General features: G+C 64.1%; 52 protein-coding genes and 4 pseudogenes (2 of these 56 only partly in view). 36 read left to right on the forward strand and 20 right to left on the reverse strand.

Annotated features, from left to right (window positions below; translation table 11 throughout):
- Both ispH and hpnH read left to right on the forward strand, forming a co-directional pair.
- A protein-coding gene (gene ispH, locus OKW38_RS31315; protein ID WP_429333181.1) for a 4-hydroxy-3-methylbut-2-enyl diphosphate reductase crosses the window boundary here: on the forward strand, positions 1 to 510 show its 3' portion. It extends 435 nt beyond the left edge of the window; the window shows 510 of its 945 coding nt (coding positions 436–945); its start codon lies beyond the left edge, outside the window; the stop codon is at positions 508 to 510.
- 10 nt (positions 511 to 520) lie between these two features.
- The gene (gene hpnH, locus OKW38_RS31320; protein WP_090808099.1) at positions 521 to 1,675 is read left to right on the forward strand and encodes an adenosyl-hopene transferase HpnH; all 1,155 of its coding nucleotides are present in this window, start codon (positions 521 to 523) and stop codon (positions 1,673 to 1,675) included.
- Positions 1,676 to 1,817: 142 nt separating this feature from the next.
- On the opposite strand, the gene OKW38_RS31325 is transcribed toward hpnH, so the two are convergent.
- Positions 1,818 to 2,420 carry an MlaC/ttg2D family ABC transporter substrate-binding protein gene (locus tag OKW38_RS31325; protein WP_184057725.1) on the reverse strand — a complete coding sequence of 201 codons (603 nt, stop codon included), beginning with the start codon at positions 2,418 to 2,420 and terminating at the stop codon, positions 1,818 to 1,820.
- Positions 2,421 to 2,631: 211 nt separating this feature from the next.
- Here OKW38_RS31325 and OKW38_RS31330 point away from each other — a divergent pair.
- Positions 2,632 to 5,248, forward strand: a pseudogene (locus OKW38_RS31330) (MMPL family transporter).
- Between the two features lie 2 nt (positions 5,249 to 5,250).
- Positions 5,251 to 6,270 carry an MlaA family lipoprotein gene (locus tag OKW38_RS31335; protein WP_429333179.1) on the forward strand — a complete coding sequence of 340 codons (1,020 nt, stop codon included), beginning with the start codon at positions 5,251 to 5,253 and terminating at the stop codon, positions 6,268 to 6,270.
- Between the two features lie 126 nt (positions 6,271 to 6,396).
- On the opposite strand, the gene OKW38_RS31340 is transcribed toward OKW38_RS31335, so the two are convergent.
- Entirely contained in the window at positions 6,397 to 6,882 is a 486-nt protein-coding gene (locus OKW38_RS31340; protein ID WP_090808106.1) for an acyl-CoA thioesterase, read from the reverse strand.
- A 160-nt stretch (positions 6,883 to 7,042) separates the two neighbouring features.
- Here OKW38_RS31340 and OKW38_RS31345 point away from each other — a divergent pair, with 160 nt between their 5' ends.
- Positions 7,043 to 7,621, forward strand: coding sequence for a hypothetical protein (locus OKW38_RS31345; RefSeq protein WP_429364768.1), 579 nt, complete (start codon positions 7,043 to 7,045; stop codon positions 7,619 to 7,621).
- A 273-nt stretch (positions 7,622 to 7,894) separates the two neighbouring features.
- Here OKW38_RS31345 and OKW38_RS31350 read toward each other — a convergent pair whose 3' ends face one another.
- From OKW38_RS31350 to OKW38_RS31380, 7 genes are all read right to left on the reverse strand, one after another.
- Positions 7,895 to 8,653, reverse strand: a complete 759-nt coding sequence (locus tag OKW38_RS31350; RefSeq protein ID WP_429364769.1) for a phosphorylase — start codon at positions 8,651 to 8,653, stop codon at positions 7,895 to 7,897.
- Positions 8,654 to 8,656: 3 nt separating this feature from the next.
- On the reverse strand, positions 8,657 to 10,735 hold the full coding sequence (shc, locus tag OKW38_RS31355; protein ID WP_429364771.1) for a squalene--hopene cyclase: 2,079 nt from the start codon (positions 10,733 to 10,735) through the stop codon (positions 8,657 to 8,659).
- Positions 10,732 to 12,000, reverse strand: coding sequence for a hydroxysqualene dehydroxylase HpnE (gene hpnE / locus OKW38_RS31360; protein WP_429364772.1), 1,269 nt, complete (start codon positions 11,998 to 12,000; stop codon positions 10,732 to 10,734). Before hpnE ends, shc begins: the two co-directional genes overlap by 4 nt.
- Positions 12,001 to 12,004: 4 nt before the next feature.
- A complete protein-coding gene (hpnD, locus tag OKW38_RS31365) occupies positions 12,005 to 12,853 on the reverse strand; it encodes a presqualene diphosphate synthase HpnD (protein WP_184057710.1) in 849 nt (282 codons plus the stop codon).
- A 233-nt stretch (positions 12,854 to 13,086) separates the two neighbouring features.
- Positions 13,087 to 14,037 carry a sensor domain-containing diguanylate cyclase gene (locus OKW38_RS31370; protein ID WP_090808118.1) on the reverse strand — a complete coding sequence of 317 codons (951 nt, stop codon included), beginning with the start codon at positions 14,035 to 14,037 and terminating at the stop codon, positions 13,087 to 13,089.
- Positions 14,034 to 14,657, reverse strand: coding sequence for a chemotaxis protein CheC (locus OKW38_RS31375; protein WP_184031036.1), 624 nt, complete (start codon positions 14,655 to 14,657; stop codon positions 14,034 to 14,036). Before OKW38_RS31375 ends, OKW38_RS31370 begins: the two co-directional genes overlap by 4 nt.
- On the reverse strand, positions 14,650 to 15,015 hold the full coding sequence (locus OKW38_RS31380; protein WP_429333150.1) for a response regulator: 366 nt from the start codon (positions 15,013 to 15,015) through the stop codon (positions 14,650 to 14,652). The genes OKW38_RS31375 and OKW38_RS31380 overlap by 8 nt, the downstream gene beginning before the upstream one ends.
- Positions 15,016 to 15,619: 604 nt before the next feature.
- On the opposite strand from OKW38_RS31380, the gene OKW38_RS31385 reads away from it, so the two are divergent.
- Together OKW38_RS31385 and OKW38_RS31390 are read left to right on the forward strand one after the other, a co-directional pair.
- On the forward strand, positions 15,620 to 17,914 hold the full coding sequence (locus OKW38_RS31385; protein ID WP_429364774.1) for a response regulator: 2,295 nt from the start codon (positions 15,620 to 15,622) through the stop codon (positions 17,912 to 17,914).
- Between the two features lie 235 nt (positions 17,915 to 18,149).
- Positions 18,150 to 19,319, forward strand: coding sequence for a hypothetical protein (locus OKW38_RS31390; protein WP_429364776.1), 1,170 nt, complete (start codon positions 18,150 to 18,152; stop codon positions 19,317 to 19,319).
- A 104-nt stretch (positions 19,320 to 19,423) separates the two neighbouring features.
- On the opposite strand, the gene OKW38_RS31395 is transcribed toward OKW38_RS31390, so the two are convergent.
- On the reverse strand, positions 19,424 to 19,978 hold the full coding sequence (locus OKW38_RS31395; protein WP_187612490.1) for an NADPH-dependent FMN reductase: 555 nt from the start codon (positions 19,976 to 19,978) through the stop codon (positions 19,424 to 19,426).
- Between the two features lie 291 nt (positions 19,979 to 20,269).
- Between OKW38_RS31395 and OKW38_RS31400 the strand changes: the two genes are divergently transcribed.
- The gene (locus OKW38_RS31400; protein ID WP_026226445.1) at positions 20,270 to 20,485 is read left to right on the forward strand and encodes a hypothetical protein; all 216 of its coding nucleotides are present in this window, start codon (positions 20,270 to 20,272) and stop codon (positions 20,483 to 20,485) included.
- A gap of 155 nt (positions 20,486 to 20,640) precedes the next feature.
- Here OKW38_RS31400 and OKW38_RS31405 read toward each other — a convergent pair whose 3' ends face one another.
- Positions 20,641 to 20,775: a hypothetical protein gene (locus OKW38_RS31405; protein ID WP_018424013.1), complete on the reverse strand. Its 135-nt coding sequence runs from the start codon at positions 20,773 to 20,775 to the stop codon at positions 20,641 to 20,643.
- A gap of 440 nt (positions 20,776 to 21,215) precedes the next feature.
- On the opposite strand from OKW38_RS31405, the gene OKW38_RS31410 reads away from it, so the two are divergent.
- Positions 21,216 to 21,824, forward strand: coding sequence for an RNA polymerase factor sigma-70 (locus OKW38_RS31410; RefSeq protein ID WP_429364778.1), 609 nt, complete (start codon positions 21,216 to 21,218; stop codon positions 21,822 to 21,824).
- A complete protein-coding gene (locus OKW38_RS31415) occupies positions 21,805 to 22,017 on the forward strand; it encodes a zf-HC2 domain-containing protein (protein WP_187617628.1) in 213 nt (70 codons plus the stop codon). The genes OKW38_RS31410 and OKW38_RS31415 overlap by 20 nt, the downstream gene beginning before the upstream one ends.
- Positions 22,018 to 22,041: 24 nt before the next feature.
- Here OKW38_RS31415 and OKW38_RS31420 read toward each other — a convergent pair whose 3' ends face one another.
- Positions 22,042 to 22,332: a DUF1272 domain-containing protein gene (locus tag OKW38_RS31420; RefSeq protein WP_429364780.1), complete on the reverse strand. Its 291-nt coding sequence runs from the start codon at positions 22,330 to 22,332 to the stop codon at positions 22,042 to 22,044.
- 133 nt (positions 22,333 to 22,465) lie between these two features.
- Positions 22,466 to 23,778, reverse strand: a pseudogene (locus OKW38_RS31425) (GntP family permease).
- A 246-nt stretch (positions 23,779 to 24,024) separates the two neighbouring features.
- Here OKW38_RS31425 and OKW38_RS31430 point away from each other — a divergent pair.
- Positions 24,025 to 25,007 (forward strand): annotated as a pseudogene (locus OKW38_RS31430) (sulfonate ABC transporter substrate-binding protein).
- A gap of 54 nt (positions 25,008 to 25,061) precedes the next feature.
- Here OKW38_RS31430 and arsC read toward each other — a convergent pair.
- Positions 25,062 to 25,421, reverse strand: a complete 360-nt coding sequence (gene arsC / locus OKW38_RS31435) for an arsenate reductase (glutaredoxin) (protein WP_429364782.1) — start codon at positions 25,419 to 25,421, stop codon at positions 25,062 to 25,064.
- A gap of 726 nt (positions 25,422 to 26,147) precedes the next feature.
- Here arsC and parA point away from each other — a divergent pair.
- Positions 26,148 to 26,810, forward strand: a complete 663-nt coding sequence (gene parA / locus OKW38_RS31440) for a ParA family partition ATPase (RefSeq protein ID WP_013092840.1) — start codon at positions 26,148 to 26,150, stop codon at positions 26,808 to 26,810.
- Positions 26,811 to 26,834: 24 nt separating this feature from the next.
- Positions 26,835 to 27,890, forward strand: coding sequence for a ParB/RepB/Spo0J family partition protein (locus OKW38_RS31445; RefSeq protein WP_429364784.1), 1,056 nt, complete (start codon positions 26,835 to 26,837; stop codon positions 27,888 to 27,890).
- Positions 27,891 to 27,948: 58 nt separating this feature from the next.
- Here OKW38_RS31445 and OKW38_RS31450 read toward each other — a convergent pair whose 3' ends face one another.
- Positions 27,949 to 29,298 carry a replication initiation protein gene (locus tag OKW38_RS31450; protein WP_184057688.1) on the reverse strand — a complete coding sequence of 450 codons (1,350 nt, stop codon included), beginning with the start codon at positions 29,296 to 29,298 and terminating at the stop codon, positions 27,949 to 27,951.
- Positions 29,299 to 31,322: 2,024 nt separating this feature from the next.
- Between OKW38_RS31450 and OKW38_RS31455 the strand changes: the two genes are divergently transcribed.
- Positions 31,323 to 32,552, forward strand: coding sequence for a DNA-binding protein (locus OKW38_RS31455; protein WP_429333140.1), 1,230 nt, complete (start codon positions 31,323 to 31,325; stop codon positions 32,550 to 32,552).
- Between the two features lie 70 nt (positions 32,553 to 32,622).
- On the opposite strand, the gene OKW38_RS31460 is transcribed toward OKW38_RS31455, so the two are convergent.
- The 3 genes from OKW38_RS31460 to OKW38_RS31470 form a co-directional block, all read right to left on the reverse strand.
- Positions 32,623 to 33,705 carry a tyrosine-type recombinase/integrase gene (locus OKW38_RS31460; RefSeq protein WP_184031072.1) on the reverse strand — a complete coding sequence of 361 codons (1,083 nt, stop codon included), beginning with the start codon at positions 33,703 to 33,705 and terminating at the stop codon, positions 32,623 to 32,625.
- Positions 33,706 to 33,820: 115 nt separating this feature from the next.
- A complete protein-coding gene (locus tag OKW38_RS31465) occupies positions 33,821 to 34,231 on the reverse strand; it encodes a DUF2471 family protein (RefSeq protein WP_429291929.1) in 411 nt (136 codons plus the stop codon).
- 66 nt (positions 34,232 to 34,297) lie between these two features.
- The gene (locus OKW38_RS31470) at positions 34,298 to 34,945 is read right to left on the reverse strand and encodes a helix-turn-helix domain-containing protein (RefSeq protein WP_090808148.1); all 648 of its coding nucleotides are present in this window, start codon (positions 34,943 to 34,945) and stop codon (positions 34,298 to 34,300) included.
- 137 nt (positions 34,946 to 35,082) lie between these two features.
- Here OKW38_RS31470 and OKW38_RS31475 point away from each other — a divergent pair, with 137 nt between their 5' ends.
- Together OKW38_RS31475 and tdh are read left to right on the forward strand one after the other, a co-directional pair.
- Complete coding sequence (locus OKW38_RS31475; RefSeq protein ID WP_090808149.1) at positions 35,083 to 36,288, forward strand: glycine C-acetyltransferase; 1,206 nt, start codon at positions 35,083 to 35,085, stop codon at positions 36,286 to 36,288.
- 28 nt (positions 36,289 to 36,316) lie between these two features.
- A complete protein-coding gene (gene tdh, locus OKW38_RS31480) occupies positions 36,317 to 37,348 on the forward strand; it encodes an L-threonine 3-dehydrogenase (protein WP_429333135.1) in 1,032 nt (343 codons plus the stop codon).
- Between the two features lie 41 nt (positions 37,349 to 37,389).
- Here the strand turns inward: tdh and OKW38_RS31485 are convergent, their stop codons facing one another.
- On the reverse strand, positions 37,390 to 38,040 hold the full coding sequence (locus OKW38_RS31485) for a YceI family protein (RefSeq protein WP_429364786.1): 651 nt from the start codon (positions 38,038 to 38,040) through the stop codon (positions 37,390 to 37,392).
- Between the two features lie 123 nt (positions 38,041 to 38,163).
- Here OKW38_RS31485 and OKW38_RS31490 point away from each other — a divergent pair, with 123 nt between their 5' ends.
- From OKW38_RS31490 to OKW38_RS31555, 14 genes and pseudogenes are all read left to right on the forward strand, one after another.
- On the forward strand, positions 38,164 to 38,829 hold the full coding sequence (locus tag OKW38_RS31490; protein WP_429364788.1) for a TetR/AcrR family transcriptional regulator: 666 nt from the start codon (positions 38,164 to 38,166) through the stop codon (positions 38,827 to 38,829).
- Positions 38,830 to 38,842: 13 nt separating this feature from the next.
- Positions 38,843 to 39,322, forward strand: a complete 480-nt coding sequence (locus OKW38_RS31495) for a DUF1348 family protein (RefSeq protein WP_187612478.1) — start codon at positions 38,843 to 38,845, stop codon at positions 39,320 to 39,322.
- Between the two features lie 249 nt (positions 39,323 to 39,571).
- Positions 39,572 to 40,090, forward strand: coding sequence for a hypothetical protein (locus tag OKW38_RS31500; RefSeq protein ID WP_429364790.1), 519 nt, complete (start codon positions 39,572 to 39,574; stop codon positions 40,088 to 40,090).
- 635 nt (positions 40,091 to 40,725) lie between these two features.
- Positions 40,726 to 42,081 (forward strand): MFS transporter, encoded by a 1,356-nt coding sequence (locus OKW38_RS31505; RefSeq protein ID WP_429364791.1) that lies wholly within the window; start codon positions 40,726 to 40,728, stop codon positions 42,079 to 42,081.
- A gap of 35 nt (positions 42,082 to 42,116) precedes the next feature.
- Positions 42,117 to 43,334, forward strand: a complete 1,218-nt coding sequence (locus OKW38_RS31510; RefSeq protein ID WP_090810333.1) for an acyl-CoA dehydrogenase family protein — start codon at positions 42,117 to 42,119, stop codon at positions 43,332 to 43,334.
- Positions 43,335 to 43,354: 20 nt separating this feature from the next.
- Positions 43,355 to 43,876, forward strand: a complete 522-nt coding sequence (gene hpaC, locus OKW38_RS31515) for a 4-hydroxyphenylacetate 3-monooxygenase, reductase component (RefSeq protein WP_090808158.1) — start codon at positions 43,355 to 43,357, stop codon at positions 43,874 to 43,876.
- 2 nt (positions 43,877 to 43,878) lie between these two features.
- Positions 43,879 to 44,583 (forward strand): EthD family reductase, encoded by a 705-nt coding sequence (locus OKW38_RS31520; RefSeq protein WP_429365554.1) that lies wholly within the window; start codon positions 43,879 to 43,881, stop codon positions 44,581 to 44,583.
- A 49-nt stretch (positions 44,584 to 44,632) separates the two neighbouring features.
- Positions 44,633 to 45,553 (forward strand): LysR substrate-binding domain-containing protein, encoded by a 921-nt coding sequence (locus tag OKW38_RS31525; RefSeq protein ID WP_429364793.1) that lies wholly within the window; start codon positions 44,633 to 44,635, stop codon positions 45,551 to 45,553.
- 171 nt (positions 45,554 to 45,724) lie between these two features.
- The gene (locus tag OKW38_RS31530) at positions 45,725 to 47,032 is read left to right on the forward strand and encodes an MFS transporter (RefSeq protein ID WP_184057662.1); all 1,308 of its coding nucleotides are present in this window, start codon (positions 45,725 to 45,727) and stop codon (positions 47,030 to 47,032) included.
- Positions 47,033 to 47,168: 136 nt separating this feature from the next.
- The gene (locus OKW38_RS31535; RefSeq protein WP_090808166.1) at positions 47,169 to 48,071 is read left to right on the forward strand and encodes a LysR family transcriptional regulator; all 903 of its coding nucleotides are present in this window, start codon (positions 47,169 to 47,171) and stop codon (positions 48,069 to 48,071) included.
- Positions 48,072 to 48,279: 208 nt separating this feature from the next.
- Positions 48,280 to 49,488 carry a CaiB/BaiF CoA transferase family protein gene (locus OKW38_RS31540; RefSeq protein WP_429333127.1) on the forward strand — a complete coding sequence of 403 codons (1,209 nt, stop codon included), beginning with the start codon at positions 48,280 to 48,282 and terminating at the stop codon, positions 49,486 to 49,488.
- Positions 49,485 to 50,261: an enoyl-CoA hydratase gene (locus tag OKW38_RS31545; protein ID WP_429364795.1), complete on the forward strand. Its 777-nt coding sequence runs from the start codon at positions 49,485 to 49,487 to the stop codon at positions 50,259 to 50,261. The genes OKW38_RS31540 and OKW38_RS31545 overlap by 4 nt, the downstream gene beginning before the upstream one ends.
- Before the next feature lie 69 nt (positions 50,262 to 50,330).
- Positions 50,331 to 50,489, forward strand: a pseudogene (locus tag OKW38_RS31550) (MFS transporter); the annotation flags it as partial.
- Between the two features lie 252 nt (positions 50,490 to 50,741).
- Entirely contained in the window at positions 50,742 to 51,710 is a 969-nt protein-coding gene (locus tag OKW38_RS31555) for a PDR/VanB family oxidoreductase (protein ID WP_429364797.1), read from the forward strand.
- Between the two features lie 15 nt (positions 51,711 to 51,725).
- On the opposite strand, the gene OKW38_RS31560 is transcribed toward OKW38_RS31555, so the two are convergent.
- Positions 51,726 to 52,646, reverse strand: coding sequence for a LysR family transcriptional regulator (locus tag OKW38_RS31560; RefSeq protein ID WP_184057656.1), 921 nt, complete (start codon positions 52,644 to 52,646; stop codon positions 51,726 to 51,728).
- A 175-nt stretch (positions 52,647 to 52,821) separates the two neighbouring features.
- On the opposite strand from OKW38_RS31560, the gene OKW38_RS31565 reads away from it, so the two are divergent.
- The 6 genes in view from OKW38_RS31565 to OKW38_RS31590 are tightly spaced (at most 53 nt apart) and all read left to right on the forward strand, a layout consistent with a single transcriptional unit that may run on beyond the window.
- Positions 52,822 to 54,105: an aromatic ring-hydroxylating oxygenase subunit alpha gene (locus OKW38_RS31565; protein WP_429364799.1), complete on the forward strand. Its 1,284-nt coding sequence runs from the start codon at positions 52,822 to 52,824 to the stop codon at positions 54,103 to 54,105.
- Positions 54,102 to 54,602, forward strand: a complete 501-nt coding sequence (locus OKW38_RS31570) for an aromatic-ring-hydroxylating dioxygenase subunit beta (RefSeq protein ID WP_026226450.1) — start codon at positions 54,102 to 54,104, stop codon at positions 54,600 to 54,602. Before OKW38_RS31565 ends, OKW38_RS31570 begins: the two co-directional genes overlap by 4 nt.
- A 53-nt stretch (positions 54,603 to 54,655) precedes the next feature.
- Positions 54,656 to 55,033: a hypothetical protein gene (locus OKW38_RS31575; protein ID WP_184057654.1), complete on the forward strand. Its 378-nt coding sequence runs from the start codon at positions 54,656 to 54,658 to the stop codon at positions 55,031 to 55,033.
- Between the two features lie 4 nt (positions 55,034 to 55,037).
- Positions 55,038 to 55,556 (forward strand): nuclear transport factor 2 family protein, encoded by a 519-nt coding sequence (locus OKW38_RS31580; protein ID WP_429364801.1) that lies wholly within the window; start codon positions 55,038 to 55,040, stop codon positions 55,554 to 55,556.
- Positions 55,553 to 56,695, forward strand: coding sequence for an amidase (locus OKW38_RS31585; RefSeq protein ID WP_429364803.1), 1,143 nt, complete (start codon positions 55,553 to 55,555; stop codon positions 56,693 to 56,695). Before OKW38_RS31580 ends, OKW38_RS31585 begins: the two co-directional genes overlap by 4 nt.
- A 22-nt stretch (positions 56,696 to 56,717) precedes the next feature.
- A protein-coding gene (locus OKW38_RS31590) for an SDR family NAD(P)-dependent oxidoreductase (protein WP_429364805.1) crosses the window boundary here: on the forward strand, positions 56,718 to 56,730 show its beginning. It continues 731 nt past the right edge of the window; the window shows 13 of its 744 coding nt (coding positions 1–13); its start codon is at positions 56,718 to 56,720; its stop codon lies beyond the right edge, outside the window.

Here is a 56,730-nt window from a genome sequence, read left to right on the forward strand (position 1 = left end):
GAAGTCGCGAAACTCGAGTTGCCGGTCGATGCGCCGCTCGCCTACGTGACGCAAACCACGTTGTCGGTCGACGACACGCGCGGCATCATCGACGCGCTGCTGCGCCGCTTTACCGACATGGTCGGTCCCGACACGCGCGACATCTGCTATGCAACGCAGAACCGCCAGGCGGCGGTGCGCGAATTGAGCAAAGAGGTCGATGTACTGCTGGTGGTCGGCGCGACCAACAGCTCGAACTCGAACCGGCTGCGCGAAATCGGCAGCGAGAGCGGCGTGGCGAGCTACCTCGTCGCCGACGGCTCTGAAGTGAAGCCGGAATGGTTCGCCAACGTGCACACGGTCGGCATCACGGCCGGCGCGTCGGCGCCCGAAGAAATGGTCGAAAACGTAATCGATGCGCTACGCGCATTGGGGCCCGTCGATGTCACGACGATGGCGGGCCGTGAAGAAAAAGTCGAATTCAAGTTGCCATCGAAACTGATGCAACCACTCGCTGCACGCGAAGTTTAAGGAGGACGCCTTGTCTATTCCGCTGCTACAGAAAGTCCGCGTCGGCGCATACATCATGCGCCAGCATCTCTCCGGCAACAAACGCTATCCGCTCGCCCTGATGCTGGAGCCGCTGTTTCGCTGCAATCTCGCCTGCAATGGCTGCGGCAAGATCGACTATCCGGATCCGATTCTGAACCAGCGTCTGTCGCTGGAAGAATGCCTGCAGGCCGTCGACGAATGCGGTGCGCCGGTCGTGTCGATCGCGGGTGGCGAGCCGCTGCTGCACAAGGAAATGCCGCAGATCGTCAAGGGCATCATGGCGCGCAAGAAGTTCGTGTACCTGTGCACGAACGCGCTGCTGATGGAAAAGAAGATGGACGACTACGAGCCGAATCCGTACTTCGTGTGGTCGGTTCATCTCGACGGCGACAAGGAAGCGCACGATCACTCGGTGTCGCAGGAAGGCGTGTACGAGAAGGCCGTGGCCGCGATCCGCGAAGCGAAGCGCCGCGGCTTCCGCGTGAATATCAACTGCACGCTGTTCAACGACGCGCAGCCGGAACGCGTGGCGAAGTTCTTCGACACGTTGGGCCCGATGGGCGTCGACGGCATCACGGTATCGCCGGGTTATGCGTATGAGCGCGCGCCGGATCAGCAGCACTTCCTGAACCGCGACAAGACCAAGCAGCTGTTCCGCGAAATCTTCAAGCGCGGCAACAACGGCAAGAACTGGTCGTTCAGCCAGTCGGCGATGTTCCTCGACTTCCTCGCGGGCAACCAGACCTACGAATGCACGCCGTGGGGCAACCCGGCGCGTACCGTGTTCGGCTGGCAAAAACCGTGCTATCTGGTCGGCGAAGGCTACGTGAAGACCTTCAAGGAACTGATGGAAACCACGGACTGGGACAAGTACGGCACCGGCAACTACGAGAAGTGCGCGGACTGCATGGTCCACTGCGGTTTCGAAGCGACGGCCGTGATGGACACGGTTGCGCATCCGCTGAAGGCGCTGAAGGTCAGCATGCGCGGCCCGAAAACCACGGGCGCGTTCGCGCAGGACATTCCGCTCGACAAGCAGCGTCCCGCCGAGTTCGTGTTCTCGCGTCACGTCGAGATCAAGCTCGAAGAAATCACGCGCGCCGGCAAGGGCAAGAAGGTGGAGACCGCGACGGCCGCGCACTGAGGCGTTCGACAGGAGAGCGGCCGCGCGCCGCCCCTGTATTGCGCCTGATCGTTAGCGCAAGCAACTCGAAAAAAAGCGCGGTGGCCAATCAAGGCCACCGCGCTTTGCTTTTACCGATTGAAACTTCTGTCGACCGACCCGCTTACGCGCCGCGCGCATTATGCGCGGTCAGGAATTTGATCAGCCCGTCGATGCCGCCTTTGGCGATCTGGTCGGCGAACTGCGTCTGATACACCTGGATCAGCCACGCGCCCATCATGTTGATGTCATAGATCTTCCAGCCCGACGGCCCCTTGGTGAGCCGGTAGTCGATCGCGTCATCGCCGCCGTTGCTGATCACGTGCGATTGCACGACGATGTCGGTCGCGCCGCCTTGCACGCTGACCGGCGCAAACTGGAACTTCACGTCCTGGTCGCGCAGTTGCGACAGCGATGCGGCATAGGTACGCGTGAGCAGCAGCGTAAACTGCTCGTACAGTTGCTTCTGCTGCTCCGGCGTCGCGGTCGCCCACGGCTTGCCTACCGCGATACGTGTGGTGCGCTGAAAGTCGGTGGCGGGCAGGAAGTGCGTCTGGACGACCTGGGTGATCTGCGCCATGTCGCCGCCGCGCGCCTGCGGGTCAGCCTTCATTGCAGCCACCGTGCCCTGGACTGCACTTTTTACCACCGCGTCGGGTGCGCTCTGCGCAAACGCCGCCGTGGATACCACGGCCGCAGCCACAAAAGCAGTCAGATATCGTTTCATACGCTTGTCATGACTCGAAAGAAGTAGCGCCGACGGGCCGCAGCCCCGCGGCTAAAGAGGGGTACACCAGTATAGCGGGGATTACGTTCCCATCCGGACGAAGCCGTCAGGAGCCGTACTTGCTACCGAAGTCGGGCTTGCTTGCCCGGGCTCTGTATACTTATGCACCTTCGTCAAAAACAACACCCGTGATAAGGCCACGTCCGCCTACATGCTGAAGTCATCTATCGTCCGTCTCGTCGCGTATTCGGTGCGTCATCCGCTGAGGATCATCGCGCTGTCGATCGTGCTCGCTGTCCTGAGCGGCATATACGTCGCGCATAACTTCAAGATCAACACGGACATCAGCCGTCTCATCGAGACCGACAAGCAATGGGCGGCAGTCCAGAACGCGCTCGACGCCGCCTTCCCCGACCGTGGCGACACCGTGCTGGTGGTGGTCGAGGCGCGCGCGCCCGAATTCGCCGACGCCGCCGCCAACGCGCTGACCGCCGCGCTCAGAGCCGATCCGAAGGAGTTCACGTCGGTCTCGCAGCCCGCCGGCGGCCCCTTCTTCGAACACAACGGCCTGCTGTTTCTGTCCACCGACGAGGTGATGTCCACCACCTCGCAACTCGTGCAGTCGCGCCCGCTCGTCAATCAACTTGCGCATGATCCGAGCCTGACCGGTCTCGCCGGCACGCTGACTACGACCCTGCTGCTGCCGCTGCAACTCGGCCAGGTCAAACTCCCTGACATGAGCCGGCTGCTTGCGCAAAGCGCGAACACGCTCGATCGCGTGCTGGCCGGCCAGCCCGCCGCGTTCTCGTGGCGCGCTCTCGTCGATAAAAGCGTCGCCACCAATCCGGCGCGTTCGTTTGTCGTCGTGCATCCGGTCGTCAACTACGACGCGCTGGAGCCGGGCGCGAGCGCGTCGAGGGCGATTCGCGCAACCGCGGTCTCGCTGCATCTCCAGCAGCGCTACGGTGCGACGATCCGCCTGACCGGCGAGCAGCCACTCGCCGACGAGGAGTTCGCGTCAGTGCAGGACGGTGCGGTGCTGAACGGCATCGGCACTTTCATCGTCGTCCTGATCATTCTGTGGCTCGCGCTGCGCTCGGGCCGCATGATCGCGGCCGTGTTCATCACGCTGTTCGTCGGCCTCGCGATCACGGCCGCGCTCGGCCTGTTGATGGTCGGCGCGCTCAACATGATTTCGGTCGCGTTCATGGTGCTGTTCGTCGGGCTCGGCGTCGATTTCGGCGTGCAGTTCGGCGTCAAGTATCGCGAGGAGCGCAACCGCGACGACCGGCTGTCGGCCGCGCTGATGCACACCGCGCACAGCATCGGCGTGCCGCTCACGCTCGCGGCCGTGGCAGTCGCGCTGAGCTTCTTCTCGTTCCTGCCGACCGCTTATCGCGGCGTGTCGGAGCTTGGCCAGATCGCGGGCGTCGGCATGTTCGTCGCGTACTTCACCAACATGACCTTGCTGCCAGCGCTGCTGAAGCTCTTCAATCCGCCGGGCGAAGTCGCCTCGCCCGGTTTCAAGCAGCTCGAGCCCGTCGACGACTTCCTCGACCGCCATCGCAAGCCGGTGCTGATCGGCACGCTGCTTGTCGTGATCGGCGCGACACCGCTGCTCACGCACCTGCGTTTCGACTTCAATCCGCTGCATCTGAAGGACCCGCACACCGAGTCGATGGCAACGTTGCTGTCGCTGAAGGATTCGCCCGAAGCCGCGGTGAACAACGTGCAGGCGCTGGCGCCGTCGCTTGCCGACGCCGACGCGATGGCCGAGCGACTGCGCAAGCTGCCGGAAGTGGGCCGCGTCAACACGTTGAGCACCTTCGTGCCGGCCGACCAGCAGCAGAAGATGATGCTGATCGCGAGCGCCGCGCAACAGCTGCTGCCGGCGCTGCAACAGCAGCCCGCGCCGCAAGCCACCGACGCGTTGCGCGTCGCCGCATTGAAGCGCGCGGCGAATCAGTTGTCGCTCGCGGCCGAGGACCATCCGGGCCCGGGGCGCGGCGGACGCGCAGCACCTGTCCGCGACCTTGCAAAAGCTCGCCGCCGCCAACGCCGCCACGCGCGACCGCGCCGAAGTCGCGATGTCCGACACGCTGCGCATCGCCTTGAAGCAGCTTGAGAACCTTCTGCAGCCGACCGAAATAACCCAGCAGACCCTGCCGCCAGGCATCACCGCGATGTGGATCGGCAAGGGCGGTCATGCGCTCGTCGATATCGCGCCGAAGGTGCCGCCCGGCGTCGATCCAAACGACGACCAGATGCTCGCGCGCTTCGCGCACGCGGTGAAGAGGGCGGAGCCGGGCGCGATCGGCGGACCGATCTCGATCCTGCATTCGGCCAACACGATCATCAAGGCGTTCCTGGAGGCGGCCCTCTATGCGCTGCTGTCGATCGCCGTGCTGCTGTGGATCGCGCTGCGCCGTGTCGGCGACGTGCTGCGCACGCTGGTGCCGCTGCTGGTGTCCGCGATCGTCACGCTCGAACTGTGCGTGGTATTCGGCATGCCGCTGAACTTCGCGAACATCATCGCGCTGCCGCTGATGCTCGGCGTCGGCGTCGCGTTCAAGATCTACTTCGTGATGGCGTGGCGCCACGGCCAGACCGGCCTGTTGCAGTCGAGCCTCACGCATGCGGTGCTGTTCAGCGCCGCCACAACGGCCACCGCGTTTGGTAGCCTGTGGCTGTCGCACCATCCGGGCACGTCCAGCATGGGGAGGCTGCTCGTGCTTTCGCTGTTCTGCACGCTGATCGGAGCGGTGGTTTTCCAGCCGGTGCTGATGGGCAAGCCGCGTCAACGTCGCGGGAAGCAAAAAGGAATATAAGCATGAAGCTGCGTAACACCGCGCTGGCGCTCACCGCCGCGGGTTTCATTTCCGGCTGCGCGACCGCTCCGGATCGCAAGCCGGGCGATCCGTTCGAGCCGGTGAACCGGGTGATCTTCAATTTCAATGACGGAGTCGATCGCTATATCGCGGTGCCGGTCGCGAAGGGCTACCAGAAAGTGACGCCGCAGCCGCTGCGCACCGCCGTCAGCAATTTCTTCTCGAACCTCGGCGACCTCACCAACGCCGCAAACGCGCTGCTGCAACTGAAGATCACCGATGCGACCGAAGACATCATGCGCTTCGCGTTCAACTCGGTGTTTGGGATTGGCGGCCTGCTCGACTGGGCGACGCCGGCCGGTCTGCCCAAGCATCATCAGGACTTCGGTCTGACGCTCGGGCATTGGGGCATTCCGTCGGGTCCGTATCTGGTGCTGCCGCTGTTCGGGCCGAGCACGGTGCGCGACAGCATGGGGCTCGTCGTCGATGTGAAGTTCAATCCGCTGAACTATATCGAACCCGCGACCCGCAATCCGCTGTACGTGCTGCAGTTCGTGAGCACACGTGCGGATCTGCTCGGCGCGACCAGCCTTCTGGAGCAGGCTGCGCTCGACAAGTACTCGTTCGTGCGTGATGCCTATGTGCAGCAGCGCCTCGCGCGGCTGCGCGGCACGAGCAATAACCCTCCGCCGCTGCCGAACTACGACGATCAGGGCGATACGGGCCCGGCTGCTGCCCCAGCGGCAGGCGCGCCGGCGCGCGGCCTGCCGAATTACTCCGATCCGGGCGATGTGGGCGAGACGCCCAATGGCGCTTCGGGAGCGGGCGGCGCGGCCAAGGGCGCGCCCGGCGCGCTGCCGAATTACAACGATCCGGGTGAGTCCTCGCCGGCGCCCAATGGGGCTTCCGGTGGAGCGACCAACGCGCCCAGCGGGGATCTGCCGAACTACACCGATCCGGGTGACAGTGGCGCTGGCGCTACGCCAGCCGTGCCTGCTGAGCCGGCGTCGGCCCCGCAATAGCGCTCCAGGGGTCTGGGCACGTCGATCCAGCGCTCCAAGGCACAGCGGGCGCCCTCGATGGGTGCCCCGCGTGGAAGTACAGCCAAACGTCGCCCGACCAAGCCCGCGGGCATCGCTGCAACCCGCTCAGTGCAGGCTCTCGACCTCGCTGCGCGCCGCGCCCCGATCTTCCTCGACCGCCGCGACTGGTGCCGTTTGCGGCACTGGCTTGGAGTTCGCGCGATAGTGAGCGAACTGCTCGTCCGCATAACGGATACGTGTGCGGCCATGTGGCACCGGATCGCCGTTTTCGTCGAGATTGACGAATACCATTTTCTCGACCGTCAGAATGCTCTTGCGTGTGATCTTGTTGCGCACTTCGCAGCGCAGCGTGATCGACGTGCGGCCGAAATGCGTGGCGGTCATGCCCAGTTCGATGATGTCGCCTTGGCGTGCCGAACTGACGAAGTTAATCTCTGACATGAACTTGGTCACGACGCGCTGATTGTCCAGCTGAGAGATCGCGTAGATCGCGGCTTCTTCGTCGATCCAGCGTAGCAGGCTGCCGCCGAACAATGTCCCGTTGGGATTCAGGTCTTCGGGCTTGACCCATTTTCTCGTGTGGAAATTCATTTGGTACTCCGTGTCTGAGGCTCCCGGGAGGGCGCGTCATGCGCCGGAACCTAAGGGTTAACACTAACATTGTACCAAGAGTAAGGGTTTTCCCTGATATTTCAAAATTGCATAATTAATCGTGCTGATAGTCTTGGGGGCCCACGATGGACCACCGCTAGTGGTCAACCGCTTCGGGCGATGGCTAGGAGGCACGTCCATCACGATCCCCGCAATTTTTAAGAAGTCGCTGATTGGTACCCAAAGTTGGCATCCCCAACTACGACGGAGGCTGACAATCTATGAATTCGGTCACTTGTGGCAACTTCGAAGGGCATTTGCAGCAAATATGAACGCGTTGGGGCTTCCTTCGCCGAGCAGCCTGTTCGGCACTCTCGAGACGGCGACGTCCAATATCACGGCCATGCTCAACGCGCTGAAGACACTTGGACCTAGCGCAACGGTTGCCGAGTTGATCGGCGCAACAACGACACTGGAGGCGCTATCCGTCGCTGGCGCGCTAAGTGCGGCGTTCTACGTCGGTGCATGCATCGGTTCGCTGATCGTCGCGACCAAGCCAGCGATAACGTGCGGCACCAGCAGCGCGGCGGTCACTGCGCGAATTGCAGCGGCCCGCCTCGGATTGGTCGTTCCAGAGTCGATGCTGGCATTCATCCATCGCCATCCGGAAGTGCTGACAAACAGGCCAGCGCGCCGGCACTACGCCTGTCTGGCGCTCCATCGAGCGGAATTGGTATGAATTGGATCGTCGATAAAGTGGCGCTTCTGCTCGCCGCTATCGCCTGTGCGGCGATCGCATGGGCGCTGATTCGCTACAGCGGCCAGTGGTTTCCGCTGCTACTGTTCATACTGGCATTTGCGGGGCTTTACGCAGATAACCAGCGGCTGCACAACCGCCTAAGGGACCTGGGCGAAGACTCGAGTCGCCGCTCCAGGGGTAGGTCACGCCCACGCTAGCGACTTGCTGCCGGCCCCAGACGCAGTCGGGATGGCTAACCGCCATCCCCGTCGCTCAACTGCTGACGCCCGCGATCCGCAGCGCGCCGCCCTTCCCCAAGGCCTCCCGCGCCTCGACCAGCGTAGTCCGCGCGGCGCGCGCATCGCCGGCGAGGCGCAGCAGCGCGCCGAGTTGCGACGGCTGCCGCAGCAATTCGCGCAGAATTGGCCCGAGGGCGGTGCTGCCGTCGTCGCGCAAACCAGCGGTCGCGGCCGGCGGCAGCGTGCGCCAGGCCGGATCGACGATCGCGCGACACACGGCGAACGGCAGACCGTGCGCGACAGCGATCGCGCCAGCGATGTGCGATTCCATATCCACCGCGAGCGCGCCGGTCGATTCGTGCAGCGCGCGTTTGTCTTCGGCGGTGATCAGCGGCGCGGCGACCGCCGCCACCGCGCCACGGCGCAGACGTCCCGCGAGCCCTTCGGCCGTCCTGACGTTGGTCACGGCGGCGGCAATCCGCTCCGCCCATTGCCGATCCGTGTCGATACGCCCGAACGGCCCATGCACGGCATCCGCGACGATCAGCGCGCCCGGCTGCAGATCCGGCGCGAGCCCACCCGCCGTGCCGAAACTGACGATCCCCGCCGCGCCGCGAGCGACCGCGGCGTTCAGCGCGCGCTCGAGCAGATCGGCGCGCGCCGCGTACACGACTTCGACGCGCTCGCTGCCGTCGCCGCGTGCGATGCGCGCCTCGAACGCCATGCCCGTCACGACGATCACCGGCAAGCTGCTATCGCCCGTCCCCACGGACGGCGTCATCGACACGGACATCCGTCACATCCCGACCGTGACGCGCGTGAGCCCATTGCGCTTCAGATGACGGAAGCGCGCGAGCGCCCACAGCGGGAAGAACTTGCGATAACCGTGGTAGCGCAGATAAAACACGCGCGGAAAGCCGGTCGCGGTAAACCGGGTTTCGTCCCACAGCCCATGCTCGCGCTGCTCACGCTGCAGATAGTCGATACCGCGCGCCACCGCCTCGTGATCGACCTCCCCCGCCGCCATCAGTCCGAGCAGCGCCCAGGCTGTCTGCGACGCGGTGCTCGGCGCACGCTCGTAGCCGCGATAGTCGAGCTTGTAGCTCTCGCCGCCCTCGCCCCAACCGCCGTCGTCGTTCTGGATCGACACGAGCCATTGCACCGCGCGCCGCATGCGCGGGTCGTCGTGCGGCATGCCGGCCGCGTTCAGCGAGCACAGCGCGGTCCATGTGCCGTAGATGTAGTTCAGGCCCCAGCGGCCGTACCAGCTGCCGTCCGACTCCTGCTCCTGCAGCATGTAGTCGAACGCGCGCCGCGCCGGCTCGCTGCTTTGCGGCAGCTCGCCGATCTGCGCGAACATCGACAGACAGCGGCCCGACACGTCCGCGGTCGGCGGATCGAGCAGCGCGCCGTGGTCCGAGAACGGAATGTTGTTCAGGTAGTACTGCGTGTTTTCCGGTTCGAACGCGCCCCAGCCGCCGTCGCTGCTTTGCATGCCGACCACCCATTCGCGCGCGCGGGCAATTGCTTCGCGATCGACATCGGATTGCGTGAGCGCCGCCGAGCGGTGCATCGCCATCGCGACCACCGCGGTATCGTCGACATCCGGGAAATGCGCGTTGTTGTACTGGAACGCCCAGCCGCCCGGCCGCACGTTGGGGCGGCGCGAAATCCAGTCGCCGCGCACGTCGAGAATCTGCAGCGGACGCAGCCACGCGAGCCCGCGTTCGGCCGCCTGTTCGGCGCGCGCTTCGCCGGTTTCGAGCAAAGCGTGCGCCGCGAGCGACGTATCCCACACCGGCGACAGACACGGCTGGCAATACGCTTCGTCGTCCTTGATGACGAGCAGCTTGTCGAGAGATTTGCGAGCGATCGCGCGATGCGGATGATCGGCCGGATAGCCGAGCACGTCGTACATCATCACCGAGTTGGCCATCGCCGGGAAAATCGCGCCGAGGCCGTCCTCGCCGTTCAGCCGTTCGTCGACGAACGCGACCGCCGCGCGGATCGCGCGCTCGCGGGTCGCCTTCGGCAACAGGCCATCGACCGCGCGCAGCACCGAATCGACACAACGGAACAGGCCGAACCAGCCCGCGTGCTGATGCGGTGCGCGCTCGTTCATGCCGGTGTTCACCGGCGCGCCGCGGAACAGCTCGTCGATGCGCACCTTGCGCGGATTACGCGCGAGCGGCCGCTTCGCGTTGAGCACCAGCAGCGGCACGATCACCGTGCGCGCCCAGTACGACACCTTCGACAGATGGAATGGGAACCACACCGGCAGCAGCATGATCTCGACCGGCATCATCGGCACCGCGCGCCACGACACCACGCCAAAGAGGGCGAGCAGGATTCGCGTGAACACGTTCGCGTGTTCCGCGCCGCCGTGCGCGAGGATCGCGTCGCGCGCGCGCACCATGTGCTCGGCATCGACCGGGTCGCCGATCATCTTCAGCGCGAAGTACGCCTTCACACTCGCGCTGATGTCGAGCGCGCCGTCGGTGAAGAGCGGCCAGCCGCCGCTCGGCAACTGGATGCGGCGCAGATAACGCGCGATCTTCTGTTCGAGTTCGAGGTTCGGCGTTTCGCCGAGATAGTGGACCAGCAACACGTATTCGGCCGGAATCGTCGCGTCGGCTTCGAGTTCGTAGACCCAATGGCCGTCCGGCTGCTGCGCGGCCAGGATCGCATCGGTCGCGCGCGTGATCGATGCGTCGAGCGCGTTCGCGCCCTGCACGGGCGCCGGCGTTGCGGTTGCCAATGCGTCCGCCACGGCGGGCGCGTTGGCAACCACGGCAGCTTCGGCCAGGTCCGGCGCCGCATCGGCGGCTTCGGGCAGCGCCGCGTCGAGCGGCTGGGTGTGAGATAAGTCGTTCATCTGCGTTCCATCGGTTGATTCAGCAGCGTATCCGCGGCCTTCTGGCCGGAGCGGACCGCGCCTTCGAGCATCGCGGGCAGGCCGGTGGCCGTCCAGTCGCCCGCGAGCAGCAAATTGTTCCAGCGAGTGCGCGTGCCCGCCCGCAATGTCTCCTGCGCGGGCAGCGCGGCAAACGTCGCGCGCGATTCCATCACCACCTGCCAGCGCGGCAGCGGCGCGGCCGGCAGATTGACCGCCTGCGCGACCTCGGCCCAGACGGTCGCCGCCAGCACGTCATGCGGCGTGTCGAAGAGCCGCTCGGCGCCGTTGAGCGTCACCGACAGGCGGTCGTCGAACGCAAACAACCATTCGGCCGTTCCGTTCAGCAGCGCGGTGATCTGCGGCAGGCCGAACGGCGGCTCGACCGCGAAATGCACGTTGAGCACGGCCGCGAAACGCGTCGGCGCGCGCAGGCCCGGCACGAGAGCCACCGCGGCTTCGGGCGGCAGCGCGAGAATCACCGCCTCGTTCGCGCCGAGCGCGATGCTCTCATCGTCGAAATGCAGCGTCTGCACACGGGCCGGGTCGGCCGCGAACGTGATGTCGCGCAGACGCGAACCGAGCCGGATCGTCGCGCCGCCATGTTGCAGCAGACGCAGCGCCGGATCGACGAACGCGCTGCCAAGACCATTACGCGCGACCAGCGGCCGGCACGCGAGCCCGCCCGCGAGCAGCGTTTCGCGCACGAGCGCGCCGGTCAGTTCGGCCGAGGCGTCGCGCGGCTCCAGATTCAGCAGCACATGCAGCAGCGGCCGCAGCAGCCGTTCCCACAGCGGACCGTGACAGCGCATCGTCTGCGCGACGCTGCGGCCCGGTTTCGCAAACAGCAGCGGCACGAGCGACAGGTAATCGGTCGGGTTCGTGTTCGGCACGCGCGCGTGCGCATCGAAAATCCACCACGGCAAACTCCCCGGCGACAAACGCACGCTCCAGCGCGAACGCGTGGCCAGATCGACGAACGGATACTCGGGCTGCGTGGGGCCGACCAGTTCGTCGGCGGCGCCGATCGCGCGCACGTAGTTGAGCGTCGCGGCATTGGCCGACAACACGATGTGATTGCCGCTGTCGAGCGTCGCACCAAGCTTCGCGTCGTAGTACGAACGGCAGCGGCCGCCCGCGTGATCCTGCGCTTCGTGCAGCAGGACCCGCGCGCCGCGCCGCTGCAGTTGCACGGCGGCGGCGAGTCCGGCCACGCCCGCGCCGACCACGTGGACGAGCTTCGGCATCAGCTCAGAAAAGCGCGTAACGCGCGACGATCCACAGCAGGCGCAGCTTCGGCTTGCGGACCTTCGTGCGCGGAACGTCGAAGCCGCGCTCCAGCGCGCGCTCGAGCAGCACGCGATAGACGCCCGACATGATGCGCGGCGCGCGCACCTGAGCGCGGGGCTCGCGATCCATGATCGCGTCGGACTCGGCGAAGTGCTGCTTCGCGCGCTCGGCGAGCGTCGCGCAGACGCGCGGCAGCGTCGGATCGTCAGCGATCTGTCGCGGGTCCGTGGCCGCGATGCCTTCGCGCGCGAGCAGCTCGCGCGGTAGATAGCAGCGGTTGATGACGGCGTCTTCGTCGATATCGCGCAGGATGTTGGTGAGCTGCAGCGCGCGGCCGAGATGGTGCGCGAGCAGCCGGCCCGGCTCGTCACGCATCCCGAATATCCTCACCGACAGACGGCCGGCCGCGCTCGCGACGCGGTCGCAATAGAGGTCGAGCGTGGCGTCGTCGGGCGCGCAGATGTCGGCGGCGGCATCCATCGCCATGCCGTCGATCATTGCGTGAAAATCCTCGCGTTGCAGATGAAACGTGTGAATGTGCCGCGTCAGCGCGCGCAACGACGCGCGCGGCTGGCCGGCGTAGCAAGCGTCGATCTCGGCGCGCCATTGCTCGAGCCCGGCCGCGCGCTCGGCGCGCGGCCGGTCGCTGTCGGCGATGTCGTCGACGGCGCGGCAGAAGGCGTAGACCTGGTACATCGCATCGCGCTGCGCCGCCGGCAAGATGCGCATCGCAAGATAAAACGAGCTGCCGGACGTGGCGGCAGCGGCGTCGGTTTCAGTATCGTCCACGACAAGATTGGAAACAGCCAAGACGATCTCCGCTGGAGGCGCCCGCTGAAAGGCGTTCAAAGAGGTTTTTATGCCGACCCGCAGGGCAGTGGGCCCGCGCGCGCGGACACGCGCGAAACATCCGGCTGGGCGGCCGGAAACGGCGAAAAGTATAGCAATCTTTGCCGGTGACCGCAGTTTCGCCGGTCAATAGGGGGACGGGAAGGAAGGCCGCCGGGCGCGGCGGCCTCGACCGCGCCGCCCCCGCTGGCGAATCAGGCTCCCGCGAGCCGGAACGCGACCGCGCAGTTGCGGCCCTGACGCTTTGCGCTATAGAGCGCCGCGTCGGCCTCGTTGATCAGCACGTCGTAGGCGGGCACCCCGGCGCGCGCCGTCGCGCCGCCGAGGCTCGCCGTGACCGGCACGCTGGTGCCGATCAGCTCCACCGGCGTTTCCTCGATCACGCGACGGATCTTCTCGGCCACCAGCATCGCGTCGTCGAGCGGCGTGCACGGCAGCAGCAGCGCGAACTCTTCGCCGCCGAAGCGCCCGAACGTGTCCTGTGCGCGCACCACGCCGGCGACGCGCTGCGCCATCACACGCAGCACCGTATCGCCGACGCCATGACCGAACTGGTCGTTGATCTTCTTGAAGTGATCGAGGTCGAACAGCAACATCGAGATGTCGCCGCCGTAGCGCTGCCAGCGCGTGAACTCGTCGCGCAGCCGCGTTTCGAAAAAGCGCCGGTTCGCGATGCCGGTCAGTCCGTCGCGATTCGCGTACTCCTGCAGCTTCGCAACTGCCTCCTCGCGTTCGCGCTGCACGATGCTCACATGCGTCACGTCGGAGATCGTCACGCACACGGCCACCACTTCACGACCGCGCATCAGCGGCATGAACGTGCAGTCCTGCTGCATGAAGTCGACCCCACCGGTGATCGGCCGGTCGTGATCGAACTTGAACAGATACGGGCGCTGCTCCCACGAGCTGAACGCAAAGCTGCCGAGCTGAAACACGCTCTCGATCTTGCGCGACAGCCACACGCGCGGCAGCTCCGGAAAGTTCTGATAGATCGAGTGGCCGACCACCTGCTCCGCCGACAGGCCGCTATGGTCCTGCATGAAGCGATTCCACATCAGCACGTTCAGTTCACGGTCGAGCACGAAGATGCCAAAACCGACCCGCTCGACCACGAGGTCGCTCAACGATTCCACGGAGACGTTCATATACTGGACAGCAGCGCATCGAGCGCTTCGTTCATGTGACGGATTGATTCTTCGGCCATCAGCATCACCAGATGCGCGCGAAAACTCTGATGTTCGAGCGCGAAATTCACTTCGACGAGCAGCGCCACCTGCCATTGCAGCACGCCGGGCTGGAACACTTCGTCGAGCGTCAGCGTGTCGCCGAGCATGCCCGGCGCGGAAAACACCGGCGTGCGGCCGAGCTGGTCGAGTATCGACGACACGCACGCGCCGGACAGCAGGTTCGCGACGTCGAGCATCAGTTCGCGCTCGCCGACCTCCTCGTAGCTCGAACGCGCGTACGGGTCGCGGACGAGCGAACACAGCTGCGCGATGCTGTCGCTGCGACAGATCACCAGCACCTCGCCCTTGATGTCCGAGCGAAAGCCCTGACGCACCGCGCTGACCGTGTCGTCGATATGGGTCATCTCGCGCAGCGTGCGCGCCGCGTCGCTCACCGCGACCATCCGCACGCGCGGCACCGACAGTTCGATGAACGAATCGAGCAGGCCCGCGAGCCGCGTCGCGGCCCGGCCCATCGCGAGATTGGCGATTTCCTGTAGCGCGTCGCGCTGGTCTTCGGTGAAGGCGGGCTCAGACATACAAGCCGTACTCCTTGAGGATGGGCAGGACCGCCTCCGGCGTCACCGGCTTGGCGATGAACGCGATCGCGCCGAGCTCGCGCACGCGCTGCTGGGCGAGCGGCTGCACGTCGGCGGAAACGACGATCACGAAGGTGTTGAGGTCCTCTTGCTGCAACGCTTCGAGGACCTGGTAGCCGGTCATGTCCGGCATCGTCAGGTCGAGGAACATCACCGATGCCTTGCCCTCGCGATATAGCGTGAGCGCCTCGTGCCCGTTCGTCGCGTAGGACACGTCGACTGCCCAGTCGGGCGGCAGTGCCTTCGTGAGCAACTTGCGGGCGAGCAGCGAATCGTCGGCGATCACAATGGGGAGCATGGCAACGGCGGGTCGGGCGGTTTGGGCGGGTCGGATAAAGGAATCGGCTGGTTCGTCTGCGCGCTTTCCGCGCCTGGTTGTGTGCGTATTTCGTTCGTCGCGACAGCGGAGGGTGGCACACCTTCGCGTGATGCCGACCGATGCGCGACCAGGTACAGTGGCGCCTGTCGAATTGCGATTGCCTTTGGCGAGAGGGGTGCGAATGCAGCAGGACGCGTTTGGCGAACCTTGACGATCCGGCGCACAGAGGTGGCAGCGGCCCTTTTATCGTGACGAGGATTGTCGAAGTAAAGTCGCGCAAAAGCAACTCGCCAGAATCGCTGACGGTAACGATCTGTTTCTCTGCTAGGCGAATATCAGAAATAGATCTATCGTCGGGGCGGACATTCTTTTATCTTTATCCTTTTGTGTACGTTTGCGCTTCCCGATTCGTCGCTGTTTTAAAGCCGCTCTTAAAGAACGGCCGGCACGGCGGACGCCCATCTCCAACGCGTTGCGGCAAATTATTCCGTGCTGCGTCTATGCTTGTTCTGAAGGCGGCATGGTGCCGGCAACGGCCCGATACGGGGCTGCCACATCCGAACGACTTTTCGCGTCAACGACAATGACATCAGACCGGGTCGACTCCGCCCGCGCGGGCCGTCTTTCGCGTCGTCCTGCCCGCGAGCAGGACGACGCGTCGTTTCCCACCGTGCCGGAACAGAATTTCCAGGTGCGTCGCATCACGCTGATCGCGCTGCTGGTCGCGGCGATCGTGCTGCCGTTCGTCTACGTCGCGGCGATGGCATTCGCCGATCTGCGCTCGCGCGAGGCCGACGCGACCGATCTGGCGCTGCGCACGGTGCGGGTCGCCGAAGAACACGCGTTGAAGGTGTTCGACATGAACGAGACGCTGAACTCGCGCATCGTCGAACTGACCGACGGCCTCGACGACGACGGCATTCGCGCGCGCGAACACACGATTCACGACAAGTTGCGCACGATGGGCGGCGGCTATCCGCAGGTAGCCTCGGTGTCGATCTTCGGCCAGCAGGGCGCGCTGCTCGTGAGCAGCCGCCTGTATCCGTCGCCGGAAAATTCGGTCGGCCAGCGCGACGATTTCGTCGGCATCCGCGACGGCAACGTGCTGGAACGCGTGTCGAAAGTGATGACGGGACATGTGAGCGGCGAGCAGGTGTTCAACATGGGCGTCGAGCGCCAGGCGCCCAATGGCTCGTTCGCGGGCGTCGTGTCGATCGCGCTGCGGCCCAGCTATTTCGACGCGTTCTATCGCGAGTTGCTCGGCAGCAGCGACGCTACGCCGATCATCATGAGCCTCGTGCGCACCGACGGCGCGGTGCTCGCGCATTACCCGCGCGGCCCACGCGAGCCGACCGCGCTCGCGTCCGATTCGCCGTTCGCCGAAGCGGTCAGGCAGGGGCAGCGCTCCGGCGTCGTGCGGATGCGCTCGAGCTTCGCCGGCGGCAACCTGATCGTCGCCTTCCGGCACGTCGGCTCGTATCCGGTCTACGTGCTGTGCGGCTATCGCACGTCGGCGATCTGGGCCGCCTGGTACAAGCACCTGAGCGTGCTGGTCCTGTCGATGTTCACGCCGTCGATCGCGCTGTGGTGCGTGATCTGGCTGTCGCTGCGCCGCCTCGGCGCCGAAGAGGAAGCGTGGCAGCGTTGGCAGGCCGAGGCATCGATGCGCCGCTCGATCGAATCCGCGTACCGCCAGTCGCGCAAGATGGAAGCGCTCGGCAGGCTGGTCGGCAGCGTCGCTCACGACTTCAACAACCTGCTGATGATCCTGTCGGCCAACGTGCAGATCGTGCGACGGCGCGGCGTCGGCGAACTGGAGCGCGAACTGTCGGCGATGGAGCGCGCGCTGAAGAGCGGCCAGTCGCTGACGCGGCAACTGCTCGGCGTCGCCCGCAAGCAGCCGCTGCGCACCGAGACGCTGTCGCTCGAACGCTGGCTGCCGTCGTGCCGCGAACTGCTGCGCGCGTCGCTCGGCGCGAAGGTGTCGCTCGTGATCAATAGCGGCGTCGATACCTGGCCGGTGCGCGTCGACGTCGCCGAGCTCGAGCTCGCGCTGATCAACGTCGCCGTCAATGCGCGCGATGCGATGGCCAACGGCGGACGCTTCACGGTGCGCGCGAGCAATGTCGTGTTCCGTCACGAGGACGGCTTTCCGCTGACCGGCGAGTTCGTGCAACTGTCGCTCGAGGACACCGGCGGCGGCATGGCGCCCGACGTGCTCGCGCGCGCGTTCGAGCCGCTTTTCACGACCAAGCCCAAAGGCATGGGCACGGGACTCGGGTTGCCGCAGGTCTTCGCGTTCTGCGAGGGCTCGGGCGGGCTCGCGGCAATCGACAGCGCGATCGGCGCGGGCACCTCGGTGCGGCTCTATCTGCCGCGCGCGTCGACCGAGCCGCACACGGCCGGGCCTGCAGAAGCGCTAGCGACCGAAAGCGGCGTGCCACAGGGTCTGCGCGTACTGCTCGTCGAGGACAACGAAGAAGTCGCCGCCGGCACCGAGGCGCTGCTGCAGATGATGGGTCATCAGGTCACCTGCGTGTTCAACGCCGACACGGGGCTGCGTGTACTCGACGACGCCCGCGCGAAGCGTGCGAGCACCGGCGAGCCGCTGCCGTTCGATCTGGTGCTGTCGGACATCCACATGCCCGGCAAGATGAACGGCATCGATCTGGCCGAAGCGGTGCTCAGGTTCGACCCGCAGCTGCCGGTCATCCTCGTCACCGGCTACGCGGAAGAGCTCGACCGCGCGCGGCACGCGAACGTGCGCGTGCTGTCCAAGCCGTTCGATATCGGACTGCTGGAGCAACTGCTCGAAACGATCCAGCACGACGCCGTGCAAACGAGCAACGATGCCGCCACGCATCCGGCCGATACCTGATGTCCGCGCCGTGCCGGCGTCATTTACCGGGCCTTGTAAAAAGCGCGGCGTGTACACGCCGCGCTTTTTTCATCGTGAACCCGCGTCATGCGTAGCACGCCGGGCAGCGCGGCTGGGCATGGGACGCGGCGGCGCCGCGCGGCGGTGCGGGGCATGAAGGTTGCTTGCCTGCACACGGCAAGGGGACGACGCCGCGAGCGTCGCCCTTTCCAGCAGAACATGTCGGGAGACAACCATGCAACATACCGTGATTGGTTTATTCGACACTTACATGCAGGCCGAAACCGCCCGCGACACGCTCGTGCAAACCGGCTTTGCGCGCGAGAAGATCGAGTTGCAGGCGAACGCCGAACCTTCGGTTGGCTCGGCCACCAGCGAAGTCGCCAACGCGGGCGTGCTCGCGAATATCGAGCGCTTTCTCGCCAGCCTGTTCTCGACCGGGCCGCGCCCATCGGACACCGCGCGTTATGCCGAGGCGATGCGGCGCGGCGCGGTGCTCGTGTGCGTCCACGCGGCAAGCGAGTCGCATGCGGAGCTGGCGCGCAATACGCTCGTGCGGCTCGGCGCGACGGATATCGGCGACCGCCCGCCCGAGGCGGACACGCCGGCCGCCACCGACCGCGACCACTCGATACTCGATGAGCTGGGCATCGGCGCGGTGATGCCGGGAACGCCGCGCACGTCGAGCGTAACGACCGAGGCGGTTGCGACGCCCGGGATGCGCGACACCACTGCGACACCGGGGGCGGCGGGCGTGAGTTCGAGCAGCGGCGCAGCGGGTGCGGCGGCCATGACCGAATCGACCGGAATCGCCGGCGCGACGGGCGCCACTTCGGCGACCGGTACGACCGCACCCGACACCATGCCCCCTCCCGCCGCCCCGCGCCCTGATCCGCTGACCGCCATGCCGCCGGCGGACATCGGCGCCGCCGCCAAGCCGTTCGCGCCGCCGCCGATCAGCGAACGGCCGATGAGCGATCCGGTCAACGAACCCATCGTCGATCCGCTCGCCGGCGATGCGGGACGCCGCGCGATCGCCGCCGGCTCGGTACCAGGTTCGGGCGCGGTGATGCAGCCGTCCGACATCGTCCCCGAAGGCGGGCAGCCGGGCACCGGTCCCGGCGCGCAGATGCCGAACGAATATCTGGAGTACGAAGAAGATTTCCGCGCGCACTACGACGAGCAGTACGCCGCCGCGAACGCGCGCTACGAAGACTATGTGCCGGCCTATCGCTACGGCGCGGAGATCGCTCGCGACGCGCGATTCCGCAATCGTCCGTGGGATGAGATCGAGCCCGAAGCACGCCGCCATTGGGAAACCACGTCGCCGGACAACACGTGGGAGCGCTTCAAGCTCGCGGTGCGTCACGGCTGGGAGCGGGTGACCGGCCATCACCACGTGTAGGCGATGCGCCGAGCGACACGAGCGCGGCCGCCTTACGCGGCGCGCGCTGGGTTCGCGTTGCTTCGGCGGATGGTCAGGACGCGGTCAGCGGCGCTAAGGCTCGGCTACACCGCCCCGTGCCGCTTGATCCACGTGACGTAGCGGTCCATGAACGTCTGCAGGAACTTGCGCGTGCCGTCGTTGACGATCTCGCCTTTTTCGTTGATCACCGCTGGATCGTGCTTGATGAACACCTCGGGCTGCCCCATCGCCGCGACGTCGAGATAGGCGAGCACGTTGCGCAGATGCTGCTGAGCGAGCGCGCTACCGGTCGCACCGACCGAGGTGCCGAGCACCGCGCCGGGCTTGTTGGCCCACGAGTTGGTGCCCCACGGCCGCGAGCCCCAGTCGAGCGCGTTTTTCAGCACGCCCGGTATCGAGCGGTTGTATTCGGGCGTCACGAACAGCAGACCGTCCGCGGCTTGCACGCGCGCCTTGAGCTTCTTGCCGGCTTCGGGATAGTCGGCGTCGTAGTCCTGGGAGTACAGCGGCAAGGAGCCGATATCGATGTATTCGAAGGTGAAATCGGCTGGAGCGAGGGAAATCACCGCCTGAGCCAGCTGACGATTGAACGAATCGCGCCGCAGGCTGCCGACGACCACTGCAATGTGATAGGCCATGTTCGCTTCCTCAGGTAAGGCGCTCGACGCGCAGAGAGTACGAACTGTCCATCATAGGCAAAAGCCGCGCGAAACGCCCAGGCCCTGGCGGATTTGGCCAGCTCATAGCGGATCGGGAAGGATTCTTGCGGCACCTGTCGGTGGATAACCTCGCGGCTCGAAAAGTTATCCACAGATTCGCTGAATAACCTTGTGGATAAGTGGAACTTTTGCCTTGCCAATCAAGCATGCCTTCGGGCCAGGGCGATCTGAGGCAAATGGGACACCATCGACATTCTGGAGGACCGGATCATGAGTCTCGACTATGCAGGAAAATCCCACGACGAAGCGGTCGCCGCGCGCAAGAAGGCGCGGCAGCGCGCGCAGGAGCCGGCGGGCGGCGAGATGGCCGTCGACGGCGTCGAAGCCGACGCCACGCATAGCTGCGGCGAGTTGTCGGAACGAGGCAAACAGGTGTGGCGCACGGGCGCCGGACTCGATGGCGGAGGGAAGGCGCCGAGCCGCTAGGACTCTCGCGGGTTGTCCGTCGGCCGTGGCTAGAAGGGGCCGCTTGACGCCGCCGTATTCCCATGCAGGCCGAATGCTGAATACTGGAATACGAAAGGGCGCCGTTGCCGGCGCCCTTTTCTCATGCTTCCTTGCTGCGTATTTCGACGTGCCGGTCAGTTGCCAAAAAATACGTTGCAGTACGACGCCGGGCCGTTGCAGGTCGAAGCCGGAGCGTCGGCGTGAGCGACACCCGAAGCCGCTGCGAACAGCGCGGCCGAAGCGATCAGGGCGGAGAAAATGCGTTTCATGGTGTGCGTCCTCGTTTGTGTGTGGGTTGCGCGATCTGATGCGATCGATGGCGTGAAGAATAGCGAGCGAGCCCGCGTCCACAAACAGCGAAGATGAGAAGACATTATTTTATAAATTGAAATAATCGCTATTGTGCGATTGCGTTGAATTGGTGGTCGACTGCGACGCGTTGATCGGCCCGTATGGCGATCCAACAGCCTTGTCGCGCGCAGACTCGAAATATCATTTCTTGCAACAATTAATTTCCGGCGTCATAAGCGGCCGCGCCGCGCGACGAAGCTCCCAGGCATCGATTGCCAAGGGGCATATGTTCAATACCGATTCGCTAGGGCAGGAGCGTGAGGGAGAATGGCGCACGCATCCGCAAACCGTGCGAGGACGACCATCCGCTCATGAATCACGACGTTTCAGGACGACACGCGCAGCGACGGAGCATGCCGTGACGCAGCCAGGCGCTCCCTCGCTGGACGATCCCATTTATCTCGCGCAATTGCGGCGTGACCTCGTGCGCTTCGCCCGTCTGCAATTGCGCGACGCCGCGGCCGCCGAGGACGCCGTGCAGGAAGCGCTGACCGCCGCGTGGACTCAGGCCACGCGTTTCGCCGCGCAGTCGGAGCACAAGACCTGGGTGTTCGGCATCCTGCGCCATAAGCTCGTCGACACGCTGCGCGCGCGCCAACGCACGGTCAATCTGTCGGCGCTCGAAGCCGAACTCGACGGCGAGGCGCTGCTTGATCGCGTGCTCTTCAAGGACAACGGCCACTGGTCGCGCGAGACCAAACCGCGTCCGTGGCCGACACCCGAAACTGCATTGCGCCAGCAGCAATTCTGGACGCTGTTCGAGATGTGCCTCGAGCATTTGCCCGAGCACATTGGACGCGTGTTCATGATGCGGGAGTTTCTCGACCTCGACATCGCGGCGATCTGCGCCGAACTGCAGATCAACGCGAATCATTGCAGCGTGCTGATCTATCGCGCGCGGCTGCGGCTACGCACGTGCCTGAGCGAAAAAGGCCTATCCAGCGAGGATGCGAATGGGGAAATGTAAGGACATCACGCGGCTGCTATCCGATGCGCTCGACCGCTCCCTGTCGACTGGCGAATGGCTCGCGATCCGCCTGCATCTGCCGACCTGCAGCGGGTGCCGGAACTATCGCAAACAGATCCGCCTGCTGCGGGTCGCCGCGCATGTGGCGAGCGGAGTGGCGAACGTGGATGGAGAGGTGAGCGGCGACGAGTGATTTGCCGCTTTGCAATACCGTAGTTCAGCGCTCGCCGATCGGCACGTCGCGATAGCGTTCGAAAAAGCGAGCATGCGATGCTTCATCGATGCCGACAGGATGCGCATCGGCACGCGCCGGATGTTTGGCGCGTTGCGCGCGGGTGCGAATCGGCCGATGCGCGAAATTGCCGCCGCAATTCGGACACACGTTGCGCAGCCTCGTCAGCGCGCAGACCTCGCAGAACGTGCATTCGTAGGTGCAGATCATTGCGTCGGGCGCGTTCGGCGGAAGTGACTTGCCGCAGCCTTCGCAGGTTGGTCGCAATTCGAGCATGACGGTGGCTCCTGTTGTTGATGACGCGAGGCGCGGCTTGCCGCCTGGCGTCGCGTGAGGTTCTGCGCGCGTGTTCCGCTGTGCGCGCGTCAATACGCTGCCCAAATGGGTGAGGCTGTCGCGCGCGCCGTGCTCACGTCAACGCGCTCCACAGCACGAGCGTCAACGCGAGACCGACGACCGATACGATCGTCTGCAAGACCGACCACACCAGCACAGTCTGTTTAAGCTGGAGTCCGAAATATTCGCGGACCATCCAGAAGCCGGCGTCGTTCACATGGCAGAAGAACACCGAGCCGGCGCCGATCGCGAGCGCCATCAGCGAATTGTGCGTCGTGGCGACCGTCGCCGAGCCGGTGGCCTGACGCAGCGCGACGGCGATCAACCAGGCGAGCAAGATCAGCGGCATAGGCGCCCCGACCGCGATCTTGCCGATCGTCGCGCTGATGCCCGCTGCGACGAGCGCCTGCTTCAGGCCGCCGCCCGCGCCGATCGTCAGCAACAGCGCGACGATCGGCGGCAGGCTTCTGCGCAGAATGCCCCCGACGCGCTCGCGCGCCATGCCGCGCGACCAGCCGAGCGCGACCACAGCGAACAGCACGGTGAGGCCCAGCGCGATCAGCGGCTCGCCAAGAAAATTCAGCATATCGAAGAGCAACGTTTCGGGCTCGAGCAGCAGCGTCGCGACCGTGCGGCCGAGCATCAGAACGACGGGCAGCAGGAACGTGATCAGAAAGATTGCGAAGCCCGGCGGCTCGAAGCCGTTCTGCTCGGCGGTGAACAGCTTGCCCATTTCTTCAGGCTCGACGACGAGCATGCGTTTCGACAGCCAGATGCCATACAGCGGACCGGCGAGGACCACCGCGGGAAGCGCCACGATCAGGCCGAGGCCCAACGTCAAGCCGAGATCGGCGTGCAACGCGCTCACCGCGATCAGCGGACCCGGATGCGGCGGCAGCAGCGCATGCAGCGTCGTCATACCGGCGAGCGCGGGAATCGCGATGCGCAGAATCGGCTGCTGCGCGCGACGCGCCATGACGAAGATGATCGGCACCATCATCACGAGGCCGACTTCGAAGAACAGCGGCAGGCCGATGAGCAGCGCGACGACGCATCATCCACGGCAGCGTGCGCGAGGATCGTCGACACGAGCCGGTCGGTGGCGCCCGATTCGGCCATCAACGCACCGAGCATCGCGCCCAGCGCAATGATGATGCCGACGTCGCCGAGCAACGCGCCGGCGCCTTTGCTGAACGCGCTCGCGACTGCTTCGAGCGGCAGGCCGGCCGTGAAGCCCGCCGCGAAGGTGCCGACCAGGATCGACAGGAACGGCGCGAGCTTGAGCATGCCGATGAAGATGATGATCAGTGCTAGTCCAAGCGCGCACGACAGGATCAGTTGGGTGTCGTGGGCGGCCCCCGGTGTCAGTGTTGTCGTTACAGGCACGGCGGCTTTTTTCCTCTCTTCGTTTGCAGTCGATCGATGCAGCCGCGAGCTGGTGGTGCGGGCGCTTGTTTTGCCGGTCGATTGCAGCGGGAGGGGATAGGTTGGGCTTTGGGCAATGCTTCGCTACTGCCGGATGATTTGCTTATGCGAATTTATCGGTTCGTCCAGGCTCGCAGACGAATTATCGTCGGAGTCAATCGGACCATCTTTGGGCGTCCGTTAAATTATTTTTCGACGAGTATTCTCATGTCCCGTGATCCGCTGCTGACGCGCCGTACGTTTCTGGCCGGCGTAGGCGCAACGCTGGCCGCCGCCGCGTTGCCGGTCTTCTCCGCCGCCGCATTTGCCGCCGATGAACAAGCAAAAGAACTTCGCATCGGATATCAGAAAGCAGCGAGCACCCTGGTATTGCTGAAGGCGCACGGCACGCTCGAAAAGCGGCTTGCGCCACGCGGCATCACGGTCAAATGGACCGAGTTTCCGGCTGGGCCGCAATTGCTGGAAGGGCTGAACGTCGGCGCGATCGATTTCGGCTATGTGGGCGAAGCGCCGCCCGTGTTCGCGCAGGCCGCGGGTGCCAATTTCGTCTACACGGCGTATGAAATTCCGACGCCGCACGCCGAAGGCATCCTCGTGCATCCGGACGCGCCAATCAAAACCTTGGCCGATTTGAAGGGAAAGAAGATTGCGCTGAACAAGGGCTCGGATTGCACTGGTTTGTCGTCGCCGCGTTGCAGAAGAACGGCGTGAAGTTCAGCGAGATCCAACCCGTGTATCTGCCGCCCGCCGATGCACGCGCGGCCTTCGAGCGCGGTGCGGTCGATCCGTGGGCGATCTGGGATCCGTTCCTCGAAGCCGCCAGGCGGCAAACGAACGCGCGGCAGCTCGCCGATGCCGAGGGTATCGTGAGTCACCACCAGTTCTTTCTGAGCGCGCGGCCCTTCGCGCAACAGAACGGCGACGTCCTTGCGATCGTGATCGATGAAGTCAGCAAGGAAGGGGAGTGGGTGCGCGGCCATTACAGCGAGGCCGCCGCCCAACTCGCGCCAATTCAAGGGCTCGACGCGAGCGTGATCGAATCAGGCTTGCGGCATTACGCGCATATCTACAAGCCCGTCGACGCGAACGTGCTTGCGGAACAACAGCGCATCGCGGATACGTTCACCGAACTGCATCTGATCCCGACGAAGATCGTGACCAAGGATGCCGCGCTGTCCGGCAAAGCGTAGCGCAGCAGTTCGAGTCCGCATTGCCCACATCGTTTTACTTCGACGGTCGCGCGATCAGGCGAAAAGCGCGGCGACATTTTCCGGCGGGCGGCCGATGACAGCCCGTCCGTTTCTGACGACGATCGGTCGTTGCAACAGAATCGGATGCTTCGCCAATGCGTCATAGAGCTGGGCGTCCGTCAGCGCCGTGTCGGCAAGATTGAGCTCTTTATATTCAGCCTCGGTGTCGCGGATCATTTCGCGGACGGGACAGCCGAGTTGAGCATTGAGCTTCTCAAGCTCTGCGACGGTGAGTGGCTTCTTCAGATATTCGACGATTTCCGTCGCTTCGTTTGCGGAGTTGTAGGTGTTCGCGACGAGTTCGCAGGTGGTGCGAGATTTGGAGCAGCGCGGGTTGTGGTAGATGGTGATCATGGCTGGATTCGGAGCTTACGCCGTTGAAGGTTGCTGCGACGGTTAGAACGATTCGGGAATTTTAGCGGGTGACTTGATGACGTGGCGCGGGATGACTGCGCGGCATCCGCGTTGTTTGAACCATCGGTGAGGTGGGTCGGTTTATGCGCATAAACCGACGCTGCCTTCGAGGCGAGTGGGAATAGTTTAATACTGGCACCCTGAGTTCTAGTCGCACCTGAGATTTGCTCGCGCGGGCGCGATTCAAACGACAACCTATATCCCCGCTGATGAGGCGCCGGATGCACGTTTGCCGCTTGCCGCCATGTCTGGGGAGAATCGGCGTCGGACGAATTCATGACGAATGGTCCCTCCGGGCCAATTGGCACGCGAACTTTATGCGCATAAAGTCTGGCACCTCTCACCCCTTTGGTCGCTCAGATGCGTGCGCTCCTTTTCTCTACACATCAGCCCGAAAACCGCGAACAGTCACCGACGACTGTGCACGCAGTGCGCGAGCACTCGTTACTTTCCCTTTGCCACCGCCGGACAGCGATCAGCAACGCTTAAGCCCCAGTCCACGCTTGCCCTGATATCCCGCAAGACCCCGGACACGCGTCCGATGCCTCTTTATGCGCATAAACCCTTTGCCGAATGGCCAATTTCCGAACTGCGCTTACGCAAATCATTTGAAATCGCAATTCAACCAGGTAAAATCCATTTGCGTCTAAAAAGAGGAGGTGAAATTTGGCGGCAGAAATCATCGCGGTAACACAGCAGAAAGGCGGGGTCGGGAAGAGCACCATCGCGATGCATCTCGGCGCTGCATTTCACGAGAAAGGCAAACGCGTTCTCGTCGTCGACGCGGATGGCCAAAACACTCTGATTCACTGGGCCAGTGCTGCCTCCGACGGCGACATCGGTATTCCATTCGCCGTCGTCAACCTGTCCGAAGCAGGCAGCCAGATCCATCGCGAGATCAAGAAGTTCGTGGCTGACTACGACATCATCGTCGTCGACTGCCCGCCCTCCATCACCGAAAAAGTCTCGGGCGTCGTTCTGCTCGCGGCGAGCGTCGCGGTGATCCCAACTTCCTCGTCCCCTGCCGATTACTGGTCGAGCATCGGCCTCGTCAAGCTGGTCCAGCAAGCGCAGGTCATGAACGAAGACCTGCGAGCCGTGTTCCTGCTCAACAAGACTGAAGAGAAACGGATGCTGACGCGCGAACTGAAGCGCGCGCTCGAAGAACTCGGCTTCCCTCTCCTCAAGACCCAGATTCCCACGCGCGAAGCCTACAAGCAGGCAATGGCGTTAGGGCAAACGGTGCTTCAGATGAACGACCGCGGCGCGAAGCTCGCCGCGCTCGAAGTACGGGCGTGCGCCAACGAGATCGCCGCCTTGCTCCCGTGAATTTATGCGCATAAAGGACCCTGAATGAAACCGTCCCAGTTCGCCAAAGGCTTTCAAGCACGTCCTGACACGACCAGCAGCGAAAAGCGCACCGCGCTCGACCGGCTGAATGCGATCGACGGCCTGGTCAGAAACGAGGCGAAAACTCCCACGATCGCCGGGCGTGCGATTCCGGCCGTCTTGCCGTCGCGTCTGCAGGACGCGGAGATTCCTGATCCGGACAACGAATCGGCGGCCTACCGCGCCTGGAGGCTCGAACACGGCTATCGCCCCGGCCAGATCATCGAACTGGCGCTCAAGACGATCAAGCCGAGCCCGTTCAATCCACGGTACTTCTATGTGAAGTCGTCGATTGCGGAGCTTGCCGTCAATCTGGCGAAGCAGGGGCAGCAGCAGGCGATTCACGTCATTCCCGACTATGACAACCCTGGCACCTACTTCGTCAGTGACGGCGGCAGACGGGTGCGTGCGCTGAAAGAAGCGAACAAGGAGTCGGTGAAAGCGATCGTCATCGATCTGCCGGTCGGTATCCAGAGCTACAAGCTCGGTTACGACCTCAACGTGCAGCGCGACTCGCAGACGGTGTTCGACAACGCGGTCGTGTGGCGACGCTTTCTGGACGAGCGGCATTTCCAGAGCCAGAAGGAACTGGCCGAACATCTCGGCCTCGACGAATCGACGGTCGCAGTCGCGCTGTCCATCGCCAAACTCCCGGAAACCGTGATGCAGGAAATGGTCGCGCGCCCTGACCGCTTCGGCTCGAACATGGCGTATCAGGTGGGCCGCTACCACACGGCTCGCGGCGCGGAGGCGACACTGCGACTGATCAACCGGATCCTTTCCGACGATCTGAGCACACGCCAGGTCGCCGACATCGTCAAAGGCCGAGCGACCTCGCAGGAAAGCGCCAAACCGGCGGGCCGGCAGCGCTACGCGCAACGTCTGGAAATCAAGCTTGGTGGTGTGTCGGTCGGCGATCTGAAGTCGTACGGGGACGACCGGCTCGAGTTGCGCCTGAAAGGCCTCACGCGTGAAAAGCGCGACGACATCCTGCGGCAGATCGAGAAGATGCTGAAGTAAGACGTGAGGGCGGTGCGCATGCACCGCCGCCTGGATTTCAAAGGCAGTTATCGACCCATCACGCCGCGCGCGACTGGCTCAGCGTAAAGGCGAGCAGGTCGCCGTCGGTCGGTTCGCCCCAGGTCCTGCGCGCGAGCCAGTCGAAGAACGCCGTTTCGACGATCTTCGAATCGAGCCCGCGACGCCGCCAGTCGTCGCGCATGTGCGTGCCCAGCCCCGGCAATTCATCTTCCTCGAACGACTGTCGCGCGATATCGCGCTCCGACTCGCCCTGTTCGTTGTACAACTCGTAGGCCTGCTTGCGACGGTAAGCCGAGTATTCACCGAGCAGACGCGCCTTCAGATCGTCGGCCGGCGACGCCGCGGCCTTGCTGGTGCCGCCACCCGCGGGCAGCGCCTCGACCGGCGGCGCATAGCCTTTCTTCAACGCATCCTTGAACAGCGCCGGCGCACTCCGCACCGGCGGCAGTGACGTGCTGCGCATACGCTGCTCGGTCATCTGCAGCGCCGCGCGGATCCGGTTCTCCTCGCTGTCCGCATAAAGCGTCTGCGCCTCCTTGAGCGGAATGCCGATCTTCACCATCCGGTCGACCAGCGTGCTGTCGAACACGTTCGGATGTTCGTCGAGCGCGAGCATCGGCTGCTTGCGCTCGGTCACGCGGAACTGGATTTCAGCGACGCGCCGACCCTCGCGATGCTCGATCAGCTCGACAAAAATGTTCGTGACCGCGTTGACCTCGGCGATGGCCGGGCGCAGGTAGTCGCGCTTGAAATACTTGTACTCGCGCTTCGCCTCGTCGCCGGCTTCAGTGTCCGGCGTGCCCGACAGAATCGGCCGCCACCATTCCCAGGTCTCGCGCATCGTCAGGTGGCTGGGGTTGGTCAGGTAGCGCACGCAGATCTCGTAGAGTGCGAGGCCCGCGCTGCTGCGCAGCTGGCTCTGGAACTGCAGACTCAGCCGCGCATACTGAACCGGATCGAGCAGTTTCTTCTTGATCTTCGGCGCAAACGAAAACTCGACCCAGACGCGACGCGTGGTCGGATCTTCGAGAATTTCCGCGTCCGCGATCAGCGTCGAAATACCCCATTTGCGGCCAGGCTTCTGACTCGATGTGCCGGTGCTCCACTCGACCTGCACCGACACCATGCGGCGCAGATGCTCCTTGACGAGCGCGGTGTCATTGGAATCGAACGCGGAATTGGCGACGATGTCGGACAGCAGCGCCCGATAGGTGTCGCCCGACTCATCCGCTTGCTGGGCCACTGCGAGTAACACGTTAAAAAGCTTGCGCGTGAGCAGCGTGATCTTGCCGCTCTTGGGCTGGATCGCGATCGCCTCGACGGCTTTGCGCAGCTCAGCCGAGCTCGGGCTGACAACATCGGTCTTTTTCGCGCGCTTCGTGGCCATGCGTCGAGGTGAGGAGGGGATTTCGCGAGAGCATACCGGCTGTGGTGATACGCGTCTATAGCGCCCATCTCACCATTGCCGGTGAAGCGAGTTTACGAAGCGCAACTCACCTCGAGCAACTCCCGAAAACCCTCACCTCGTGTGCGTGCCGCCAGGATCGGGCTCTCCTTGCCGGTCGCGGCGTCTGCGAATCCGGCTTGTTTCGCCGCGTGCGGCAACGGGGAGCATGTGATCCCGAATCTTCTCACCTCAAAAATTTTCGCGGATTTTTTCGAGAACCTCGTGTAAACGGATGGCGTCCGGGGCGGCTGATGACTTCGTCGTGCGGCCTCGCGATCGTTTCGTCGACCGTCGCGTGCTGCCGGCCGACGCACAGTCCCGGATCGATAGATGGAATGCCCGCACGGTATTGGGCCCGCAACGCGGCGCGGGCCAGCGACGGGCGCCCCGTCAGCCCTGTTGTCGGTGCATCAAGCTTCCTATCGCCGGGCGCGCCATTCGACTGCTTGGTACCTCCGCTGACAATTCAGCCCTCACTACCGAGAACCTGCCGGAGTTAATCACCTGTTTCGACTTCGAGCCTGGTCCGAAGCCGCCGAAAAAGGGGAGATTCAACCACAGGCAAATCCTCACCGCTCCAATGCTCCCGAAAAACCTCACCATAGCACCGCAGAACGGCACAACACGACACGCGCTCATGCCACGCCAGTACCGCATTTCCGCAATGCAACCTCCTGAAAAGCGTCACCTTTGACCTTTACGGAGGCCCCGGCGCCCCCTCCCAAAGAACTCCTGAAAAGTCTCACCTTTGCTGGAGGACAGGAAAAAAATCAACGATTTCCGTGACTTGCGATAATCCCATCTAGCGCTCGAACCATGGGTGTTCCCGTAAAATCTCACCTTAAGCCAGTTTTTCGCACCGCAGCACTTTTCATTGCGTCCCCGCGGACCTCCCGAAAAGACTCACCTTTGCAATCAGCGACCAGGTATACCTTCGCTCGCAAATTGCCATCCGCCGGGCATCTCCAGCCGATAGCCCGCGTTTCAGTCCCGAATCTCCTCACCTTAACGCGTAAAACCCTATCCAGACCTTCCCGAAAAGCCTCACCTTTGACGGAATCGCCGGCCAAATCGGCTCCCGGATCTAGCTGATCAGCCAGTTCCCCGAATCCCCTCACCTTTCCAATCGCCAGCGGTTCCCGCCGACCAGTCTTTCGGGCGATCGATGCGTCGAATTCCATCCTGGCTCCCGTAAAACCTCACCTCAGCAGTATCGATGCTCAAAAAGAAAGCAAAACTGGACCCCGCGCCCCGAAAAATCTCACCTTCGTTTTCCGTTTTCTCCCGCTACGGCTCACCAAAGCGGTTAACCACCCCAAAAAACCGGCTAAAAACCATGCTCGCGAGCCTCCCGAAAGCCCTCACCTTGCTCAGACCAAACCGAACAGACACTTTCGAGGGGTGTCGGGCGCTTCGCGGCCGCGAAGTCCCGCAAAACCTCACCTTTGCCCAAACCCCACGTATACGGTGGTTCCTGAACCCGCTCACGTTCCGTCCCGGAGCCGCTCACCGAGCTTCCCGAACCCCATCACTCGAGTTTCCCGCAGACCCTCACCAAGTCTCCCGCAAAGCTTCACCTTGCTGGCCTGAAAGCCGCGCCAGATAAGGGTTTGCCGAGTCGTTAACGTCTTTAACAAGGGTTCAAAGGTGTTTATTTTTATTACTCTCAAGCCTTACACCCGCGAGCCCCGTGAAACACAGGCCCAACACCCCGCAGCCATTGCCGATCCATCGTGAAACAGTGCGCGACCATGCGGAAATCAAACAAAATTCTTCTAATACAATGGCTTATTAGCTATTCTTCGTTTTGTTTCACGGAGAAAAACGGCAGACGCGTGTTTACTATCGCAATTTGCACGCAAAAGCCCGTCGGTATACGCCAATCCGTTCGCCACCGATAAATCGGTAGCAAACACTACGTAAATTGTTATGATCCATCCAATTCGAGCCACATCGAGGTAAACATGAATCTGGATCAGGAGCGGCAAGCCATTCGCGACGAGCTTGAATCGATGCGTGCGCAGGGCGTGCGCCGCCAGGATCTGTCGCTGCATGCATGTAAACGGCTTTTTTTCGATCTCGGCATCCGGCCATCGATGGCGGCCGTGCGCGATCTCACGCAAACCGGCAGCGCGAGCGACATCCCGAAGGACATCGATCATTTCTGGGAGCGCATCCGCAGCGTGTCGCGCGTCAAGGTCGGAGCGGGTGCGATACCAAAGGCACTGGAAGATCGCGCCGGCGAACTGCTGGGCGCGTTATTCGAAGAAGCGGTCGTGCAGGCCAAAGCGTCGCTCGATGGCGAACGTGAAGAGATCCGCGCGCAGATCAGCGCCGCCGATCTACGCGTACGCGAGGCGGAAATTCGTCGGGATGCGGCCGACGACGCCATCAGGCGCAGCGAAGCGCGCGCCGAAACCGCGTGGGAGCGGGTTCGCGCACTTGAAACCCAGTTATCGAGCGCGACTACGCACGGCAGCGTTCACCTCGAAGGCATGCAGGCAACCACGCGCCGGCTCGACCAGGAGAACGAGGCGCTGCGGCAACGGCTCGAAAACGAACAGACTGCCAATGCTGCGTTGCGGGACCGGATCGACGCGTTGCACGTCGAATTGCGGCAAAGCACGGAGCACTATGCACAGCAGATCAAGGATGCGGTGGCCGAGGCCGAGCGGCGCGTCAAGCCGATGCTAGTCGAACTCGACTCGCTGCGTAGCATGGCCGCGACGTATCAGTCCGGCGTGCGTGATGCGAGCCGCAAGGAATTCGAGTTCATTCAGCAGATTGCCGCCGCCAAGGCGCGCGCCGATCGGCTCGACGCGCAGCTGCGCGAGCAGTCGGACGAAGTCGACGCGCTGACGAAAGAAGTCGCCACCCTGCGTGGCCAGCAGGGCATCGATCCGGCCATCGCCGTACTGTTGTGCTCGCTGGTTACTGAGGGGCGGCTCACGAGCAAAGAGTTGAGCATGATCGGCACCGCGGCTGACGGCCACGTGACGCTGCCCGCGAGATGCCCGAAATGCGAGGAAGGTGAGCCGGAGCTGTCGCAGGTCGATCACCGTTTCGAACTGTTCTGCCCGGAATGCGAGCACTCTTCGGGCCTCGGCGAATCGAGGCTCGCGGCGGTGAAGCAGTTCCTGTCGAACGATGGCGCCACCGCGCCGTCGTCCCGCTCCGTCCACGCGATGCGTTAACCAGAGGCGGCCAATTCAACGGGAAAAACGTCAAAGGTGAGGAAATTCGGGACCTCAATGGTGAGGTTCTTCAGGGTTCGCCGGCTCCCGTTTTCCTCGTCAAACGCCCGTCACGGCGGGGCTCGGCCAACGGTGCCGCAGCAGGATCCGGCTCCTCTGTCGCGGGCGAATCCTGCTGATCAATCCAGGTTTGCCACGCGCGATATAGCCGGTTCGCGGACACCGCCTGCACGAAGCCGAGCCATTGACCGACCTGTTCGGCCTCTACCCCGCTTTCGAACAGGTCCGCCGCAAACGTGTTGCGCAAGGTCTGCGGACTCGCGCGCGATTGGCGCGACGTGGCAATCCCCGCTGCATCGACGAGCGCATCCACCGCGCGCAGCATCGTGGCCTTATGCATCGGCCTGCCTGACGGCGATGCGGGAAACACAAGCTTGCCGGCCAGTTGCGTCAGCCGGCGTTCGGCTAGCCAGGCGTCGAGAATCGCCGTTGCGAACGGCGCGAGTCGCGTGCGCCGCGTCAGCACTGGATTCGCGGACTCGATCGTGACCCACGGCGAGCCCTCTCTCACGCAACTAACCGTAAGCGCTCCCGCTTCGCCCGTCTTCAGTCCTGCGCCCAGAAACACCGCGATCAATGCGCGATCGCGCCGCTCTCTCCAGCGCTGCGCGGTCGACAACGCCGGCAACGGCGCGAACAGCCGCGCGATCAACGCAGTGCGTTCCGCATGCGTGAGAAACCCGGTCGGCTCATTGTCGCGCGCATTGCGCCACGCGGCTTCCCCGTCCTGAGCGATGAAACGAGCCGGGTTGGTCGACGCCGATTCGATCTCGCGCACGTGATCGAGCACGCGCTCGATAAGCCGCAAATAGCGGATCCGCTGCGTTCTGCGAATCTCGAGGCTGGCGACGAATTCGGCGATCGCGGGCGTGTCGACCGTCGCGAGGCTTTGTTGCCGCGCGCCGAGCCAATCGAGAAACTGACCCCACTGCGCCTGATAGACCAACGCCGAAGAGCGACGGAAGTGCTGCTTCGCGAGCCACGCATCGAACGCGACCTGCGGGTCGCGACGCCAGTCTTCGCGTTGCTGATCGAACAGATCGGTAGAGGGCGCGGGACGGGGAACGGGGTCGGACAGATGAGGAGGTGACATGGGCAATCCTTCCGTTAGTTGCACCGTTTGGTCCACGTATTGTAGGCGCTGACCGCCGCGAGGCCGACCGCGAGGAATGGATGAGGATCCGAGCCATCCCGACGTGGTGCCGCCATTAGCCGCCCCACGCCCGGGCGCGCTTTAAGGGCGCATCGGCCGGCCGTGGCAGCGCCGCCCGGCGCGCCGCTTGCCGCGCCGCTTCCTCGTACGCATTGACGGCAAACGCAAAAACGGCCGGCAATGCGTTGGAGGTGCCGAAATCCACGCCGTCATCGGTTTCTGGATAAGGCAGATCGGACGGGCGCTGGAACAGCCCGAGCATCAGCGCGTCGTGCCGGCTGGCAAAACCGAGATCGGCCAGCGCCTCGGCTTCGATGGCATGGAGCAGACGCCACGTGAGCGGCACCTGCCTGACGATGTAGCGCGCGGCGATGCTGCGCACGATATGTTCGAGATCGCGCGCGGCGGTCTGGAAGCGCAGCGCGGCGAGAGTTTGATCGGTAGGGTCGGTTTTCAGGTTGTTCATTCTCGGCTCCAATCGACACCTGATACTGTACAAACATACAGTACCGGGCGCAACCTGGCCGAACGACTAACCGTGAATCACGACCAGCAGCGCTTTCGCCTCGCTCTTGCCGACGTTGCGGATCGCATGCGGAACATCCGCGACGTAGCGCGCGGTGTCCGCGACCTTGAGCCGCTTCGTCGCGCCGGCCGCCTCGATGTCGATCGAGCCGTGCAGCACGGTCAGATGCTCGCGCGTGCCTGGCTCGTGCGCGTTCGACACGAGAGCCCCGCCTGGCTGCAGCGTCAACTCGTACCACTCGAACTTGCCGGCCAGCTCGATCGGTCCCCACACACGCAACTGGTATTTCGCTTCGTGACCGCTTAGCGTAGGAATATCGCGCGGTCCGGAAACGGCGATTGCCTCAGGCGACTTCGGCGGCGCAAACAGCGAATCGAGACTTACGCCAAGCGCATTGGTCAGCCGCCATGCAACCGCGATCGTCGGATTGGCCTTGTCGCGCTCGATTTCCGAGAGCATCGATTTCGACACGCCGGCCGCGCGCGACAGATCGTCGAGCGTCATGCGCCGCTCGGCGCGCAGCCGTTGAATCTGTTCGCCGACGCGCGGCGGCGCCGCAATCGCCGCACTTGGCGGTAATGCCGCGCTGGCGGAGGTGGGCGCCGCATTGGACGCGGTGCGGCGTGTACCCGAACTTGCCATTTCCTGACCCATCGTTTAGAGTTGTTCGATATACCGGATTTTAGTTCGGAAAAACGAAAATATCCGATAAAGCTGACAACCGACTATAACAGGCCGCCCTTCCCGCGCGCATGCGAATGCGGGCGCCATCTCTCTCAGGAGTCCCGTTCATGCGTGACCAATACCTTGCCCATTTGCGCGGCACCCTCGACCAGATCCGCGCCGACGGCTTCTACAAGAGCGAGCGCGTGATCGCGAGTCCGCAGTCGGCTGACGTGCGTCTTGCCGACGGCAGCGACGTGCTGAACTTCTGCGCAAACAACTATCTCGGTCTCGCCGACGACACGCGGCTGATCGAAGCCGCCAAGCAAGGCCTCGACAGCGACGGCTTCGGGATGGCGTCGGTGCGCTTCATCTGCGGCACGCAAACCGTGCACAAGCAACTCGAAGCGGCGCTCGCCGCATTCCTGCAAACCGACGACTGCATTCTCTACTCGAGCTGCTTCGACGCGAACGGCGGCCTGTTCGAAACGCTGCTCGACGAAAACGACGCGATCATCAGCGACGAGCTGAATCACGCGAGCATCATCGACGGTGTGCGGCTGTCCAAGGCGAAGCGCTTTCGCTACAGGAACAACGACCTCGGCGATCTCGAAGCGCGCCTGCAGGAAGCCGATGCGGCGGGCGCGCGCTTCAAACTGATCGCGACCGACGGCGTGTTCTCGATGGACGGCATCATCGCGAACCTCGCCGGCATCTGCGATCTGGCCGACAGGTACGGCGCATTGGTCATGGTCGACGACTCGCACGCCGTCGGCTTCATCGGTGAACACGGTCGCGGCACGCCCGAGCATTGCGGAGTGATGGCGCGCGTCGACATCATTACCGGCACGCTCGGCAAGGCGCTCGGCGGCGCATCGGGCGGCTACGTCGCGGCGCGCAAGGAAGTCGTCGAACTGTTGCGGCAGCGCTCCCGCCCGTATCTGTTCTCGAACACGCTCACGCCGAGCATCGCGGCGGCGTCGCTGAAGGTACTCGAATTGCTAGCCAGCGATGAAGGGGCGCTGCTGCGCGCACGCGTGCGCGAAAACGGCGCGCATTTCCGCCGCGCGATGAGCGCGCTCGGCTTCACGCTCGTGCCGGGCGAACATCCGATCATTCCGGTGATGCTCGGCGACGCGCAACTCGCGGGAAAGATGGCCGATGCGCTGCTGAAGCAAGGCGTCTACGTGATCGGTTTTTCGTTCCCGGTGGTGCCGCGTGGCCGCGCGCGCATCCGCACGCAGATGAGCGCCGCGCACACGCCGGAGCAGATCGACCGTGCCGTCGAGGCGTTCGCGCGCGTCGGCCGCGAGCTCGGCGTCATCCCCACGTGATCGCCGCGTGATTCGAATGGAGAAGCAGATGAAAGCATTGGCAAAACTCGAACGCGGACCGGGCCTCACGCTGACCGACGTGAAGAAGCCCGAAGTCGGTCATAACGACGTGATGATCCGCATCAAGCGCACCGCGATTTGCGGCACCGACATTCATATCTGGAAGTGGGACGACTGGGCGCAGAAGACGATTCCGGTGCCGATGCACGTCGGCCATGAATACGTCGGCGAAATCGTCGAGATGGGGCAGGAAGTGCGCGGCTTTGCGATCGGCGATCGGGTGTCGGGCGAAGGACACATCACCTGCGGCTTCTGCCGCAACTGTCGCGCGGGCCGCCGGCATCTGTGCCGCAACACGATCGGCGTCGGCGTGAATCGCGAGGGCGCGTTCGCCGAATACCTGGTGATTCCGGCCTTCAACGCGTTCAAGATCCCGCCTGAAATCTCCGACGATCTCGCCGCGATCTTCGATCCGTTCGGCAACGCGACGCATACGGCGCTGTCGTTCAACCTCGTCGGCGAAGACGTGCTGATTACCGGCGCTGGGCCGATCGGCATCATGGCGGTCGCGATCGCCAGGCACGTCGGCGCGCGCAACGTCGTGATCACCGACGTCAACGACTATCGCCTCGAACTCGCGCGCAAGATGGGCGCGACGCGCGCGGTGAACGTGTCGCGCGAATCGTTGCGCGACGTGATGCACGATCTGCACATGACCGAGGGCTTCGACGTCGGACTCGAAATGTCGGGCGTGCCGAGTGCTTTTACGGGCATGCTCGAAGCGATGAACCACGGCGGCAAGATCGCGCTGCTCGGCATTCCACCCGCGCAAACCGCGATCGACTGGACCCAGGTGATCTTCAAAGGCCTTGAAATCAAGGGCATTTATGGGCGCGAGATGTTCGAGACCTGGTACAAGATGGTGGCGATGCTGCAAAGCGGCCTCGATCTGTCGCCGATCCTCACCCACCATTTCAAGGTCGACGACTATCAGGAAGCCTTCGCGACGATGCTCTCCGGCGAAAGCGGCAAGGTGATTCTCGACTGGACCTCAGCCTGAGTCGGTGCTTCGCCGTCAGAACGCTGACGCCCGCAGCGCGCTTACGCGCCTGCGGGCGTTTTCACGAACTCGGCCTGGATGCGCACGTGAATATCGTCGCCGACGGCCGGATACCAGGTAGACAGACCGAACTTCGCGCGGCTGAAATGACCGTCCGCGGAAAAGCCGAGCGTGTCTTTCTTCGTTAGCGGATCGGGCGCGAAGCCGTTGAACGTGACGTCGAGCGTGACCGGCTGCGTGACGCCGCGGATCGTCAGATCGCCGCTCAGCGTGCCGTGCGCTTCGCCGGTGCGCTCGAAACGCGTGCTCGCGAAGCGGATCTGCGGATAGCGCGCGACGTCGAGCATGCTGTCGCTTTTCACCATCTTGTCGAGCAGCGGCACGTTCGTGTCGATGCTCGCGGCGTCGATCGCGACCGACGCCGTGCTGCGGTCGAGGCCGCCGTCGTTCCAGTCGAGCTCCCCCTGCTTGCGATCGAAACGCATCGTAAAGCGCGTGTATTTGAGGTGATCGATATCGAACGTGATGCTCGTATGGTCCTGATCGATGTCGTAGCGTCCGGGCGGCACGCGCGCCTCGTTCTGACTGACCGAATGCGTGAGCACCTGGATCGGCGCGCAGGCCACCGCGCCCAGCAGCGTTGCGCCGAGCAGCGCGCGCACCCACGCGGTGCGAACGGAGGATGGTTTCATCGAAGCGATTCCGGTTGAGCGGTGATCAAGCGATCTCCATCACGATAGCAGCAAGCGCACCCACAGCGCTCAAGCTCGAAGAAAAACTTGACGATGGAGAATGATCGTTCTACCTTTTCGTCCATGACACACGAAACGATTCCGACCGATCCAAACGACGCGGCCCAGTCCGGCACGGCGCGCGAGCGGCTGCTCGATGCCGCCGAGGCGCTCATCTACGCCGGCGGCATCCATGCAACCGGCGTCGATGCGATCGTGCGGCAGTCCGGCACCGCGCGCAAAAGCTTTTACACGCATTTCGAGTCGAAAGATGCGCTAATCGCGGCCGCGCTCGAACGGCGCGACGAGCGCTGGATGAACTGGTTTATCGCCGGCACGCAACGGCGCGGCAAGGGCGCGCGCAGACGCCTGCTCGGCATGTTCGACGTGCTGCGCGAGTGGTTCGCATCGGCGGATTTTCATGGCTGCGCGTTTCTGAACGCGGCCGGCGAAATCGAATCCGCCGACGATCCGATCCGCGTCGTCGCGCGCAAACACAAGGCACGGCTGCTCGGTTTCGTGCGTGCCGAATGCGTCGCGTTCGTCGTGGAAGCCGAAATCGATGCGCGTCGCGCGGCGCCGCTCGCGCGGCAATGGCTCGTGCTGCTCGACGGCGCGATCGCGGTGGCGCTCGTGAGCGGCGAAGCCGATGCGGCGCTCGACGCGCGGGCGGTTGGCAAGACCTTGCTCGATGCGGCAGTGAAACCCGCCGCAACCAAACGGCCGCCATCGCGGCGCACCACCACCTGACTGAGGAACCATCATGGCCGATACGATCGAAGCCCGCCCGCCGCTGCCGCCATTCACTCGCGATACCGCGATCCAGAAAGTGCGCGCCGCGGAAGATGCCTGGAACACCCGCGAACCCGAGCGCGTATCGCTCGCGTACACGACGGATAGCGTGTGGCGCAACCGCGCCGAATTCGTGCATGGCCGCGCGGAGATCGTCGGCTTTCTGCGCCGCAAGTGGGCGAAGGAGCTCGACTATCGGCTGATCAAGGAACTGTGGGCGTTCACCGACAACCGCATCGCGGTGCGCTTCGCGTACGAATGGCACGATGATTCGAACAACTGGTTCCGCTCGTATGGCAACGAGAACTGGGAGTTCAACGAGCATGGTCTGATGGCGCATCGTCACGCAAGCATCAATGACCTGCCGATCCGCGAAGCCGACCGCTTGTATCGCTGGCCGCTCGGCCGGCGGCCCGACGATCACCCCAGCCTGTCCGATCTCGGTCTGTAGACGTTCCCACCACATTCATCGCCGGCGGCGCACCTGATGCGCGCCGCGAACTTCTTCACCGCTTGTTCATCACGGCGCCATCGGTTCTCCGTTATGGTGGCGGTTCCGGCTGCGGGGGCACGTCGCGTGCCCGGCCGGCCGAGCGAGTCCTCGACATCGACCGCACGGCTTCAGATACAGTGCGCGACGGGCGGCACGCGGATCGCCAGAACACCATGACACCGGCGCTCGACCGGTGACGGAGAAGAAATGCACTTCAGGCAGATGAACAAGAATATCCGGCGCGCCGCGGTGGCGCTTTTCGCCAGCTTCGCGGGGCTCTCCGCGGCGCACGCGGGCAACTGGTGTGACGGCGGTGTATGGGTCGACGCGATGCTCGGCTCGTATCACATCAACCCCGATCCCGATACGCACTTCGAGCAGTTCAATCCCGGGCTTGGCGTCGAATGCTGGCTGAACAACCAGTGGGCGCTGACGGCCGGCGGCTTTCGTAACTCGCTGCGTCGGCCGTCCTACTACGGCGGCGGCGTGTGGGCGCCGGAGTTCGCGCATTGGGGAATCGTGCGGATCGCGGCGATCGGCGGGATCATCTCCGGCTATAACTATGGCAACTGGGGGCTTGGCAGCAATCACACGATCGGCCCGGTGGTCGCGCCGATCGTGATGCTCGAATACAAGCGCGTCGGCGCGAACTTCATCGTCATTCCGCCGATCCCATCGGACAATCTGCCCTTTACGATTGGTTTTCAGCTGAAGGTAAAGTTCTGACGGAGCCGTAAGCAACGTGGGCGATCGCCCCCTGGTGAGGTTTTTCGGGAGCCAAAGGCTTCCGTTCTACCCGGATTGAGCAATTGCCGCGAGCGCGAGGTCTCGAATGCGGGGTCGACCTCCTGGAACTCCTCACCATGGCGCACAAAGCGTCGTTCTCTCGACTCCTGGAAATCCTCACCATCCTGGAAGACCTCACCTCAACAGGCTCGCTTTAACTTTTAGCCCTGCATTCCAGCGTGTTTTTCGCGCACTGGACGCCGACGCGCTCCGCGCTCGCTGGTCCGAAACGCAATCGTTCACCGCAACGCTGAAGCCAGCGAAGCACGCGCTGCGCACTTCGATGCACCTCATCCCCATCGCCGTTCCGACGCACACCGCGTGAGCCGTCGCGCATCCCGCCCACCGCTCCCGTAAACCCTCACCGTAGCGCCACCTCCTGGAACTCCTCACCATTCGCGCGTCGCTCGATCCGGGCCTCGCCCATGCACGCCATTCATATCGACCATTTTTGGCCCGAATTTGACCGCGTTTATCGCCGCTCATATCGTGCAGCCATGTCGTCCGGATGTGATTCGCCCCGCTGCGTAGAGCCATCGTCATGCGGGAACCTCAATCTTCGTTCTCCCTGAGCCATGAACTCTGACGCCGTGAATTCCGATCTGAGCGCTCCGCTCGCATCACGCCGATCCGCCGCCGCGACGAGCGGCGTACGACGCGCGGTCACGACCGCCGTGCTGGGTCAAATCCTCGAATGGTATGACTTCTTCCTGTATGGAACGGCCGCCGCGCTGGTATTCGGCAAGCTGTTCTTCCCCGTCGGCAGCGATCCGCTCACCGGCACCATCGCCGCGTTCGGCGGCTTCACGGTCGGCTTCATCGCGCGGCCGATCGGCGGTGTGCTGTGCGGACATCTCGGTGACCGCTACGGGCGCAAGCTCGTGACGATGCTGACGCTGTTCGCGATGGGCACGGCGACTATGTTGATGGGCGTGCTGCCCACCTACCAGCGGATCGGCCTCGCCGCGCCGGCGCTGCTCGTGTGTCTGCGCATCGTGCAGGGGCTCGCCGCGGGCGGCGAATGGAGCGGCAGCATCCTGCTGATCCATGAGAACGCGCCGCAATCGAAGCGCGGCGCGCTCGCCGCATGGAGTCCGTGCGGCGCGGCGCTCGGCTTCGTGCTGTCGACCGGTGCGTTCCTGCTGGTGCAGAACCTGTCGTCTGCCGATTTCCTGAGCTGGGGCTGGCGCATTCCGTTCCTCTGCAGCGCCGCACTCGTCGCACTGGGCTTGTGGATGCGCCGCTCGGTCGGCGAAAGCGCCGCGTTCGCTCGAGCGAAGGCAACGCGTCGCGACACCCGCATGCCGGTGATCGAAGTGTTGCGGCAATGTCCTCGCGAAGTGCTGACGATCTTCGGTTTGCGCTTCGGCGAAGGCGGTGCGTCGTACATCTTCTTCGCGTTCTCGATCGCGTATGGCCAGTTCCTCGGCATCAAATCGAGCTGGATGCTCGGCGGCCTGACTCTTTCGATGCTGCTGATGATTCCGTTCTCGCTGTTCTTCGGCTACCTGACCGACAAGGTCGGACGCAAGCCCGTGTATCTCGCCGGCGCGATTGCGTTGGTGCTCGTCGCATGGCCGTACTTTGCGCTGCTCGGCTCCGGCGAATACTGGAAAGTGATCACGGCCCTCGTGCTGGCGAACAGCCTCACGCTCGGCATCCTCGAAGGCGCGCAGCCCGCGTTCATCAGCGAACTGTTGCCGGTACATCTGCGCTTCTCGGGGCTTGGCATCGGGCGCGAAATCTCCTCGGTGCTCGGCGGCGGCCTGTCGCCGATGATCGCCACGGCGCTGCTCGCGCACTATCGCAGCGCGACGCCGGTCGCTCTGTATCTCGGCGTGCTCGGCCTGATCACCGTGATCGCGACGCTGCTCGCCCGGGAGACCTATCCGAAAGCGATGCGCATCGAAGCGCATCAGGAAACCGAATGACATCGTTCACATCACTGACTCAAGAGGTAACGCGCATGCACGCCGTTCATACCGCCAGCGCCCGCGCTTGCACCGCCGACGCACCCATCATCGACACGCAGGAGGACTACCCCGAATACACGGGCCCGCTGTCGCTCGATGACCTGATCACCGAAGTCGAGCGTCGCCGCGACGAGTTCGATGCGGTTTCACACGTCCCGCGCGACATGATCGTGAAGATGAAGCGCGCGGGCATCTTCCGCGCGAGCACGCCGAAACGCTTTGGCGGCGACGCGCTGCCGCCGCCACAGTTTCTCGCGATGCTCGAACGCATCGCGATCGCCGATGGTTCGACCGCATGGGTCGCGGCCTTTGGCTCCGCGAACACGTATCTTGCGTCGCTGCCGGTCGAGACTCAGGCCCGCATCTACGCGTCCGGTCCGGACCAGGTTTTCGCGGGCGGCCTGTATCCCCTGCAACCGGCCGAGCGTGCGCCCGGCGGCTACGTCGTGTCGGGTCAATGGCGTTTCGCGAGCGGCTGCAAGGGCGCGGACTGGCTCGGCGTCGGCATCGGTGGCGCGCCGGGCAAGGTCGGCGACGCGAACGCGGGCAAGCCGTTCACGGCCGTGTTTCCGGCGAGCGAAGTCGAGATCGTCGACAACTGGAACGTGGTCGGCATGCAAGGCACCGGGAGCCACGATCTGCGCCTGAAAAACAGGTTCGTCGACGAGCAATGGACCTTCGTGCGCGGCGGTGCGCCGCTGATCGACGAGCCGCTCTACCGCTACCCCGCCGTCGCATATCAGGCACAGGTGCATGCGGCGGTGAACCTCGGGCTCGCGCGCGCGGCGCTCGACCTGCTGGCCGGTATGTCCGGCGTAACCAGAACGACGACCGGCGCGCCGCGTCTTGCCGACCGCGCGTACTATCGCTCGGGTCTCGCGCAGGCGGAAGCGAATCTGCGCAGCGCGCGCGCGTTCTTCTTCGAGTCGGCGCAAACTTCGTGGCGCACGGTCATGGCGGGCGACCCCGTGTCGCCCAGCGAGGCCAATCTGCTGCGGCTCTCCGCGACGCATGCCGCGCATACGTGCGCCGAGGTGGTCATGCAGGCGTACAAGATGGCTGGAATCGGCGCGATCTATCGCGAGAGCCGCATGCAGCGGATGGTGCGCGATTCGATCGTCGTCACGCAGCACGCGTTTCTCGGCGAAGGCACCTACGACGCGTCGGGCGCGCTGTTCGTCGGCATACCGCCGGTCACGCCCTATCCCTGAGCGACATAGGAGCGACTGTCATGACGCACGACGAAACGCGCACGCACTTCCGCAACGCGATGGCTTGCCTCGGCGCGGCCGTCAACATCATCACGACCGATGGTCCGCGCGGGCGCTGCGGCATCACCGCGAGCGCGGTCTGTTCGGTGACCGATACGCCACCGACCATGCTGGTGTGCATCAATCAATCGAGCTATGTGCATGACGTGATGCACGAAAACGCGAACCTGTGCATCAACATCCTTGGCGCGCACTGCCAGGAGCTGGCGCGCGTGTTCGCGGGCATGACGGGTTGCTCGATGGACGCGCGTTTCGATCAATGCGCGTGGCAGCCGGGAGCGCTCGGCGCTCCGGTGCTTGGCGACGCGCTCGCGAGCCTCGAAGGACAGATCGTCGACAGCAAGACGGTGGGCTCGCACTCGGTGATGTTCGTGCGGATCGAGCGGATCGCCACGCGCGATGACGGCGATGGCCTCGTCTACTTCGGCAGGCAGTTCCACCGGCTTGCGCGTGCCGGTGTCGCGGCTTGCGAGGCGGCATGACGATGCAGGTCTGTCTCTTTCTGATCGGCACGAGCGACGCGCGGCAATCGCTCACGGACCCGCGCGCGCTGCTGCGGGCCGCCACGCAAGTCGCGGGGCTGCGCAAGCTGATCGTGCACGAGCCGATCGCGGGACAGGTCGATGCGCGTATCGCGCCGGCGGCCGATGCGCCGTCATGCGTGCTGCAGTGGTACTTCGACGAACTCGAGCCGCTCGAAGCCGCGCTCGAACCTGACGGCGCGATCGCGCACGCGTTGCATTCGGCCATGCGCGCCGAATTCAGCCCGCAAAGCTTCTCGCAGCAGGTGATGGCCGTGCGCATCTTCGCGCCACCGCAGGCTGCGTCGGTCGAAGACTACGCGCAACGCTGCACCTATCTCGTCGCATACGAAGGCGTCGCGCAAGACTTCAACGCGTGGCTTACGCACTATCTGGCGCATCATCCGCCGTTGATGCTGCAATTGCCGGCGCTGCGCGAAATGGAGATCTACACGCGCATCGACAGCCGCAGCGGTTTGCCGTTTGCGCGCGCGAGCGCGATGCAACGCAACAAGGTCGTGTTCGACGATGCGAGCGCGCTCACCGATGCGCTCGCGTCGCCGGTGCGCGATGCGATGCGCCGCGACTTCCACGCGCTGCCGCCGTACAGCGGGGCGACGCCGCATTTTGCAATGCGCAGCATCTACGGTAACCTCGCCGCATATTGACCGGCGCGTCGCGCGGCCTGCGACATGCCTTAGTTTGCGAGAGCTGCGCATGAACAAGCTGAATCCCGGCATCGCCGATCTGAATCTTCTGCGCGTGTTCCTCGCGATCTGGGACCTGCGCAGTCTGACGGCGGCCGGCGATCGGCTCGGTCTCACGCAACCGGCGGTCAGTCATGCGCTGCGCCGTCTGCGCACTCTGTTCGAAGACCCGCTGTTTTCGCGCACGCCCAATGGCATGGTCCCCACCGATGCCGCGTACCGCCTCTATCCGCCGCTCGCGCAAGCGTTCGCGATCATCAACGAAGCCGTGCAGCAGCTGGCGAAGTTCGAGCCGTCGACCGCGCGACGGGTGTTTCGCGTGTCGATGTCGGACATGTCGGAGTTCTACTTCTTGCCCCCGCTCGCCGCGCTGCTCGATCGCGAAGCGCGCGGCATCCGCATCGAGGTTGCCAATGTGGCGGTCGAGTCGGTCAGCGCGGCGATGCGCGCCGGCGAAGTCGATCTCGCGCTCGGCTATGTGCCGGGTCTCGACGCGGGCTGCGTGAGCCGGACGCTGTTCGTCGACGAGCACGTGTGCGTGGTGCGCGCCGGTCATCCGCTGCGCAAGACGAGGCCGAGCCGCGAAGATCTGACCGCGCTACGCTACGTGTACGCGAGCACCAATGCGACCGGGCATCGGATGGTCGAGCAATGGCTCGACGAGCTGAACCTGAAGCGCGAGGTCGTGCTGCGGCTGCCGCATTTCGTCGTTGCGCCCGAGATCGTGATGAATACCGATCTTGCCGTGATCTTTCCGAAAAGCATCGCGAAGCGCTTCAACCGCGGCAAGGCGTTCCGGATTCTGCCGCTGCCGTTTCCGCTGCCGCCGATCGAAATTCAGGTGCACTCCCACTCGCAGTTCGCGGCGGACCCCGGCATCGCGTGGCTGCGCGAGACTATCCATACGATGTTTCATCAGCCGGCACGCTGAGCGCCCGTGAGCGTGCCCGCGGGTGCCCGGGCACGCCGGGCATATTAGCTGCACTGATACCCGCCCTGCTTTTCGGCTAATTTGACGCCACTATCTGTCGCCTCGACACTGCGTATCGTGCGAAGCCTTTTCTGAAAGGCCGCCATCCCCCCACTTCAGATGCGAGCAGACATGTCCTCCGTTCAATCCCCGATCGCGGCCGGGCGCGCCACAGCAGAGTCGGATCGCGCACTCAGGAAAATCATCATTGCGTCGGTGGCCGGCAACGCGATGGAGTGGTACGACTTTTTCGTGTACGGCACCGCGGCTGCGCTCGTGCTCGGGCAACTGTTCTTTCCCGCGCACGCGGACCCGTTGATCGGCACGATCGGGGCGTTTGCCGCGTTTGCGATCGGCTTCGTCGCGCGTCCGCTGGGCGGCATCGTGTTCGGGCATATCGGCGACCGCTATGGACGCCGCGCGTCGCTCGTCTGGACGCTGCTGATCATGGGCTTTGCGACCTTCGGCATCGGGCTGTTGCCGACCTATGAGCACGTCGGTCTGGCCGCCCCCGCGGCGCTCGCGGGCTTGCGCTTGCTGCAAGGCATCGCATCAGGTGGCGAATGGGGCGGCGGCGTGCTGATGATCAGCGAGAACGCTCCGCCCGAAAAACGCGGCTATTTCGCGGCGTGGAGTCAGCTCGGCGTGGGCGGCGGCTTCGTGCTGTCGGCGGGCGCGTTCCTCGCGGTGCAAGCGCTGCCGCACGATCAGTTCATGTCATGGGGATGGCGTCTGCCGTTTCTCGCGAGCATCGTGATTTTCGCGCTCGGCGTGTACATCCGTCACAACCTGCCGGAGAGCCGCGACTTCGAGAACGCGGAGAAAGCCGGCAAGACCGCGCATATGCCGGTGCTCGAAGCGATCAAGCGTCACCCGAAAGAGATCCTGATGGCGATGGGTCTGCGGGTCGCGGAAAACGGCGGCGCCTATATCTTTCTCGCGTTCTCGCTCGTGTACGGCAAGTTCGTCGGCATTTCGAATTCGGTGATGCTGACCGGCGTGATGCTCGCGATGGTCGTCGAAATGGGCGCGATGCTCGCGTGGGGCAAGCTGTCGGACCGCATCGGGCGCAAGCCGGTGTATATGATCGGCGCGGTGTCGCTCGTGGTGATGGCGTTTCCGTTCTTCTGGCTGCTCAACACGCAGTCCACGCCGCTGATCTGGCTCGCGCTTTTGCTCGGCACGGCCGTCTGCCACGGCGCGATGATCGGCACGCTGCCCGCGCTCGTCGGAGAACTGTTCAGCACCGAAGTCCGCTATTCCGGCGTGGCGCTCGGTCACGAAGTCGCGTCGATCTTCGCGGGCGGCCTGTCGCCGCTGATCGCGACCGCGCTGCTCGCGCACTACCAGGCCTACTGGCCGGTTGCCGTGTTCCTGATCTTCCTCGGTCTCGTTACCGTCGTCACGCTGAAGTTCACGCACGAAACGCGTCAGCCGTAATGCTTCGCCTGCCTGGCGTGCAAGCCTTCGCGCGGTGACGTGTATCGCGCGAAGGCTTCGCTTTGGCCCGCGCAGTATGAGGTAAAGGAGTGCGGTAACATGGCACTCCCCCAAGACCCGGTCCTCATGTCAGCGCATGAAAGTCGACACCACCACCGTTCGTCTCGTCGTCGCGATGGTCGAAGAGGGCAGCATCTCGCGGGCGGCCAACCGGCTGGGGCTCGCGGTGGCGGCGGCGTCGCGGCGCGTGTCGGATCTCGAGGAGCAACTCGGCACGAAGCTCTTCAGGCGCGTACCGCACGGCGTGGAAATGACCGAGTCGGGTGGCAAGCTGCTCGGCTATCTGCAGCAGGTCGACACGCTGGTGGACCGGCTCGCGAGCGAGGCGCAGGCACTCGTGAGCGGGTTCGACGGACGCATCGTGATCGGCGCGCCGAAAGCCGTGATCATCGAGTTTCTCGCCGCGGATATCGCCGCGATCCGGAATGCCTATCCGGGCATCTCGCTGAAGATCGTCGAAGAGAACAGCCGCATCGTGCAGCAGATGTTGCGCGACAAGATGATCGACATCGGCATCTACGAAAAGAAGAGCGGCTTTCTCGATCTGCCGCAAATGCGCTATCGCGAGGACCGGCTGGTGCTCGTTTATAGCCGTGCACATTTCCATCTTGATCCGCAGCCGATCACGCTCGACGCCTTGCTCGAGCTTCCGCTCGTCAGCCTCGGCAAGGGCTCGGCAATCCTCGCCGCCGTGCAGCGCGCGTTTCACAGCCGCGGCCGCCGCTTCGATTGCGACTATCTGGTCAATGGTTTCGACACGATGCTCGCCGTCGTGCGCCACGGGCTCGGCGTGGGTCTGATGCCGCCCGACGTGCTGCGCAGCTTCCATCCCGAGGACGGCCTCGGCGTCGTCGAGCTCGCGGGTGACTGGCATCAACGTAGCTACGTACTGTCTTGTGTGGAAGGACATGCGCAGGCGCAGACGCTGCGCAACGTCGAAGCCGCGCTCACGGCCGGACGGCGCGTGGCCGGCCGCTGAAGCGCGGGCGCAGCAGTTCCTGCGCTCGACACCCTCGACTGCAAAGCACCCCCCCCTTCGTCTTTTGCGAAACCAGGTATGACTGTCGGATTCTTGCGGCGGCACCTCGCGTGCGCGACAGTTGACGCACGCCAACACGGTGCTGCAACGGCCGGCCGCGCGACGCGCTTCGCGCGACAGCGGCCCGGCAGGAAAAACAGGAGACGACATGACGCAAAGCCACGCACAAACACCATCCAGCGACGACGCGGATACGGACAACCGGCCGTTGCCGCTGCAGGGCATCCGTGTGCTCGACGTCAGCCAGGTGATGGCCGGCCCGTTCGCCTGCATGATGCTCGCCGATCTCGGCGCGGACGTCATCAAGGTCGAACCCCTCGAAGGCGACCAGACGCGCGGCGCCATGGGCTTCAAGATGAAAGGCCCGGACAGCATGGGCTTTCTGAACATGAACCGCAACAAGCGCTCGGTCGCGCTGGACCTGAAGACCGACGAAGGGCGCGAGTTTTTCTACAAGCTGGCCAGGACCGCCGACGTAATCGTCGAGAACTATCGGCCCGGCGTGGTTCAGCGGCTGCGGATCGATTACGAGACGATCCGTGAAATCAACCCGAAGATCGTCTACGCGAGCATCTCGGGCTTCGGTCAGAGCGGCCCGTGGTCGCAGCGCCCCGGCTTCGACCTGATGGCGCAGGCCATGTCCGGCGTCATGAGCGTGACGGGCTACAAAGGCGGCAAGCCCGTGAAGGCCGGCGTGCCGGTGGCCGACATCGGCTGTGCGCTGTTCGCCGTGTACGGCGTGCTTTCCGCTTATATCGGCGCGCAGAAGACCGGGCAGGGGCAACACGTCGACGCGTCTCTGTTCGATTCGGCGATGGCCTTCTCGATCTGGGATATGTCGGATTACTGGGGAACGGGTGTCGAGCCGACGCCGCTTGGCACCAGCAACAAGATGAGCGCGCCGTATCAGGCCGTGAAGGCGCGCGACGGTTACTTCGTGATGGGCGCAACCAACCAGAAGCTGTGGTCGCGTCTTTGCGAACTGCTGGAGCGGACCGATCTGCTGACGAATCCCGAGTTCGAGACCGTTTCCCTGCGCCTGAAGAACCGCGAAGCGCTGATCGAATCGCTCGAGAAGTCGTTCGGCCAGCGCGACTGCGAGGCATGGATCGAGACGATGCTGGCCGCGGGCATTCCCGCCGGACCGATCCTGTCGTATCCGCAAGCCTTCAGCAGCGAACATGCGCAGTATCGCCGCATGTGCATGGAGATCGACCATCCGGTTGAAGGCAAGGTCAAGAACATCGGCTTTCCGGTCAAGATGCTCGGTACGCCGCAGCGCGTAAGACGCCATCCGCCGCGGCTGGGCGAGCACAACGACGAGCTTTACGCAGAGATCAACGGGGCCGCGAAATGAGCGAAGCGACGGTTGAGAAAGTCAGGCTCGAACGTCTGACGGAGTCGGTCGCGCAGATCGTGATCGACCGCCCCGAGCGGCACAACGCGATGTCGATTCCGATGTACGAGACCTTGCTGGCATTGATCGACCAATGCCGCGCGGACGAAACCGTAGGTTGCATCGTGCTACGCGGCGCGGGCGGCAAGTCCTTTATCTCGGGCACCGACATCGACTACTTCCGCGACTTTACGGCAGGCTCGCAGGGCGTCGAATACGAAGCGCTCGTCGAACAGGTGATCGACGCGGTCGAACGCATTGCGGTGCCCACCGTCGCCGCGATCGACGGTTGGGCCGTGGGTGGCGGACTCGCCATCGCTACCGCGTGTGACTTCCGCATCTGTGCGCAGGGCTCGCGCTTCGGCGCGCCGATCGCAAAGACGTTATCGAACACGCTGTCGTCACGCAATCTCGCGAGGCTCGTGGCGGCATTCGGCGTGCCGCGCGTGAAGAAGATGCTGCTGCTCTCCGATTTCCTCAGCGCCGCCGAAGCGCACGCGTGCGGCTATGTGTATGACGTCACGGCGAAGGAACAGGTCGGCCACGCGGCGTGCGCGCTCGCCGAGCGGCTCGTTGCGCTATCGCCCGTGACGCAGCATGCGGTCAAGGAGAGCTTGCGGCGCATCGTGATCGATCAAAGCCTCGCAGACGAGGATCTCGTCGAGCAGGTGTACGGCAGCCAGCGGTTCCGCGACGCCGTCGCGGCCTTCGGCTCGGGAACGCCGAAGGGCTGAGCGTCCTGCGCTGCACGCGCAATGGCAGGGCTTCACCGCAAAAAATAAATGACATCTGGAGGACGACACATGAAACGCCTGTCGCTGAAGGCCACCACCACCGTGCTGGTGATGTTGTGCCTGATGTATTTCATCACCTATGTGGATCGCGTCAACATCAGTACGGCAGCGGGGCAGTTCAAGAGCGAGTTCGGCCTCAGCAATACGCAGCTCGGCATCATTTTTTCACTGTCGATCGGCGTAATGCTCTTCGGCATCGTGCTGAGCTTCTTCATGAAGCCGAACATACCGTTTTCGAATGACGCGACGCAGCCGCGCAGCGAATCGCAACGCAAGGAGGACGCGCTGTCGGGCGCTTGACACTTCAGCATAAAATAAATCGCATTGATGCAAGCACGGGTTTTTAATCTATTTTGCTTATTCGATGCGGGGCGCTAATCTCGGCATATCGTCCCCCCAGGAATACATCGGAAGGCAATCATGCAAGCGCAAACCCTGAAGGTTCGGGTCGATGCCTTGTGCGAAGAAGCGCACGGCGTCCGCTCGTTCAGCATTTCGCGGCTCGACGGGCTGCCGTTCGAGCGCTACGAACCCGGCGCACATATCGACGTCACGAGTCCTTCGGGCGTCACGCGGCAATACTCGTTGTGCGGCGACCCGGAGTGTATCGAGTCGCAGATTTTCGCGGTGAAGAAGGAGGAGCAATCGCGCGGCGGCTCGCGCTCGCTTCATGAAGAGGTGAGCGTCGGCACCGAACTGTCGGTCGGCGCGCCGCGCAACCTTTTTCGTCTCGAAGAAAGTGCGGACGAGCACATCCTGATCGGCGCGGGCATCGGCATTACGCCGTTGCTGTCGATGGCTTATCGGCTCGCCGCGCGGCACGCGCGCTTCACGCTGCACTATTTCGCCCGCAGCGAGGCGCACGCGGCCTTCATGACGCTGCTCACGCGCGAGCCGTTCGCACGGCACGTGAAGCTGCATTTCGGCGTGCAGCCCGAGGAGCTGAAACCCGCGCTCGATGCGTGCCTGCTCGATGCAGGCGCGAACGCGCATGTCTACACGTGCGGTCCCTCGCCGTTCATGGATTTTGTCGTAGCGAGCGCTCAGCAACGCTTGCCCCCGGAAGCGATTCATCTCGAACGCTTCAAGGCGGAACCGGCTCCCGTGGCCGAAGCATCGCTCGACAGCTTCGACGTGCAATTGGCGAGCAGCGGTCAGACGGTGCGAGTCGATGCGAACACGTCGATCGTCGATGCGCTCGCGTCGATCGGCATCGAGGTGGACACATCGTGCGGCGAAGGCGTGTGCGGCACCTGCATGGTGGATGTGGTCAGCGGCGAGCCCGAGCATCGCGATCACTGCCTGAGCAAGGCCGAGCGCGCGAGCAATAGCGTGATCTGCTGCTGTGTGTCGCGCTCGCGCACTCCCGTGCTCGTGCTCGACCTCTGATTTGCCTCCGCGCAATCACATCTTCTCGAAGCCCGCGAGGATCTCGGTGATGAGGCCGCGCATCCACGCGATGCCTTCGTCTTCGTGGAAGTGCTCGTGCCAGTGCATCGTCACGGCGGCCTTCGGCAGCGGCACGGGCAGTGCATAGATCCGGAACGCGTCGCCGCGGTTGAGGATATGCGCGAGCCGTTCGGGCAGCGTCGCGAACAGATCCGTCGCGGCCAGCACGCCAGGCACCGCGACGAAGTGCGGCAACGCGAACGCGATATTGCGGCCGACGCGTTGCGCGCGCAGCGCGTCGTCGAGCGCATGGTGACTGTGTTCGAGCGAGCGCACCTGGATGTGCGACGCGGCCAGAAACCGGTCGAGCTTCAGCGTGTCACCGCTCGGCAGGTCGCGGCGCTTGCGCGTCATGCACACATACGATTCCTCGAACAGAAGGCTATGCCGCGTGCGCGGCAGCAGCGACGGCAGATTGCCGATCGCGAAGTCCAACCGGCTCGAGCGCAGCGCCTCTTCGATCTCCTCCACAGGCAATGGCTCGACGACCAGCTTCACGCGCGGCGCGGACTTCTGCAGCGCCGCGCACAGCGCGGGCAGATAGGCCATTTCGCCCGCATCCGATAGCGACAGACGAAACGTGCGCGTGCTCGTCGCCGGATCGAAACGTTCCGCGTAACGCAGCGCCTGACGCACGGTGTCGAGCGCGTGGCCGACGATTTCCGCGAGTTCGAGCGCGACGGGGGTCGGCTGCATACCCGCGCGCGTGCGGATAAAGAGCGGATCGTCGAACATGGTGCGCAGACGGCCGAGCGAGTAGCTGACCGCGGGCTGCGACAGCGCGAGGCGTTCGCCCGCTTTCGTCAGGCTGCGCTCCTCGACGATCGCCTGAAACACTCTCAGCAGATTGAGATCGACGTGGTCGATGGAGGTCATGGGGTCTCTTGTGATATCAGCCGAACTTATCCGGCAACCTGTTTTTAATCGATTTGACGCATGATCGTCGCAAAGCGAGACTGATGTCAACGAGAGGATGCGCTGATGTGTTGCACGCGACTCGTCGCGTCGATGTGCGTCTTCATTCCAACCACGCAACTGTTCCCCGCATACGATGAGTACGCCGACCTATCAAACCATCGACACCAGCGCTTTAGCCAGGCGCGCCGAGGCCGATCGCATCGCGCCTTCCCTGTACTACGATCCCGAGCTGTTCGAAGTCGAACTGAAGCGCATTTTCTACAAGACGTGGATCTGGGTCGCGCATGACAGCGAGCTGCCGAAGCCCGGCGATTTCATCACGACGACGATCGGCCGGCAGCCGGTGATCGTCGTGCGCGACAAGAGCGGCGCGGTCAACGTACTGCAAAACCGCTGCCGGCATCGCGGCGCGACCGTGTGCGAAGAGCACAAGGGCAATGCGAAGGGCTTCACGTGCCCGTATCACAGCTGGTCTTATGCGCTCGACGGCACGCTGCGCGCTCTGCCGTACGGCGACGGTTACGAAGGCGTATGCGAAAAGGGCGATCTGCCGCTCAAGAAGCTGCGCGTGGGCGTCTATCAGGGCCTCATTTTCGCGAGCTTCAACGAAACGATCGAACCGCTCGAAGACTTCCTCGGCGGCGCGAAGCCGTGGATCGACCTGTTCATGAAGCAGGGCGCGGGCTATCCGATCAAGGCCAACGGCGAGCACAAGTTCAAGTTCAAGGGCAACTGGAAGATCCAGCTCGAAAACACGACGGATCTGTACCACTTCCCGGTCGTGCACAAGTCGTGGATGAAGTCCATCGACGACGAAACCGCCGCCGCGATCACCAGCTTCATGACGAGCGGCCAGGCGTTCTGCCGCTCGCTCGGCAACGGTCACAGCCTCGCGGTGCTGATGCCCGAGATCGTCGATCTGGACCGCGACGATGGCGCGCCGCTGCCCGAGCGCTTCAGCGAACTCGCCGCGCAACTCGCGCAAAAGCACCCGCCGGAAGAAGTTCGCCGCATCGTGCGCTCGCTGATGGGCGTCGGCTTCAACCTGAACCTGTTCCCGAATCTCGCGCTGTCGATGGCGTTCTTCCGTGTGCTGCGGCCGATTTCCGCCGAGGAAACGGAGATTCGCCACGTCGCGCTCGCAATGGACGGCGGTCCTGAAGAAGCGAACCGCGTGCGCCTGCGCATTCACGAGCACTTCCAGGGCCCCTTCGGCTTCGGCAGTCCCGACGACGCCGAAGCGTGGGAGCGCGTGCAGCGCGGCTCGCGTGCGGGACCGGACGTACCGATCCTCGTCAATCGCGGTCTGAATCGCGAAACGACCGCCGCGAACGGCGAGAAAACCGCCCACGCAACCGATGAAACCGGCATGCGCGAAGCCTACAAGCAATGGCGCGCAATGATGGAGCAGGCATGATGGACGACAGAAACGCACTCTTTTCCCACCAGACCTTTGCGCGCGCGATCGAGTTCATCTGGCGCGAAGCCGAATTGCTCGATCGACGCGACTATCGCGAGTGGCTCGAGTTGTGGGACCCGGCGGGCCACTACGTGGTGCCGATCGATCCGAACACGACCGATTACGCGGCAACGCTGAACTACGCGTACGACGATCAGCACATGCGCGAGCTGCGCGTGCAGCGCATGACGTCGGGCTATTCGGCATCCGCGTCGGATGCCGCGCGCACGGTGCGCACGGTGTCGCGCTTCACGCTCGCGAGCGATAGCGCGGACGTGGTCGAAGTGAAGTCGTCGCAGATCATCATCGCGTACAAGCGGGGCACGTCGACGATCTTCGCGGCCGATCTGACGCACAAGATCAGCATGGCGAGCGGCGAGCCGCGTCTCGTCGAGAAAGTGATCCGCCTGATCGATTCCACCGATGCGCTGAGCGCGATCGGCTTCCTGCTCTGACCGGTCATCATGCCGACACTCGAAGGCTATCAACCGAACCAAGGAACGTTCCCATGAGCGACAACCGAGACCTGCCTTTGCGTGTGCTGTTCTGCTGCGGCGTCTCGCAGAACTTCTTCGACTTGCCGCGCGAGCAGATCGGCGAAGTGTGGCAAGCGTACGGCAAGATGCTGAACGCGATCGAAACGATGGAAAACGTGCGCGTGCTGGGCGTGATGGACGACGATCGGCTCGTGGTCGGCAACGCCGATGGCGCGCCGTGGACGTTCTACATCATGGCCGACGTCGCCGACTTCGATACCGCGGTGGCCGTGTGCAATCTGTATCGGACGACGCCGGTCGGCGACTACAACCTGTGGCGCTACGGCAAGATCGAGGCGCGCGTGGGCCGTGCGCTGACGGTGCCGCCAGCGGTCGCCAACCATGCGTGACGCGATGACCGATCCGGCTATCGACGCGCTGCTCGCGCGCGTCAAAGCGCTAGAAGCACAGAACGCGGTGCGTAAGACGATCGCGCGCTACATGGCGCTGTGCGATGTGCCCACGCGCGCGCTCGAAGGCGAGGCGCTCGCCGCGCTGTTCGCCGAAGACGCGATCTGGGAAGGCATCGGCCCGCAGTACGCGAACAAGTTCGGGCGTCTCGAAGGGCCGGCGCAGATCGTCGTGATGCTGCAGCGTTATCTGCCGCCCACGCCGCACTTCGCGACCAATGTCCACTTTCTGACTGCGGAGCATATCGAGGTGAACGGCGACACGGCGAAGGGTCGCTGGATCATGTTGCAGGCTTCGGGTTATGTCGATGCGAAAGCGGAACTGATCGCGGCGCGCCTCGAAGTCGACTTCGTGCCCGCCACTCACGATGCGGGCGCGACATGGCTGATTCGCCATTTCCGTACCGAGCGTCTTTTCGATGCACCGTGGCAAGTCAACCCGGCCCAGGGAGTTTCGGCATGAGCGCATTTCTGCAGACATTCGATCTGAGCGCGACGGACAGCGCCGACGCGCCGACGATCGCGATCAAGGACAGCATCGACGTCGCCGGCTACGCGACGACAGCGGCAAGCCGCGCGCTTGCCGACGCACCGCTTGCATCGGAGCACGCCGAAGTCGTGCGGCGTTTGCTCGACGCCGGCTGGCGCGTCACTGGCAAGACCAACATGCACGAACTCGCGTTCGGCATGACCGGCATCAACGACTTTTCCGGCACGCCGGTCAATCCGCAGGACGCGGCACGCATTCCGGGCGGATCGTCGAGCGGGTCCGCGTCGGCGGTCGGGCAGAAGTTCGTGGACGCCGCGCTCGGTACCGACACCGGTGGCTCGGTCCGCGGCCCGGCCGCATGCTGCGGCGTTATCGGCCTGAAGCCGACGTTCGGCCGCGTGTCGCGGCACGGCGTGGCGCCGCGCGTCACGACACTCGACTGCGTTGGACCGTTTACGCGCGAGACGGACACGCTGATTCGCGTGATGATGGCGATCGATCCTTCGTTTCGCGCTGACGATGCGCGTCGAGACGTTTCGCAGTTGCGCGTTGGCATGGTCGCAGTCGACGCGGATGACGACATCGCCAAAGCAATCGCCAACGCGGTCGGAAAGTCCGAACTCGCCACGCAAGCGATCGAACTCGCATCCCTGAAGGACGCATTCACGGCCGGCCTCGCGGTGATCAACGCGGAGACATCGCGCGCATTCGGCCATCTGGTGGCAAGCGGCAAGCTCGGCGCCGATATCGAAGCGCGCCTGCGCGCGGCCGCGGCCACGAGCGCCGCCGATCTCGACGCGGCGGAACGCGTGCGCCGCACCTTCACCGACGAAGTGGACCGCGCGCTCGACCGGGTCGACGTACTCGTGCTGCCGACGCTGCCCTCCTTGCCGATCACGCTCGAAGCGGCACGCGCCGGCACGTCGGTGATCGGCATGTCGTCGTTGATCCGGCCGTTCAACCTGAGCGGGCATCCGGCGCTGAGCCTGCCCGTTCCGATCGAACGCTCGACGCTGAAGGCGGGCCTGCAAATCATCGGTCGCAAGAACGACGACGAAACGGTGTGCGCGGTCGCCGCGCACCTCGAAGCGCGCCTCGGGCAATCGGCCTGAACGCAATCAAGGAGTCAGCAAGATGTCGAACAGAA

The sequence above is a fragment of the Paraburkholderia sp. MM5496-R1 genome, assembly GCF_050436205.1.
Classification (GTDB): domain Bacteria; phylum Pseudomonadota; class Gammaproteobacteria; order Burkholderiales; family Burkholderiaceae; genus Paraburkholderia; species Paraburkholderia tuberum.

Coding starts and splice junctions, on each gene's coding strand:
- OKW38_RS31325 (WP_184057725.1), bottom strand. CDS start 2,420: ATGAAACGATATCTGACTGCTTTTGTGGCTGCGGCCGTGGTATCCACG.
- OKW38_RS31335 (WP_429333179.1), top strand. CDS start 5,251: ATGAAGCTGCGTAACACCGCGCTGGCGCTCACCGCCGCGGGTTTCATT.
- OKW38_RS31340 (WP_090808106.1), bottom strand. CDS start 6,882: ATGAATTTCCACACGAGAAAATGGGTCAAGCCCGAAGACCTGAATCCC.
- OKW38_RS31350 (WP_429364769.1), bottom strand. CDS start 8,653: ATGTCCGTGTCGATGACGCCGTCCGTGGGGACGGGCGATAGCAGCTTG.
- shc (WP_429364771.1), bottom strand. CDS start 10,735: ATGAACGACTTATCTCACACCCAGCCGCTCGACGCGGCGCTGCCCGAA.
- hpnE (WP_429364772.1), bottom strand. CDS start 12,000: ATGCCGAAGCTCGTCCACGTGGTCGGCGCGGGCGTGGCCGGACTCGCC.
- OKW38_RS31370 (WP_090808118.1), bottom strand. CDS start 14,037: ATGAACGTCTCCGTGGAATCGTTGAGCGACCTCGTGGTCGAGCGGGTC.
- OKW38_RS31375 (WP_184031036.1), bottom strand. CDS start 14,657: ATGTCTGAGCCCGCCTTCACCGAAGACCAGCGCGACGCGCTACAGGAA.
- OKW38_RS31380 (WP_429333150.1), bottom strand. CDS start 15,015: ATGCTCCCCATTGTGATCGCCGACGATTCGCTGCTCGCCCGCAAGTTG.
- OKW38_RS31385 (WP_429364774.1), top strand. CDS start 15,620: ATGACATCAGACCGGGTCGACTCCGCCCGCGCGGGCCGTCTTTCGCGT.
- OKW38_RS31390 (WP_429364776.1), top strand. CDS start 18,150: ATGCAACATACCGTGATTGGTTTATTCGACACTTACATGCAGGCCGAA.
- OKW38_RS31395 (WP_187612490.1), bottom strand. CDS start 19,978: ATGGCCTATCACATTGCAGTGGTCGTCGGCAGCCTGCGGCGCGATTCG.
- OKW38_RS31400 (WP_026226445.1), top strand. CDS start 20,270: ATGAGTCTCGACTATGCAGGAAAATCCCACGACGAAGCGGTCGCCGCG.
- OKW38_RS31405 (WP_018424013.1), bottom strand. CDS start 20,775: ATGAAACGCATTTTCTCCGCCCTGATCGCTTCGGCCGCGCTGTTCGCA.
- OKW38_RS31415 (WP_187617628.1), top strand. CDS start 21,805: ATGCGAATGGGGAAATGTAAGGACATCACGCGGCTGCTATCCGATGCG.
- OKW38_RS31420 (WP_429364780.1), bottom strand. CDS start 22,332: ATGCTCGAATTGCGACCAACCTGCGAAGGCTGCGGCAAGTCACTTCCG.
- arsC (WP_429364782.1), bottom strand. CDS start 25,421: ATGATCACCATCTACCACAACCCGCGCTGCTCCAAATCTCGCACCACC.
- OKW38_RS31445 (WP_429364784.1), top strand. CDS start 26,835: ATGAAACCGTCCCAGTTCGCCAAAGGCTTTCAAGCACGTCCTGACACG.
- OKW38_RS31450 (WP_184057688.1), bottom strand. CDS start 29,298: ATGGCCACGAAGCGCGCGAAAAAGACCGATGTTGTCAGCCCGAGCTCG.
- OKW38_RS31455 (WP_429333140.1), top strand. CDS start 31,323: ATGAATCTGGATCAGGAGCGGCAAGCCATTCGCGACGAGCTTGAATCG.
- OKW38_RS31460 (WP_184031072.1), bottom strand. CDS start 33,705: ATGTCACCTCCTCATCTGTCCGACCCCGTTCCCCGTCCCGCGCCCTCT.
- OKW38_RS31465 (WP_429291929.1), bottom strand. CDS start 34,231: ATGAACAACCTGAAAACCGACCCTACCGATCAAACTCTCGCCGCGCTG.
- OKW38_RS31470 (WP_090808148.1), bottom strand. CDS start 34,945: ATGGGTCAGGAAATGGCAAGTTCGGGTACACGCCGCACCGCGTCCAAT.
- OKW38_RS31475 (WP_090808149.1), top strand. CDS start 35,083: ATGCGTGACCAATACCTTGCCCATTTGCGCGGCACCCTCGACCAGATC.
- tdh (WP_429333135.1), top strand. CDS start 36,317: ATGAAAGCATTGGCAAAACTCGAACGCGGACCGGGCCTCACGCTGACC.
- OKW38_RS31485 (WP_429364786.1), bottom strand. CDS start 38,040: ATGAAACCATCCTCCGTTCGCACCGCGTGGGTGCGCGCGCTGCTCGGC.
- OKW38_RS31490 (WP_429364788.1), top strand. CDS start 38,164: ATGACACACGAAACGATTCCGACCGATCCAAACGACGCGGCCCAGTCC.
- OKW38_RS31495 (WP_187612478.1), top strand. CDS start 38,843: ATGGCCGATACGATCGAAGCCCGCCCGCCGCTGCCGCCATTCACTCGC.
- OKW38_RS31500 (WP_429364790.1), top strand. CDS start 39,572: ATGCACTTCAGGCAGATGAACAAGAATATCCGGCGCGCCGCGGTGGCG.
- OKW38_RS31505 (WP_429364791.1), top strand. CDS start 40,726: ATGAACTCTGACGCCGTGAATTCCGATCTGAGCGCTCCGCTCGCATCA.
- OKW38_RS31510 (WP_090810333.1), top strand. CDS start 42,117: ATGCACGCCGTTCATACCGCCAGCGCCCGCGCTTGCACCGCCGACGCA.
- hpaC (WP_090808158.1), top strand. CDS start 43,355: ATGACGCACGACGAAACGCGCACGCACTTCCGCAACGCGATGGCTTGC.
- OKW38_RS31520 (WP_429365554.1), top strand. CDS start 43,879: ATGCAGGTCTGTCTCTTTCTGATCGGCACGAGCGACGCGCGGCAATCG.
- OKW38_RS31525 (WP_429364793.1), top strand. CDS start 44,633: ATGAACAAGCTGAATCCCGGCATCGCCGATCTGAATCTTCTGCGCGTG.
- OKW38_RS31530 (WP_184057662.1), top strand. CDS start 45,725: ATGTCCTCCGTTCAATCCCCGATCGCGGCCGGGCGCGCCACAGCAGAG.
- OKW38_RS31535 (WP_090808166.1), top strand. CDS start 47,169: ATGAAAGTCGACACCACCACCGTTCGTCTCGTCGTCGCGATGGTCGAA.
- OKW38_RS31540 (WP_429333127.1), top strand. CDS start 48,280: ATGACGCAAAGCCACGCACAAACACCATCCAGCGACGACGCGGATACG.
- OKW38_RS31545 (WP_429364795.1), top strand. CDS start 49,485: ATGAGCGAAGCGACGGTTGAGAAAGTCAGGCTCGAACGTCTGACGGAG.
- OKW38_RS31555 (WP_429364797.1), top strand. CDS start 50,742: ATGCAAGCGCAAACCCTGAAGGTTCGGGTCGATGCCTTGTGCGAAGAA.
- OKW38_RS31560 (WP_184057656.1), bottom strand. CDS start 52,646: ATGACCTCCATCGACCACGTCGATCTCAATCTGCTGAGAGTGTTTCAG.
- OKW38_RS31565 (WP_429364799.1), top strand. CDS start 52,822: ATGAGTACGCCGACCTATCAAACCATCGACACCAGCGCTTTAGCCAGG.
- OKW38_RS31570 (WP_026226450.1), top strand. CDS start 54,102: ATGATGGACGACAGAAACGCACTCTTTTCCCACCAGACCTTTGCGCGC.
- OKW38_RS31575 (WP_184057654.1), top strand. CDS start 54,656: ATGAGCGACAACCGAGACCTGCCTTTGCGTGTGCTGTTCTGCTGCGGC.
- OKW38_RS31580 (WP_429364801.1), top strand. CDS start 55,038: ATGACCGATCCGGCTATCGACGCGCTGCTCGCGCGCGTCAAAGCGCTA.
- OKW38_RS31585 (WP_429364803.1), top strand. CDS start 55,553: ATGAGCGCATTTCTGCAGACATTCGATCTGAGCGCGACGGACAGCGCC.